The sequence below is a fragment of the Dietzia massiliensis genome, from assembly GCF_018390595.1.
GTDB classification, from domain to species: domain Bacteria; phylum Actinomycetota; class Actinomycetes; order Mycobacteriales; family Mycobacteriaceae; genus Dietzia; species Dietzia massiliensis.
Genome location: NZ_JAHBAV010000005.1, coordinates 1 through 55234, shown reverse-complemented (window position 1 = coordinate 55234; position 55234 = coordinate 1). Strand labels below are relative to the sequence as shown.

Here is a 55234-nt window from a genome sequence, read left to right as displayed (position 1 = left end):
CGATCATGCCGTGGGTCGTGGCGTTACGGGTGGTCTCGTTGCCGGCCACCGCGAGCAGCACCACGAACCAGCCGAACTCGTCCGCGGAGAGCTTCTCGCCGTCGACGTCGGCCTGGACCAGCTTGGTCACCAGGTCGTCCCGCGGGTCGACCTCGCGCTTGGCGGCCAACTCCATGGCGTAGCCGAGGATCTCGGCGTTGGCGGCGTTGGACTCGTCCGCCAGTTCCGGGATGTCGTAGCTGGTCATCTTGTTGGACCACTCGAAGATCTGGTGGCGGTCCTCCTGCGGGATACCGATGAGCTCGGCGATGGCCTGCAGCGGTAGCTCGGAGGCCACCTCGGTGATGAAGTCTCCCCCGCCCTTGGCCGCGGCGGTCTCCACGATGCTCCGCGCCTTCTCGGCGAGGTTCTCACGCATCTTCTCGATGTTCCGCGGGGTGAACCCCTTGGAGATGATGCGGCGGTACTTCTTGTGCTCGTCGCCGTCCTGGTTGATGAACAGGAAACGCGTCATCTCGACGATCTCGCGCTCGGTCCCGGGCGCGAAGCGCGGGATGGCGGTGTTCTCCCAGGTGGAGAAGACCTCGTTTGTGCGCCGGGAGATCTCCTTCACGTCCGCGTGCTTGGTGACGACCCAGTAGCCCTCGTCGTCGTACCCGTCCGCACCCGGCTCGTTGGCGCACCACCAGATCGGCTCGGTCTGCCGCAGGTGCATCCACTCCGGATGCGGAAGTCGCCTCTGGTAGAGCTCCGGGTCGGTGAAGTCGAACCCCTCGGGAATGGTGACTGGCTGCACTGGCACTCCTTGGCCGCGTCGGTTTGCGTCAGGTGTTCACTCCCACAACCCGGATACTGCGAACCCCTCGCCCGGGCTGTAATCTAGAACACGTTCCATACACCATACTAGAACACGTTCAGCTCCGGCCAGGCCTACCTCCGGCCGGATTCCCGGAAGGAAAACCATGGGAAATCCCGTCATCGTCGAGGCCGTGCGCACCCCGATCGGCAAGGCACGCGGCGCGCTGTCGGGCCTCCACCCCGCGCACCTGCTGGGCGCCTCCCAGAAGGAGGTCATCCGCCGCGCAGGCATCGACGCCACCCTGGTCGAGCAGGTCGTCGGCGGCTGCGTGACCCAGGCCGGCGCACAGGGCAACAACGTCACCCGCGGCGCCTGGCTCGCCTCCGGCCTGCCCTGGCAGACCGCGTGCACGACCATCGACTGCCAGTGCTCGTCCGCGCAGCAGGCCACCCACTTCATCGCCAACCTCATCCACGCGGGTGCCATGGACGTCGGCATCGCCTGCGGCGTCGAGTCGATGAGCTGGATCGCGCTCCGCGCGGCCGTCGGCAACGGCGAGAACGGCATGCCCCGCCCCGACGACTGGACGGTGGATCTGCCGGACCAGTTCACGGCCGCCGACCGGATCGCCAAGCGTCGCGGCCTGAGCCGCGCCGACCTCGAGGAGCTGGGCGTCCGGTCGCAGGCCAATGCGCAGCGCGCGTGGGACGAAGGTCGGTTCGACAGGGAGACCTTCGCGGTCGACACCCCCGAGCGCCTCAAGGACGGCACCTACACCGGCGAGACGGTGACCGTCACCCGCGATCAGGGCCTGCGGGAGACCACCGCCGAGGGGCTCGCCGGCCTCACTCCGGTCCTCGAGGGCGGCCTGCACACCGCCGGCACCTCGAGCCAGATGTCCGACGGCTCGGCAGCGGTCCTGCTCATGGATGAGGACGTCGCCAAGGCGCACGGCCTCAATCCCCGCGCGCGCATCGTCCACCAGGCACTGGTCGGCGGCGAGCCCGAGTACCACCTCGATGGCCCGGTCCAGGCCACGCAGCGCGTCCTCGACCGCTCGGGCATGTCGATCTCCGACTTCGATCTCTTCGAATGCAACGAGGCGTTCGCCTCCGTGCTCCTAAGCTGGGCGCAGGTGCACGGGCCCGACATGGACAAGGTCAACGTCAACGGAGGGGCCATCGCGATCGGCCACCCCGTCGGCAGCACCGGGTCGCGGCTCATCACCACCGCCCTACACGAGCTCGAGCGCACGGACGGCGAGCGCGCGCTCATCACGATGTGCGCGGGAGGCGCCCAGGCGTCGGCGAGCATCATTGAGAGGATCTGACATGAGCGACGTCATCCAGATGGCGACGAGCCGGCGGCGGGAGATCTTCGCCGCGGTGTCGTCGGCCGACGGCCCCGAGGACGCGGTGGGGGCGGTCGCGAGCCTGCTGTCCGTGTCCGCCGACGAGGCGCGACAGGTACTCAAGGCCCCCCTCGAGGCGTTCACCGGTTCCGCGACCGGCGCGCCCGACGGGGAGGCCGGGCGGGGTTTCGCGCTCCGCCCGTTCACCGAGTCCGAGGACCACACCGCGCTCTATCACTCTCGCTCGTCGGACTCCACGTCCGCGACCGGAGGCGCCTGGGACCGTGAGAAGACCGAGCAGGAGCTCCGGGACGGCCTGGACCGCATCGAGGCTGAATCCGCTATGTGGTTCGTCGCCGTCGACACCGAACGCGACGCCCTTGTCGGCCTCGTCTTCGGCGAGCAGATCAACGACGGCGACGTCGACGTGGCCATCTGGATCCGGCCCGAAGAGCGCAAGAAGGGCTTCGGCCTCCGGTCGCTCAAGGAGAGCCGCCGCGAACTGGCGGCGTTCTTCCCCGGCAAGCACGTGATCGTCCGCGCTCCCCTGTCCGCGAACAAGTGACCGAGCACCACTCCCGCCCCGAGACAGGGGTCGACGACCCGCGGCGTGGCGCGCCGTGGGTCGTCGGCGTCATCAAGGTGATGTCGCGGGTCAACACGTGGGCCTACCGGGTCTCCGGTGGACGGCTCGGTGGGTCGTGGCGGGTGGGGTCGGCGCTCCGCGCGCCGGTCCCCGTGTGCCTGCTCACGACCACGGGCCGCAAATCCGGCGAGCCCCGGACCGTCCCACTGCTGCACTTCCCCGACGGCGACCGGGTATTGCTCGTCGCCTCCCAGGGCGGGCTGCCCAAGCACCCTCAGTGGTACCTCAATGTTCTCGCCGACCCGGCCGTCACCGTCCAGGTGGGTCGCCGTAGCCGGGCGATGACGGCGAGAGAGGCCACATCGGCCGAGCGGGCCGAGCTCTGGCCGAGGCTCGTCGAGCGTTACGCGGACTTCGCCGACTACCAGGCCAACACGAGCCGGGTCATCCCGGTCATCATCTGCGAACCCGTCCACTGAGCGTTCAGTCCCCACCAGCAGCCGGGCCTCCCCTCGAGAGGCCCGGCCGCTTTGCCGTGGTCGTCTCCCCCCTGCCTGCCGTCGCGGACCGGGAAGTTAAGGACGCTCCCATGCTTTGTGCGCTTCCGAACCGCCTCACCGGTACCTTTAGATAACAGGAAGCACATCTTTATCGCTTCCTGGGTAAAACCTTGGCTTGCACTGAGGCTTAAGGGACTCTAACTTTTGGAATCGCGTGGGACCTGCGCGAACGTCGTCTCGCCATCTCGTCGGCGGGCAGCTCTCAGGGGAAGGCACTTTTATGAACAAGTCCACCAAGGTTGCCGCGGTCGCGGCATCCGTGGCGCTGGCCGCGGCCGGCACGAACGGCGTCGCCAACGCACAGATCATCGACTCCGCCAGCGTCACCAGCGTGCTCGGCGAGCTCCTCCAGTCCGGCTCCGCGGGGGGCGGGCTCCCCACCGACTCGGCCGGCCTTCCCACGGACTCCGCGGGCTTGAACCCACTGGCCGGATCCTCGGACCTCACCGAGGGCGCCATCCCCGGCTCGTCGGATCTGGAGCCGCTCGCCGGCTCTCAGGCTTTCACCTCCTCGGAACCCACGCTCAGCACCGACCCGCTCGGCGGGTCCTCGGACCTGCCCGCGCTCAGCACGGCGCCGCTCGCCGGGTCCGCTCAGCTGCCGGGCCTGGAGGGTTCGCTCAGCACCCTCACCCTGTCCACCGACGTCATCGGCGACGTGGGCTCGGACAACCTCGGGCCGCTGTCCACGGATCTGTTCGCCACGGGCTCGGACGGGATGCAGCCGCTGTCCACCGAGCTCATCGGTGGCTCGACGGCCAACACCCCCTGTCTGCGGACCTCATCACCACCGGTTCGACCGCTGAGACCCCGCTCGCCCTGTCGGTGGATCTCACCGGCGGCTCCACGGCCACCACGCCGCTGGTCCTGTCCGTCGACCTCATCAACACGGGCTCGGACGGAATGCAGCCGCTCTCGACCGAGCTCATCGCCACGGGCTCCGACGACATGGCGCCGCTGTCCACCGACCTGCTCGGCGGGTCGTCGGATCTCGCTCCGCTGACCGGGTCGACCGGCATGACCCCGCTGATCACCTCCGTCGGCATGGAGCCGCTGTCCACCGAGCTCAACCTGCTGGGTGGCTCCGCCGAGCTGCCGGCCCTGTCGGCCGAGTTCCCGGACGGGTCGACCGAGGGCATCGGCGGCTCCGCCGTGCTCGTCGGTAAGGGACTGCAGGGCTCGCTGACCAACGGCTCCGCCAACGAGATCACCGAACCGGTGGGCGGGTCGATCACCGACGGCGGTGCACTGTCGCCGATCATCGGCTCCATCGCCGAGGGCGGCGTCCTGCCGGCGCTCGCGGGTTCGATGTCCGACATCTCCGGCTCGATCTCGGGCAATGGCGGATCGACCGGGCAGAGCTCGGACACCATCAACGGCTCGGCCGGCGGTGGCGCCGACGTGCTCCTCGGTTCGGTCGAGGAGCTGACCACGGTCAACGGGTCGCTCACCGCGTTCACGGGATCACTGGCCAACGGCTCCACGCAGGGAACCACCTCCACCAACCTCGGTTCCACGATGGGTACCGCCGCCTCCATGGAGGCGGGCGGCAGCCTCCTGCCCGTGCTCGCGGTGACAACGGTCGCCGGCGGCGGCGCCGCCATCGCCACCGCCACCGCGACCGGGGGCGTCGCCCTCCCGCCGCTGCCGACCCTCTGCGACCTGCCGTCGGCGCAGGTAGACCAGCTGGGAGCACTCGGATCCGCGGACGCCCAGCGCTGCACTCCCGGCAGCTGAGTCGCGTCAGCCCCTCAACGAGGCCGTAGACAGAGGCCCGTAGACAGACGAGAGAGCCCCGCACCGTGACGGTGCGGGGCTCTCTCGTGCCCGGTCCCCTGCGACTGGCGTCAGCGGGCGCCGTACACCGGCACCGGCGCGGGAGACTCCGCCAGCAACCGCGGAACAACAGCGCCGAGCTCCGCGGGATCCCACTTCGCACCCTTGTCCTCGGACGCGGCACGCTGCCACCCGTCGCAGACGGTGACCTTGCCGCCCTCGACCTCGAACACCCGACCGGTCACCTGCGCCGACTCCTCGGAGCCCAGCCACACGACCAGCGGCGAGATGTTGGCGGGGTCCATTGCGTCGAAGGACCCGTCCTCGGGCGCGGCCATCTGCGAGGCCATTCCCTCCCCCGCGGAGGTGGTCATGCGGGTCCGCGCGGCCGGAGCGATGGCGTTGGCGGTGACCCCGTAGCCCTTCATCTCGGCGGCGGTCTGGATGGTCAGCAGCGCGATGCCGGCCTTGGCCGTGGCGTAGTTGCCCTGTCCTACCGATCCGAACAGTCCGGCGCCGGACGAGGTGTTGATGACCCGGGCCTGGCGCGGGCGACCGGCCTTGGACTCGGCGCGCCAGTACTCGGCGGCGTGCCGAAGCGGCGCGAAGTGGCCCTTGAGGTGGACGTTGATCACGTTGTCCCAGTCCTGCTCCCCCATGCCGACGAGCATCTTGTCGCGCAGGAAGCCGGCATTGTTCACCAGGACGTCGAGCCCTCCGAAGGTGTCGATGGCCTGCTGGACGAGCTCGCGGGCCCCCTCCCACGAGGAGATGTCGTTCCCGTTGACCACGGCGTCGCCGCCGGCGGCCTTGATCTCCGCGACAACCTGCTCGGCCGGGGACTCCCCGACGTTCGAGCCGTCCAGGCCCGCCCCGAGGTCGTTGACCACGACCTTGGCGCCCTCGGCGGCGAAGGCCAGCGCGTGCTCGCGGCCGATCCCGCGGCCGGCGCCGGTGACGATGACGACGCGTCCGTCGCAGATTCCCATGGTTGTTCTCCTTGTTCGTGGGTGGTCAGTGCTTGTTGTCGGCGGTGGACGCCGAGAGGAACGCGGGCTTCTCGCCGCCGCCGTGGACCAGCAACTCGGCCCCGGTGATGTACGCGGCCAGAGGCGAGGCCAGGAATGCCGCGGCCTGGCCGACGTCCCGCGGGTCCGCCATCCGGCCCATCGGGATCGTCGCGTCGACGGCCGCCACGCCGTCGGAGTCCCCGTAGTGCATCTCGGCCAGTTCGGTTTTGACCGGGCCCACCACCACGGAGTTGATCCGGACCGCGGGCGCCCACTCCACCGCGAGTGACTGCGTGAGCGAGTCGACGCCGGCCTTGGCCGCCCCGTACGACGCGGTGCCCGGTGATGGCCGGTGGCCCGAGACGGACGAGATGTTGATGATCGCCCCACCGGTCGGCTGCATGACCCGGTTGGCCTCTTGCGCCACGGTCAAGGCCGACAGCAGGTTGAGGGCGACGATCTTGGCGTGGAAGTTGGCGCTGGCCTCCGCCGCCAGGGCGAACGGTGCGCCCCCGGCGTTGTTCACCACCACCTCGAGCCGTCCGTGGTCGGCGACGATGCCGTCGATCATCGCGCGCACCGCCTCGGCGTCGCGGAGATCGACCGAGTGGAACTCCAGGTCGGCCACGTCGGAACCTTCATCGGCGGGCCGACGCGCGCAGGTGACGACCACCGCGCCGGCCTCCCGGAAGACCGTGCTGATGCCGGCGCCCACGCCGCGTACGCCCCCCGTGACGAGGACGACCTTCCCCGCCAGACCCAGATCGATGTTCGTCATGCGTGCTAGTCTACCAAGCAAGCGTTTGGTTAGTCACTGTGCCGTCCCCGACGGCGGTGGCGTCGGAAGGAGCTCCATGGGCATCAACGTCGACAAGGGTGCGGACGGGATAGCCACCGTCACGGTCGACTACCCCCCTGTCAACGCCATCCCGTCAGCGGGATGGTTCGAACTCGGCGAGCAGATCCTCGCCGCGGGCCGCGACCCCGACGTCCACGTCGTGATCCTCCGGGCCGAGGGCCGCGGGTTCAACGCCGGCGTGGACATCAAGGAGATGCAGGACTTCGAGGGCTTCGACCACCTGCTCGCCGCCAACCGTGGCTGCTACGTGGCCTTCAACGCCGTCTACGAGTGCGCGGTCCCCGTGATCGCCGCAGTCAACGGCTTCTGCGTCGGCGGCGGGATCGGTCTGGTCGGCAACGCGGACTGCATCGTCGCCTCCGACGACGCCGTGTTCGGCCTGCCGGAGGTGGACCGCGGAGCGCTCGGTGCCGCCACCCACCTGTCGCGCATGGTCCCCCCGCACATGCTGCGCACCCTGTACTACACCTCCCGCAACGTCACCGCGCAGCAGCTGCACTCGTGGGGGACGGTCTACGACGTCGTGCCGCGCGACCAGCTGGACGCCGCGGCACGCGACCTCGCGGAGACCATCGCGGCCAAGGACACGCGGGTCATCCGGGCGGCCAAGGAAGCCATCAACCACATCGACCCGGTCGACGTGAAGTCCTCGTATCGCATGGAGCAGGGTTTCACGTTCGAACTCAACCTCGCCGGCGTGGCCGACGAGCACCGCGACGAGTTCGTCAAGACGGGCCAGAACTTGGACAAACGAGACAAGCGATCCGAGAGGACGGGCGAGAACAAGTGAGCAGCACCCCCACCCCGCGCGACAAGCGCTCCAGCCTGGACGAGGCCGTCTCACGCCTCTCCAGCGGCATGACGATCGGCATAGGCGGCTGGGGTTCCCGACGCAAGCCGATGGCCCTGGTACGCGCGATCCTCCGCCGCGAGGACCTCACCGACCTCACCGTCATCACCTACGGCGGCCCGGACCTCGGCCTGCTGTGCTCGGCCGGCAAGGTCTCCAAGGCCTACTACGGCTTCGTCACCCTGGACTCGGCCCCGTTCTACGACCCATGGTTCGCCACGCGCCGCACCGAGGGGTCGATCATCTCCCGCGAGATGGACGAGGGCATGGTGCGCGCGGGCCTCACCGCCGCCGCGCAGCGCCTGCCGTTCCTGCCGACCCGCGCCGGCCTCGGCTCGGACGTTTTCCGGTTCTGGGGCGACGAGCTCAAGACCGTCGACTCGCCGTACCAGGTCGACGGCAAGACCGAGACCCTGGTCGCGATGCCCGCCCTGCGCATGGATGCCGCGCTGATCCACCTGGACAAGGCGGACAAGCACGGCAACGCCGCCTTCACCGGCGCCGACGGGTACTTCGACGATCTCTACGCCATGGCCGCGGACACCGTCCTGCTCGAGACCGACGAGATCGTCGATTCCGCGGACGCTCTGATGAACGAGGTCGGCCCGCAGCGCATGCTGCTCAGCCGCATGTTCGTCGACACCGTCTCCGAGGCCCCGAACGGCGCCCACTTCACGTTCGCGGGTGGCTACGGCCGCGACGAGGCGTTCCAGAAGCACTACGCCACGTCAGCGAAGGATGAGACGTCGTGGCAGGCGTTCGTCGACGAGTTCCTGTCCGGGTCCGAGGAGGACTACCAGAAGGCCGTCACCGCGTTCGCGGAGAAGGTCGCTGCCGAGAAGGCCGCCCAGAAGGGAGCCAAGTGATGTCCGACGTCACCACCGAGTCCGCCACCACTCAGTCCATCAGCAGGGCCGAGTACTGCGCTGTCGCCTGCGCGGAGATTTTCGCCGGCGCCGGTGAGATCTTCGCGTCCCCCATGACCCCGATGGCCACCATCGGCGCGCGTCTGGCCCGGCTCACCACCGAGCCGGACCTGCTCATCACCGACGGCGAGTACCGATTCCTCGGCCAGACCCCGCCGCTGGGCAAGACCATCGACTTCGAGGGGTACATCCCGTTCCCCCGCGTGTTCGACGTCCTGCAGGCCGGCACCCGCCACGTGGTGATGGGCGCCAACCAGATCGACCGCTTCGGCAACCAGAACCTCTCCGCGTTCGGTGACGACGTGCAGAAGCCCACCCGCCAGATGTTCGGCCTGCGCGGGGCGCCCGGCAACTCGATCAACCACGCCACCAGCTACTGGGTGGGCAAGCACTCCTCCCGGGTCTTCACGGCGAAGGTCGACGTCGTCTGCGGCGTCGGTTACGACCGCTACACCGAGGGTGACCCCGCCTTCCGGTACCACCACATCCACCGGGTGGTCTCCAACCTGGGCGTGTTCGACTTCGGCGGCGCCGACCGCAGCATGCGTGCGGTCAGCCTGCACCCCGGCGTCACCGCTGATGAGGTCGCGGAGAACACGGGCTTCGAGATCGAGGGCCTGGCCGACGCCGCGGTCACCCGCGCCCCCTCGGACGAGGAGCTGCGCATCATCCGCGAGGTGCTGGACCCGCGCGGGTTCCGCGACCGTGAGGTGCCAGCCGCATGAACGCGCCGACACTGTCCACGGCCTTCACCGAGCTCGTCGGTGTCGAGTACCCGATCGTCCAGACGGGCATGGGCTGGGTCTCCGGACCCGAGCTGACCGCGGCCACGGCCAACGCCGGCGGACTGGGGATCATCGCCTCGGCCACCATGACCTACGCCGAGCTCGAGGACGCCATCGTGCGGACCAAGAAGCTCACGAGCAAGCCCTTCGGCGTCAACCTCCGGGCCGACGCCGAGGACGCCGCCGAGCGGTGCGAGCTGATGATCCGCCACGGGGTGAAGGTCGCGTCGTTCGCCCTCGCGCCCAAGCCGGAGTTGATCGCCAGACTCAAGGAGAACGGCCTCGTCGTCGTCCCCTCCATCGGCGCCGCCAAGCACGCCGTCAAGGTCGCCTCCTGGGGTGCCGACGCGGTGATCGTCCAGGGCGGTGAGGGCGGTGGACATACCGGCCAGGTCGCCACCACCCTGCTCCTCCCCAGCGTCATCGACGCCCTCGGCGGCGCCGGCAACACCTCGATCCCCGTGGTCGCCGGCGGCGGTTTCTTCGACGGCCGCGGACTGGTCGCGGCACTGTCCTACGGCGCCGCCGGCGTCGCGATGGGCACCCGCTTCCTGCTCACCAGCGATTCGCAGGTGCCCGACGCGGTGAAGAGGCAGTACCTCGAGCGTGGGCTCCAGGACACCGTTGTCTCCACCCGTGTCGACGGCATGCCGCACCGCGTCCTGCGCACCGGCCTGGTCAACGCCCTCGAATCGGGCAGCCCCCTCAAGGGCATGGCCGCCGCCGTCCAGAACGCCAATAAGTTCAAGTCCATGACCGGGATGAAGTGGCAGCAGCTCGCCAAGGACGGCCTCAACATGAGGAAGGCGTCCGACCGGACGTGGCAGCAGATCGTCATGGCCGCCAACACCCCGATGCTGCTCAAGGCCGGGCTGGTCGAGGGCAACACCGACGCCGGAGTCCTGGCCTCCGGACAGGTCGTGGGCATGATCGACGACCTGCCGAGCTGTGACGAACTGATCCAACGGATCATGACCCAGGCTCACGAACGGCTGGACGCGCTCCGCGAACTCGGCTGAGACACCACCGGACGGACGCCCTCACCTGTGTTCACAACAGGTGGGGGCGTCCGTATTCGATAATCACCACCTGTGGCGAACTCTTGGCTTATCCTTAGGCAGTTCACATCACAGACGGGCTCGGCCCGTCCCATCCCCTCCGGAGGAACCCCTCATGTCCCGTACTGCTCTCCGCACCGCCGCCGCCCTCGGCGCGGCCACCGCACTGACCGTCGCCGGCGCCGGCGTCGCGGCCGCGACCACCGCCGACTCGTCTGTCGACGGCAACACGGTCTCCGTCGAGTTCGCACTCGAATCGGGCGATCTCGGCGACACCTGCGGCGCGGCGCTCGTCCCGCCCACTGCCGGGCTGGAGATCCTCGAGAACCTCGACACGACCGGCGGCCTCTCCGGTCTCCTCACCAACCTCGACGCGCTCGACGGGGTGCAGGTCCTCGAGAACGGGTCGTCACCGATCGTCAGCCTGGTGCCGGCAGTATCCCCGAGTGGCACTGTCAGCGCCTCCGAGGTCCCGTCCGGCCTCTACGGCCTGGTGACGGTGTGCCTGACGACGATGTCCGACCCGGACATCTCCGTGATCACGGTCGGCAGCCCCCTCGACGCGATCGGCGGCCTGAGCTCCGAGGGTCTCCTCGAGACCGGCTCCGCCATGCTCCAGGGCGGCGAGGCCGGTGGCGGCCTCGGCCTCGACACCCTCTCATCCGCGCTCGGCGGCGAGGCGGAGGGCGAGCTCGACCTGGCCGTCCTGTCCTCCGCGCTCGGCGAGACCGACGCCGCCAACTGACCCCCCCACCGCGCCCGGGCCGACCGGCGCCAAGAGACGGGCCTCGCACCGGCTGGTGCGGGGCCCGTCCTGTCGTTCGGGGGTCGTCGCCGTCAGGCGTCCAGGCGCTCGATGATCGTGACGTTGGCGGTGCCGCCGCCCTCACACATGGTCTGCAGGCCGTAGCGGCCGCCGGTCCGCTCGAGCTCGTTCAGCAGGGTCGCGAACAGCTTGGCCCCCGTGGCGCCGAGCGGGTGGCCCAGCGCGATGCCGCCGCCGTTGGGGTTGACGCGCGCCGGGTCCGCGCCGGTCTCCTTGATCCACGCCAGGACGACGGGGGCGAAGGCCTCGTTGATCTCCACCACGTCGATGTCGTTGATCGTCAGGCCGGTCTTGGCCAGCGCGTGCTTGGTCGCCGGGATGGGCGCGGAGAGCATCATCACCGGGTCGTCACCGCGGACGGTGAGGTGGTGGATGCGGGCGCGCGGCATCAGTCCGTACTTCTCGACGGCCTCGGCGGAGGCGAGCAGCCCTGCGGAGGCGCCGTCACAGATCTGCGAGGCGACGGCGGCGGTGAGTGAGCCGCCCTCGGCCAGCACGGGCAGCGAGGCCATCTTCTCGAGGGTGGTCTCGCGGGTGGTCTCATCGGCCTCGAGGCCGGCCATCGGCACGTACTCGCCGGCGAACCGCCCTTCGGCGATCGCGGCGCGCGCGCGGGCGTGGGACTGCAGTGCCCACTCCTCCATCTCCCGGCGGGAGATGTCCCACTTGTCGGCCATCATCTGGGCGCCGTTGAACTGCGAGATCTCCTGGGAGCCGAAGCGCTCGACCCAGCCGGTGGAACCGGTGAACGGGTCGTCGAATCCGTACTCGCGCCCGGCGAGCATGGCCGACGAGATGGGCAGGGCGCTCATGTTCTGCACCCCGCCGAACAGGATCACGTCCTGGGTGCCGGACCAGATGGCTTGTGCGCCGAAGTGGATGGCCTGCTGACTGGAGCCGCACTGTCGGTCGACGGTCGTGCCCGGGACGCCCAGGGGCATCCCGGCGGCGAGCCACGCGGAGCGGGCGATGTTGCCGGCCTGGGGGCCGATGGTGTCGACGCAGCCGAAGATGACGTCGTCGACGACCTCCGGGTCGATACCGGTGCGTTCGACGACCGCCTTGATGACGTGCGCGCCCAGGTCGGCCGGATGCTGTCCGGACAGGCTGCCGCCGCGCTTGCCGACGGGCGTGCGGACGGCGTCGATAACGTAGGCCTCGCGGCCGGTCACGCTGGTCATGTGTCTCCTCGGGAAGTGGTGGGAAGGTCAGCCGACGGCCAGTCCGTCGAGCACGATGTTGAGGTATTGGTCTGCGATGGCCGCGTGATCGTTCTCGTCGTCGGGCCGGTACCACCGCACGGCGACCCACACCGTGTCGCGCAGGAAGCGGTAGGTGAGCCGCACGTCGAGGTCACCGCGGAAATCGCCGGACTCCATCCCGCGGGTGAGCACGTCGGTCCACATCTCGCGGAACTCGGTGTTGCGCTCACGGAGGTAGTCGAATCGCGGGTTGCCGCGGAGGTGCTTGAGTTCGTCCTGGTAGATGGCGACGTCGTCGCGGTCGCGGTGGATGGCCTCGAACGAGGCGCGGACCAGCTGTTCCAGGGTCTCCCGCGGGCCGAGGCCGGCCTCCACGATCCGACGGTATTCGCCGAAGAGTGCGTCGAGGAATCCGCGGAGGATCTCGTCGACAATCGCCTCTTTGGACGAGAAGTGGTGGTAGAGGCTCCCCGAGAGGATGCCCGCGGCGTCGGCGATGTCGCGGACGGTGGTCGCACGCAGGCCGCGTTCGGCGAAGAGCCCGGCCGCGATCGACAGCAGTTCCTCACGCCTGGTCGTAGTCGTCATGCACCCACCCTACCAACCAAGCACTTGCTAGGTTGCGTGTCCGTTCCTCTGTCACCCGGCGCCCACCCCGAAGGAGATGAGCCGAGGATCGGGCGAGCGTGCCTAGACTGCCCGGCATGCGCTCCACCATCACCACTCCGTCCCGCCGTCACGGCCGTAGGGTCCTCGCGGCGTCGGCGTCGCTCGGCCTCGCCCTGGCCCTCTCCGCCTGCACGATCGGTGGGGTCGACGACGGCGAGGGCGGCTCCTCCCCCACCACCGCGGTGGCCGGGTCCGCCGAACCGGAGGAGCCCGGGGACGCGGGATCGCCCCCGCCGGCGGCAGAGGTCGAGCAGCTCGTCCTCACCGCGGAGGACGCCCCGGAGGTGGGTCTGCAGCCCGTCCCCGCGGATGAGATCGCCGGAGGGATGGATGCCCTCGGCGCGTTCACCTCCGACGTCCGGGTCGAGCCGGAACAGTGCGCCGACGTCAGCCAGGACGGGTTGGGCGCGCAGTCGGAGCCGGGCGCGATGGCGATCCAGGCCGGCCAGGTCGGCGACACCTCGATCGCCGTGGCCGTGACCCGGGCGACCGAGGGGCTGCCCGCGCGGGCCAAGCAGATCGAGGACTGCCCGGTCATGACGGTGACGTTCCCGCTGCAGGGCGAGGAGATGGTCACCGAGGCGACGAACTCGCTGCTCGACGTCGATGCGCCGGAAGGGGTCGAGGACTTCGCGGCCGTGGTCCAGGACAACTCGATGGACATGATGGGGCAGACGATCCGGACCTCGAACGTGATGATCACGGGAGTCGTCCGCGGGCTCGGCATCTCCGTCACCGCGTCCGGCACCGACGGGCCGATCTCCGACGAGGCCCGGGACACCGCCCTCGAGCTCTTCGCAGCGCAGGCGGAGAAGGTCCGGACCGCCTGATGCCGCTGCCCGTCAGGCGCGCTGCGAGGAGATGGAGACGACCTCCCCGGTGAGGTACGTGGTGTAGTCGCTGGCGAGCATGGCGATGGCCGCGGCGACCTCCCACACGTCGGCGGCCCGCCCGAAGGCCTCCTTGGCGGCGAGCTCGTCGAGCAGTTCCGCTGAGGCGGACTTCTCGAGGAACTTGTGGCGCGCGATCGACGGGGCGATGGCGTTGATCCGCACCCCGTAGTCGGCACCCTCGATGGCGGAGCAGCGGGTCAGCGCCATGACGCCGGCCTTGGCCGCGGCGTAGTGGGCCTGCGCCCGCTGCGCGCGCCAGCCCAGCACCGAGGCGTTGTTGACGATCACGCCGTTGTGCTCCGCGTCGCGGAAGTACCGCAGCGCCGCGCGCGTCGCGCGGAAGGTGCCGTTCAGGGTGATGTCGAGGACACGGTCCCAGTCCTCGTCGGTCATGTCGACGAGTTCGGTCTCGCCGCCGAGTCCGGCGTTGTTGATGAGCACGTCGATCCGGCCCAGCTTCTCCGCGGCACCGGCGATCAGCGCGTCGACGTCGGCGGTCGACTGGACGTTGCAGGTCAGCGACTCGATCTGCTGGTCCGGGAACTCGGCGGCGAGCGCGTCGCGGGCCTCGTTCATGCGGCGTTCGTGGAAGTCGGAGACCAGGACGTCGGCACCCTCGAGCGCCGCGCGTCGGGCCGCCGAGAAGCCGATCCCGGTCCCAGCCGCCGCGGTCACCACGACCTTCTTGCCCTTGAGCAGTCCGTGTCCGGGGGTCTCCTCGGGGACGACGGCGAGGGGGGATTTCTGCTCGGTCATGACGGCCTTGCCTCTCGGGGTAGTCCGAGCACGCGCTCGGAGATGATGTTGCGCTGGATCTCGTTCGATCCGCCGTAGATGGTGTCGGAGCGGGTGAACAGGAAGAGCCGCTGCCACAGCGCGAGCTCGAGATTCTCGGGGTCGCGGAGGTCGTTCGGCGCACCCTCGGAGGTGTGGGTGGGACCGGTGAGGGACTGTGCCCCCTGCACCTCCATCGCGAGCTCGCCGAGGTCGCGGTGCCAGTTGGCCCACAGCAGCTTCGCGGCGGAGGCGTTGCCGCCGGAGGAGTCGCGATCGGCGAGGGTCCGCAGCGCGTGGGCACGGATCACCTTGAGCCCGATCCACGCGCGGGTGATGCGCTCGCGCACGGCGGGCACCTCGGCGCTGCCGTTGGCGCGGGCCATCGCGACGATCTCGTCGAGTTCGCGGGCGAAGCCGACCTGCTGGCCCAGGGTGGAGACCCCCCGCTCGAACTCGAGCAGGGTCATGGCCACCTTCCAGCCGTCGCCCCGCTCCCCGACGATCATGCCGGCATCGGTGACCGCGTCGTCGAAGAAGACCTCGTTGAACTCGGAGGTCCCTGTCAGTTGCTGGATCGGGCGGATCTCCACGCCCGGCTGGTCGAGCGGGACCAGGAGGAAGCTCAGTCCCTTGTGCCGACTCGTACCCGCTTCCGTGCGGGCCACCACGAACACCCACTGACTGAGGTGCGCGAGCGAGGTCCACACCTTCTGCCCGTTGAGGTGCCACCTGCCGTCATCCCCGAGTTCGGCGGTCGTCGAGACGTTGGCCAGGTCGGACCCGGCGCCGGGCTCGGAGTACCCCTGAGCCCACAGTTCGGTGACGTCGATGATCCGCGGCAGGAAGCGGTCCTTCTGCTCCCGGGTCCCGTGGGCGATCAGGGTCGGGCCGAGGAGCGTCTCACCGAGGTGGGACACCCGCGCCGGGGCGTCCGCCTTGGCGTACTCCTCGTGGAACCGCACCTGCTGGCTCAACGACGCGCCGCGCCCGCCGTGCTCGACCGGCCAGCCGACGCAGGTCCACCCCGCCGCCGCCATGTGCCGCTCCCAGGCGAGGCGTTGCGGGAAGAACTCGTGTTCGCTACCGGGGCCGCCGACGCCCTTGATCTCGGCGAACTCGCCGACGAGGTTGGCATTCAACCAGGTGCGGAACTCCGCCGCGAACTCGTCGTCGGTCATCTCCGACGCGGGCGTGCACTTCTCGGGTGCCGAACTCTCGGTCATACGCCCACACTACCAAGCACTTGCTTGGTTTGCCGGAACCGCCCTCCGCCCACGCCGGGATCGGTTTGGATGATGCCCATGAACTCCCCCTCTCAGCCCCTGTCCGGCAAGGTCGCCTTCATCACCGGCGCCGCGCGCGCCCAGGGCCGGGCCCATGCGGTCCGCCTCGCCTCGGAGGGCGCCGACCTCGTCGTCGTCGACGTCTGCGCGCCCGTGTCCGGGTCCGCCACCTATCCCGCACCCACGCCGGACGACCTGGCCGAGACCGTCCGCCTCGTGGAAAAGACCGGCCGGCGCGCGATCTCGGCGGTCCTCGACATCCGCGACCTGGGCGCGCTGCAGGATCTCGTCGCCCGCACGATCTCCACCTTCGGACGGTTGGACATCCTGGTCGCCAACGCCGCCGTGCTCAGCTGGGGGCGACTGTGGGAGATGCCGGAGGACGACTGGGACACGGTCATCGGCGTCAACCTCAGCGGCACGTGGCGGACGATCCGTGCCGCGGTGCCGGCGATGATCGAGGCGGGAAACGGCGGGTCGATCATCATCGTGAGCTCGTCCGCGGGCCTCAAGGCGACGCCCGGGAACGGGCACTACTCGGCCTCGAAGGCCGGCCTGGTGGCGTTGACCAACGCCCTCGCACTCGAGGTGGGCGAGTTCGGCATCCGCGTCAACTCGATCCACCCCTACTCGGTGGACACGCCGATGATCGACCCCGAGGGCATGGCCGACCTCTTCGGCCGCTTCCCGTCGTTCCTCCACAGCTTCTCGCCGATGCCCCTGAAGAACGCCCGCGTGGACGGCGCGAGCACGCTCGCCGACTTCATGCCGCCCGAGGAGGTCTCCGAGGTGGTCTCCTACCTCGCCGGCGACGGTTCGCGGTCGATCTCCGGCGTCCAGCTCACGGTCGACCGGGGAGCGCTCAAGTACTGAGGCCGCCAAACCAAGCACTTGCTTGGTAGGGTGCAGGCCATGAGCACCACCGTGGAGACCACCCCCGCCGCACTGCGTCGCGCGGCCCGGTCGTGGCCGGAGCGCGAGGCGATCGTCGACGTGCAGCCCGGCCAGGACACCCGCTGGACGTGGGCGCACCTGCACGACGAGGTCCGCCGGTTCGCCGCCGGCCTCGTCTCGCGCGGGCTCGCCCCCGGTGACCGCGTGGTGATCTGGGCGCCCAACACCCGCCATTGGGTGGTCGCGGCTCTGGGCGTGCAGTACGTCGGAGGCACCGTGGTCCCGGCGAACACCCGCTACACCGGGAGCGAGACGCTCGAGATCATCCAGCGCACGCACGCGGTCGCGGCCGTGGTCGCGGGACCGTTCCTCGGGTCCGATCGGATCGCAGACCTCGCCGCGGCCGCGCGCGGGACGGCGGGCGATACCCTGGCCGGGGTTACCGAGCTGCGGACCCTCGTCCGCATCCCCCTCGACAGTGCCTCCGCCGACAGCATCCACGCCGACAGCATCCACGCCGCGGACGTGCACCTCCTCGACTTCGCCGACCTCCGGGCGCTGGCCACCGAGGACCTGCTCGCCGAGGCCGACGGCCGCGCGGACGCGGTGACCGGCGACGACGTCGCCGACATCCTGTTCACCTCCGGCACCACCGGCAAGAGCAAGGGCGTCGTGGCCCTGCACCGCCAGACCGTCGCCGGCGCGCGCGCATGGGGTTCCAACGGCGGGCTCACCGAGAACAACCGCTACCTCATCGTCAACCCGTTCTTCCACAGCTTCGGCTACAAGGCCGGCTTCCTCGTGTGCACCCTGTTCGGCGCGACCATCATCCCGTTGGCCGTGTACTCGACCGCCGAGACGATGCGCCTGGTCCAGACCGAGCGTGCCACCGTACTGCCGGGGGCGCCGACCATCTTCCAGACGCTGCTCGACGACCCGTCCCGCAGCGCGTACGACCTGTCCTCCCTGCGCCTGGCCGTCACCGGCGCCTCGGTCGTCCCCGTTGTGCTGGTCGAGCGCATGCAGTCCGACCTGGGGCTGGAGACGGTGCTCACCGCGTACGGGCAGACCGAGACGATGGGGTTCATCACCACCACCACCGCGGACGACGACGACGTCACCGTGGCCACGACCTGCGGCCGCGCCTACCCCGGCATGGAGATCCGGATCGGCGGGTCCGGCGAGATCCTCACCCGTGGCGAGATGGTCATGCAGGGCTACCTCGACGACCCGGAGAACACCGCCGAGACCATCGACCCGGACGGCTGGCTTCACACCGGAGACGTCGGGGAGATCGACTCCCGCGGCAATCTCCGCATCACCGACCGGCTCAAGGACATGTACATCACCGGCGGGTTCAACGTGTACCCGGCCGAGATCGAGCAGGCCCTCGCCCGCATCGACGGCGTCGTCGAGTCCGCGGTGATCGGCGTTCCCGACGAGCGGATGGGCGAGGTCGGCAAGGCCTTCATCGTCCGGCGCGAGGGGTCGGGGCTCACCGAGCAGGACGTGAAGGACTTCGCCGCCGAGCACCTGGCCAACTTCAAGCGGCCGCGGACGGTCGAGTTCGTCGAGGCCTTCCCCCGCAACGCCTCGGGCAAGATCCTCAAGACCGAGCTCCGATGACCGCGCCGGGCGGACCCGGCGGAGCGGGCGCAGTGGTGGTCACGGGCGCGTCCGGCGGGATCGGGGCGGCGGTCGCACGCCGCCTGTCCGCCGAGTTCCCCGATGCGCCGGTGGTGCTGGGGTACCGGTCGACCGAGCCCGTCGACCTCGCGCACGACCTGACCGCGGAGGGATCCCGGACCGTCGAGTGCGTCCGCCTCACCCCGGGGCGGGACGGCGCCGACGGGAACGACGACGAGGTGGCCTCGGTGATCGACGGGATCGCCTCCCGACACGGCGGAATCCGCGTGCTGGCCCACTGCGCCGGTCCGCACGTGCCCATGGTGCACCTGTCCCGGATCGCACCGTCCGAGTTCCGTCGACAGCTCGAGGACGACGCGGTCGGGTTCTTCGCGATCGTGCGCCCCGCGCTGGAGCACCTGCGTGCGGTGGCGGGCAACGTCGTCGTCGTCACCACTGCGGCCACCACCCGCTATCCGGTGCGCGACGGACTGTCCGCCGCCCCCAAGGGCGCGGTCGAGCAGCTCGTCCGGGGCCTGGCGGCCGAGGAGGGGCGCTTCGGCGTGCGGGTGAACTGCGTGGGCCCGGGGATGCTCACCGACGGCATGGCCTCCCGGCTCATCGCCTCCGGCGACCTCGACGAGCGGGCGCTCGAGGTCACGCGCGGCAACATCCCCCTGCGACGCTTCGGCACGGCCGCCGACATCGCCGAGGCCGTGGCGTTCGTGGCGTCGGACCGCGCCGGGTTCATCTCGGGCCAGAAGCTCGACGTGGACGGCGGCTACGGGGTCTGATCCCCGCAGCCGCCGCCCCGGGCCGGCAACTACTCAGTTGCCCGCGCTGCCAAACAGATTCTCCAGCGAGCCCTCGAGTGAACCGAACAGGCCACCGTCGCCCTCGTCGATCACATCGACGGTGTCCTTGATCGCCTCCGCGATGTCCTCGATGTCCTCGACCGGGACCGTCGCTCCGCCGGTCTCCTCGGCGATCCTCGCGAACTGCGCGGTGAGTTCCCCGTCCGCCGAGACGACGAAGATCGGGACCCTGTTGCCGGTGGCCATCGGACTGACCGCGGCGGCCGCGACTGCGGCCGGGGCGCAGTACGGATTGTCGGTCGCGGTCCCGTTGGCCAGTGCGATGATGCGATCCGCAGTCAAGTCGGTGACCGGCTCCGGGTCCTTGGCGGGAGCGTCCCCGACCGCGATGATCGCCTTGACCGAGGACGAGTTCCAGGCCTGGCACAACGACAGGGCGATCCCGGAGTAGACCGACTCCGGCCAGTCCCCACCGCCGTCGACACCCAATCCGTCGAGGCCCCCGCGGAACGTGGGCAGGTTCGTCGTCAGATCGGTGACGGTCCGAGCCTGGAACGGATCGCCCGCGTCGCGGTACTCGACCAACCCGACCCGGGTGCCGGCCGACTCCGACGCCAGATCGGTCGCGAGATCGTCGACCGCGATCTTGGTCTGCTCGATGTAGGGGGCCATCGACCCCGTGGTGTCGATGGCGAACATGAGATCGCGGGCGCCGGATTGTGCCGCCGCGGTGGCGGTGACGCTGGTGAGGGTGAGGGTGGCGAGTGCGGCAGCGCTTGCTACCCGAAAGAGAGTGGTACGCATGGGCTTTGTCCTTCCTAGGACGTCTTCTCGAAGTCGCCCGAACGGGTCGTCCACCTCGAACGCTAGGCCCGTCACACCGGGTCGTCTGTCGTACGAATCTATGATTTTCCTCATAACATGCGTCAAACTCTTGTCGCCTCCTGTGGTTGATGCTACGGCCGCAAAGTTGGCGAATGCCGCCGGACCGCAGTGGTGGTCGACAGGGTTCGATGTAGACTCCCAACCAAGCACTTGCTAGGTAAGGAGAACCCCAGCTCATGACCGATGCACCGATCCCCCCGGTCCTCGGGGTCGACGACCTCGGGCCGGACACCCAGCCCGTCGCCTACGAGGTCACCGACGGCACCGCGTACGTCACCCTCAACCGACCGGACTTCCGCAACGCGCAGAACTCGGTGATGACGTACTCGCTGGACAACGCTTTCATCAAAGCCGTCGAGGACGACGCGGTGAATGTGATCGTCCTCCGGGCCAACGGCAAGCACTTCTCGGCGGGCCACGACATCGGCACGCCCGAGCGCGACCACCACGTCCAGTACCCCAACCGTGCGGCGCTCTGGTGGGACCACACCACCCGCGGCGGCGGCGACCGGCGACTCGCGCGCGAGACCGAGGTCTACGTCCAGATGTGCCGCCGCTGGCGGGAGATCCCCAAGCCGATGATCGCCCAGGTGCACGGCGCCTGCATCGCCGGCGGGCTCATGCTCGCATGGGTCTGCGACTTCATCGTGGCCGCCGACGACGCGTTTTTCTCCGACCCCGTGGTCAAGATGGGCATCCCCGGCGTGGAGTACTTCGCGCACGCCTTCGTGCTCGGCCCCCGCCGCGCGAAAGAGATCCTCTACACCGGTCGCAGGTTCGGCGCGGCCGAGGCGCTCGAGTGGGGCATGCTCAACCACGTCGTGCCGCGCGACGAGCTCCAGGCGAAGGTCGACGAGATCGCCGGCGAGATCAAGGGCATGCCCGCGTTCGGGCTGACGCTGGCCAAGAAGGTCATCAACTCCAATGAGGACCAGATGGGACTGCAGACCTCGCTGGACACGGCGTTCGGCTGGCACATGTTCGCCCACTCCGCCAACGCCGAACCGGACGACACCGACTCGTTCTCCGCCTCCCTCGGCGGGATGGACGCCCGCTCCATGCGCGACAGCGCGAACACCGGCTCGACCGGCGAGAAGAAGGACTGACGCCGTGGATCTGGATTTGGACGCATCGACCCGCGAGTTCCGGCTCGAGGTGCGGCAGTGGCTCGAGGCCAACGTGCCCACCGAGCCGCTGCCCCACATGGACACCCGCGAGGGCTTCGAGGCCCACCGCCGGTGGGAGGCGACGATGGCAGACGCCCGCATGTCGGTCGTGTCGTGGCCCGAGGAGTTCGGCGGCCGCGACTGCGGGCTGGTCAACTGGGTGGTCTTCGAGGAGGAGTACTTCCGCGCCGGCGCGCCGCTGCGGGTGAGCCAGAACGGCATCTTCCTGCTGGCCCCGACCCTGTTCGACCACGCCTCCCCCGAGCAGCTGGCCCACATCATGCCGCGCATGGCCCGGGCAGACGACATCTGGGCGCAGGCCTGGTCCGAGCCCGAGGCCGGCTCCGACCTGGCCTCACTGCGCTCGACCGCCAGGCGCGTCGAGGGCGGCTGGGTCCTCAACGGGCAGAAGGTGTGGTCCACCCGCGCGTCGTGCGCCGACAAGGGCTTCGGCCTGTTCCGCACGGACCCGGACGAGCCCCGCCACAAGGGCCTGACCTACTTCATGTTCGACCTGCGGGCCGAGGGGGTCACCGTCCGCCCGATCGACCAGCTCGACGGGCTGCCCGGCTTCGCCGAACTGTTCCTCGAGGACGTCTTCGTGCCCGACGACCCGGCGAACCCCGCCGAGTCCGGCGTGATCGGCGAGGTCAATCAGGGCTGGAAGGTGGCCATGTCCACCGCCAACAACGAGCGCGGCCTGTCGCTGCGCTCCCCCGGACGGTTCCTCGCCACGACCGACCGGCTGCTCGACCTGTGGGGCACCGCCGAGGCCGAGCTCGACGACCGCACCCGCGGCGCGCTGGCCGACCGCGTGGTGGACGCGTGGATCGGCTCCCGCGCGTACGAGCTGAGCACGTGGAACACGGTCACCAAGCTCACGGGCGGCGCCAACCTCGGCTTCGAGTCCTCGATCAACAAGGTCTTCTGGTCGGACTGGGACATCGCGACCCACGAGACCGCCCTCGACGTCCTGGACACGACCGGCGAGCTCGCCGGCGAACAGTGGATGGACGGCTACCTGTTCGCCCTCGCCGGCCCCATCTACGCGGGCACCAACGAGGTCCAGAAGAACATCATCGCCGAGCGACTCCTCGGCCTCCCGCGCGGCTGAGAAGGCGGTTTCACACATCATGCAGTTCGCACTCGATCCCGAGATCATCGACTTCGCCGGCAGCATCGACTCTCTGCTGGCCAAGTCCGACATGCCCGCGGTGATCCGCGCCTGGGCTGACGGCGACACCGCCGCCGGCACCGCCGTGTGGGGACGCGTCGCCGAGACGGGCGCCGCCGCCCTGCTCGTCGACGAGGCCGCCGGCGGTGCCGGGGCCACCGCGGTGGAGGCCGTCGCCGCGCTCGAGGTCCTGGGCCGTTACGCGGTGCCGGGCCCCGTCGTGGAGACCGTCATGGTCGCGCCGCGCGTCGCCGCCGCGCTCGGTCGCGACTCCGACGCCGGGGACGTGGCCGGCGAGATCGCCGGCGGCGCGCTGGCCTCCGTCGCCGCGCCCGGGGTGTCGCCGTTCGCGCCGGACCCCCACGTCGCGCAGTACCTGTGGGCGGTGTCCGACGACGAGGTGTTCACCGCCGAGGCCGGCGAGACCCGTCGCTCGGTCGACCGGGCCCGCACGGTGGCCACGCCGACCGCCGGGGCCCGCGCGGCCGCGGTGAGCACCACGGACCTTGTCAACCACGGGGCCCTCGGCACCGCGGCCCAGCTCCAGGGGCTCGGCCAGGCCATGCTCACGATGAGCGTCGACTACGCCAAGCAGCGTAAGCAGTACGGCAAGCTCATCGGCGAGTACCAGGCGCTCAAGCACCAGCTCGCCGAGGTCGCGATCGCGCTGGAGATGGCCCGCCCGCTGCTGTGGGCCGGAGCCCTGGCGATCGCCGAGAACCCCGGCGACCCCGACGCCGCGGTCCGCGACGTCTCCGCCGCCCGCGTGGCCGTGGCCGACGCCGCCTACCTGTCCGCCCGCACCGCCCTGCAGGTGCACGGCGCGATCGGCTACACGCTCGAGCACGACCTCGGCCTGTGGCTGACCAAGACCCGCGCACTGCAGACCGCGTGGGGCACGCAGAGCTACCACCGCGGCCGGGTCCTGGACTCGCTGAGCGCGGGGACCGCCCGATGACCGCGCCCGCCACCCCGGCGACCGCCTCCCCCGGCGTCGATACCGAGGAACAGGCCGCGCTGCGGCAGTCGGTGGCCGCGCTGCTCGAGAAGAAGTCCGACTCCGCGGCGGTCCGCGCGGCGTTCGTCTCCGCCGACGGGTACGACCCCGCCCTCTGGACGACGCTGGTCGACCAGATCGGTGCCGCCGCCCTGTCCGTGCCCGAGGACTACGACGGGGCCGGTGCGACCTGGGTCGAGACGCACCTGGTGTGCGAGGAGCTGGGCCGCCGCCTCACGCCGTCGCCGATGCTCGGTTCCGCCGTCCTCGCCGCCCAGGCCGTGCTGGCCTCCGGCGACGACGCCGCGTGCGCGCGCTTGCTGCCCGGCATCGCCGCCGGCGAGCTCGCCGCCCTGTGCTGGGCCGACCGAGCCGGCTGGGCGACCCCGGGCGTCCGCGCGGACGGAGGCCCCGACGTGTCGAGTGCGACGCTGTCCGGCACCGCCCACCACGTGCTCGGCGCCGACACCGCCGCGACGCTGCTGGTCGTGGCCGTCGCCGGCGACACCATCGGGCTCTTCGAGGTCCCCGCCGACGCCGACGGGGTCACCGTCACCCGCGTGCCCGTCATGGACCCCACCCGCACTCTGTCCCGAGTGAAGTTCGACGGCGCCACCGCCACCGCGATCACCACCCGGCCGAGCTTCCTGTCGCGCCTGCGCGCGGCGGCGTGGGCGGCGATCTCCGCCGAGCAGGTCGGCGCCGCGCGCGCCGTGCTGGACGCGACCGTGCAGTACACGCAGGAGCGCAAGCAGTTCGGCCGGGTCATCGGCTCGTTCCAGGCGCTCAAGCACCGGATGGCCGACATGTACGTCAAGGTCGAGACCGCCAGGTCGCTGTCCTACTCCGCCGCCGCACTGGTGGCAGAGGCCCAGTCCCTCGGGGACGGGCCCGAGGCCGATGAGGCCGCCTACGCCGCGGAGATCGAGGCAGCCGCCGCCAAGGTCTACTGCTCGGAGGCACTGCAGTGGATCTCCGGTGAGTCGATCCAGCTCCACGGTGGCGTCGGCATCACCTGGGAGTACGACGCCCACCTGTACTTCAAGCGGGCACACGGGACCGCTCAACTGCTCGGTCAACCGCACGAACTCCTCGCCGCCCTGGAGGTCGCGGCGGGCCTGTAGCCGGGGCCACTAGAATCAGCCGCATGAGCCCCTTCCCCGCGCACGGACGGACCAACGACCAGCGGTCGGCCGAGGACCTCGCTGCCCAGGCCGGCCGCCTGCTCACCGACCTGCGGGTCTCGAAGGTGGCGCCGGAGGACCTCGGTGCGTTCGCCGAGGGTGAGGCGCAGTCCGTCATCATCGACCGCCTCGCGGTCGCGCGGCCCGATGACCTCGTGTTCGGCGAGTGGGACCCCGACTCCCGCGCCCGGCTCGAGGCCGACCGCGTGTGGTTCATCGATCCCCTCGACGGGGTGCGCTCCTACGTGACCGAGGGGCGTCCCGACTGGGCCGTGCACGTGGCGTTGTGGGAGAAGGATCCCGAGGGCGTCGGCGGGATCACCGCCTGCGCGATCGCCATGCCCGCCTACGGCAGGGTCCTCACCGGACGGGGCGCCACCACGTACCAGCCGATGTCGATCATCCGCGGCCCCCGGCCCGGGCCGCTCGTGCCGCCCCGCGAGGACGACCGTCTGCGCATCGCCGTCTCAGAGGCCGAGCCGCCCGCGTTCGCCGAGGACCTCGCCGCGAAACTCGGCGCGTCCCTGGTGCACCTCGGGTCCGGCGGCGGCAAGACCGCCACCGTGCTCGAGGGCGAGTGCGACGCGTACATCCACACCAGCGGTCACCACCAGTGGGACTCCGCCGCGACCGTCGGCGTGGTGCAGCAGCGCGGCCTGCACGCCAGCGCCCTGGACGGCAGCGGACTGATCTACAACGTCGAGCAGATCGAGTACCCCGATCTGCTCGTCTGCACCCGAGAGGTCGCGGACCGCGTCATCGAGGCGGTCGCCGAGTACCTCTGAGCGTCAGGCGTTGAGGCCGCGGTAGCCGGCGAAGCGCTCGGCGATCCGCTCCTCGCTGAGGCCGTAGTCGGCGAGCGTGTAGCGGTGCGCGGGCGCCCGGTCCCCGGAGAGGCTGCGCTCGTTCTCCGCGACCACGGCCGCGCGGACCTCGTCCGACAGCTCCGTGCCCGCCGCGGCGTACACGCGCGCGACCACGCCGGCGGGATCGTCCAGCAGCTCGTGGTGGTCGACGTCGACGAACGTCGCCCGCGACGCCGGGTCCGCCTCATGGCGGGCACGCGCGGCGTCGAACGTCTCGACCCCCCGTGCCCACAGGTCCAGCTGCGAGGAGCCGATGTACTCCGGGGTGAAGCGCGTGGACCAGTCGGCGGCCGTCCGGTGCGCGAGCGAGCACATCGACGCCATCGACTTCCGCGGGTCGCGGTGCGTCTGCACCACCACCGCGTCGGGGTACACCTCGAGCAGCGCGTCGAGCGCGAACAGGTGACTGGGGTTCTTGAGCACCCAGCGCCGGTCGGGATCGCCTCCCCCGATGAGCTGCAGATTGCGCTCGTGCCGGCGGTACGCGGGCACCCAGTCGACGCCGGCGAGCCACTGCGAGTAGCCGTCGAGCCGCGCCAGGCATTCGTACGACACCGAGGTCAGCGACTGCCGCAGCAGCTGCCAACACTCCTCGAGGTCGTCGGCGGAGAGGTAGTGCACACCGCCGTAGTCGGGGTTCTCGGCCATGAATCCGGAGTACAGGTCGCGCAGGCCGACGTAGGCGGGGTCGTCCTCCCACGTCTCGCGCGGGGGCCGTGGCTGCGGGACCTCGGTCAACCACAGCTCGAGCCCCTGGTTGGCGGGGTCCGCGCCCAGGAGCCGGTGCAGCGCCGTGGTGCCGGTGCGGGGCAACCCGGTGACGACGACGGGACGCTCGATCGCCACCTCCGCTCCCGCGGGGTCGGACGCGAGGGCCGACGTCGACAGGAGCCTCGCGGTCAGCGCTCCCTTGAGCACGGAGCGCCAGTACTTGCTCCCGGCTGGGGTCAGCCCCGCGTCCGAGTGCAGGGAGTCGAGCAGGACGCCCAGGGCCTCCCGGTGGCGGTCCTCGCCGTCGCCGAAGTCCTCGAGCCCCACGGTGCGCGAGGCGCTGGCGTGGAGATCGTCGACGGTCCCGACGTGGACCCGGTCTTCATCGCTCACGACAGTCCCCTTCTCACGACAATCCGCGCCGGGCGAAGGCGTCCTGGCGCGCGGCGATCCGCTCACGCCACTGCTCCCCGGTCACGCGCAGCTCGTCGTGGCACGGGACCTCGACGGGCACCCGGTCGAACGGTACGACCTTCACCGTCGGGCCGAGCTCCGGGCCGATGGGCCCGTCGGTCCGCTGCCACCGGAACTGCATGATGCCCTCGCGGCGGCCGAGCGTCTCGACCCAGTTGGCCAGGCCCGGATCACGCTCGGACACCACCAGGTGGATGAGCCCGTCGGAGGTGACGTGCGCCTGGTCGGCGGTGAGACTCGTCTGGTGGTGCACGTACTCCAGCGACGCGTACCACATACTGCCCAGCTGGAAGCCCTGGTAGGGCACCCCGGCGACGGGCAGCGAGATCACGATCGCCTCGTCGGGGCCGAGCTCGAAGATCCCGGCGGACGAGAACTGGGTCGTGAGCCCGCCCGGGGTCTGCCGGGGCACGTTGAGCGTGTTGCGGGGCTGCTCGCCGAAGAACCAGCCGGGGAACGCCAGCCACGTCCGCAGTCGCCCGACCAGCGCCTCGGCGAGTTTGGCGTAGAACTTCTCCTGCCCCGCGAGCGAGACGGGCTCCGGCGCGGTGCCCACCGTGTCGAGTCTGCGGATGATCGCCGACCCGGCCTCCTCCCGGCTCCAGTCGGAGAACACCTCGCGGACGGCGATCATCGACGAACCGGGGTGCAGCACCACGTAGCCGGGGTCGCCCTCGTCGTCGTCGTATCTCGCCGGTCCGAGCCGGAACGAGTACCGACCCCGCTCGTCGATCTCGAGGCGACGGTCATCGAACGCCGCGTGCGACGCGGCGCGCTCGTCGGCCGAGTACGTCCCCGCCATGACCTGGAACGACAGGTCCGCCGTGGTGCCGCGGCGGCCCTCGATGACGTACTCCGCGCCGTCGGCGAGGTTCGCGTAGAAGTACAGCGTGTCCGGGTTGTCCAGACCCATCTTGGTGTACGGGCCCGTCGCCTCGAACAGCTGCGGATGCGTGCGTCCGCGGTGTTGGCCCGTCTCGATCGCGCCGCGGATCGTCCCGAGCAGGTACTCGAGCCCCTCCGCGACGTCCTCGTCGGTGCGCACGTGCGGCGCCGACCGGATGATCTCCTCCGCCTCCGCCAGCGCCTTCGCCAGCGGCCCCGTCACCCCGCTCACAGCCAGGTGTAGCTGTCGGCGGAGGTGATGAAGTTGGCCAACTCCTCCTGCTCGGGCGTCGGATCCACCACGTCCTCCTCGATGCTGAGGTAGGCGCCGCGGTAGAACAGCAGCGGGCGGATGTCCCGCTTGGTCGGGCCGAGGTTGTCGACCCGACCGAGCACGATCCAGTGGTCCCCGCCGTCGAGGACCTGGTCGATCTCACAGTCCAGCCACGCCATCACACCGTTGATCACCGGCGAGCCCAGCGGGCTGGGCGACCAGTCGATCTCGGCGAACTTGTCGTCTCCGCGGCGGCCGAACGTCGAGGAGACGTCCTCCTGCTCCTCGGAGAGGATGTTCACCGCGAACCGGCCCGCCTTCTCGATGCCCTTCCACGACCCCGACGTCTTCATCGGACAGAACAGCACCAGCGGGGGTTCGAGCGACAATGCCGAGAACGACTGGCAGGCGAAGCCCACCGGTTTGTCGTCCTCGACCGCGGTGATGACGGTGATGCCCGTGCAGAACTGGCCCAGCGCGTCGCGCAGTTCACGGCTGCTGAAGGACTGCCCCTCCGGGCGTTCGTCGGTGCTGCTCATGGGGGTCGGTCCTTCCTGGACTCAAGATCGTCGGGGTGGGCGCGGCGGCGGCCGGGCCCCGCGGGGGTACGGGGCCCAGCCTAGGGAACTACTTGCGGCCGACGGAGAAGTCGTGACCCCACAGGCTCACGGCCGTGGACTCACGGGCGACCCACTTCTCGTCGTCCTCCACCAGCTGGCCCTCGCAGCCGTACTCGCAGTCGAAGCCGCCGGGCGTCTTCATGTAGAAGCTCAGCATCTTGTCGTTGACGTGCCGACCGAGGGAGGCCGACAGCCGGACCTTCTTGCGCATGGCCCGGTCGAGCGCCAGCCCGACGTCGTCCGCCGTTCCGACCTCCACCATGAGGTGGATGATCCCGGTCGGGTTGGGGAACGGCGTGAACGCGAGCGAGTGGTGCCGCGGGTTGCACCCGAGGAACCGCAGCCACGCCGGCTCGCCGTCGGCCGGGCGGCCGACGATCTCCGGCGGCAGGCTCATCGAGTCGCGCAGGGAGAAGCCCAGCACATCCCTGTAGAACTCGAGCGCGGCGGCCTCGTCCGGCGTGGACAGCACGATGTGGCCCGCGCCCTGGTCGCCGGTCACGAACTCGTGGCCGTACGGCGTCGGGATGCGGCGGTGCTGCAGCGCGATGGTGTGGTAGATCTCCAGCGTGAACCCGGCCGGGTCCTGGCAGGTGATCAGCCCGCGCACCTTGCGGTCACGCTTGACCTCGGCCGGCGCGTCCTCCCACGGCACCCCGGCCGCGTCGAGGCGCCGCTTGACGTCCTCGAACTCGCCCTCATTGGCGCACTCCCAGCCGACCGCGGAGAGCTCGTCCTCCTCGCCGGGGACGATGATCCACCGGTGGGGATGGTCATCCATACGGAAGTAGAGGGCGTCGGGGTCCTCGCCCGAGCCCACGACGAAGCCCAGAACCTTGGTGCCGTACTCGCGCCAGGCGTCCATGTCCGTGGCGAAGACCCGGACGTACCCGAAATTGCTGATCGCCATAAATGCCAGTCCTCTCGATCCGCCGACGACGGATCAGACCATCGAGTCGGTGACCTTCTCGCCGAACTCGTTCTGTCCATACATGATGTACGCCTTCGTCGCCTCGTTGGCGGCGTGGACCCTACCCGCGTTGGCGTCGCGCCAGAACCGCTGGATCGGCGAGCTCACCTCGAGCGCGCGGGCACCGGAGTTCTGAAACAGCAGCCCGATCGCGTCGATCGCGCGTTGCGTGGCGCGGACCTGGTCGCGGCGAGCGCGCGTGCGGATGTCCATGCCCGGGAAATCCCCGGCCCTTACGAGGTCCTGCTCCTCACGCACGTTGCGCATGAGCTGCAGCCACGCGGCGTCGATGTCGCCGGCGGCCTCGGCCAGACGGACCTTTGCGAACGGGTCGTCCTTGACCTTGGTCCCGAACGCGGCGCGGACCCGTTCCTGCTGGTGCGAGCGGTGGACGTCGTAGCAGCCGAACGCCATGCCGACGATCGGCGTGGAGATGGTGGTGGGGTGGATGGTGCCCCACGGCATCTTGTAGATCGGGTTGGTGTTGACCTCGAGCCCCGGCGCCTTGGTGGCGGCCATGAGGCCGAAGGACAGGACACGGTGCTCGGGGATCAGCGCGTCCTTGACCACGATGTCGTTGGACCCGGTGCCCTTGAGGCCGACGACGTGCCACACGTCGACGATCTCGTACTGCGACTTCTCGACCAGGAAGGTGCAGAAGTCCACCATCTTGTCGTTCTCGTCGAGGACCGGACCGCCCACGAAGACCCAGTCGGCGTGGTCGCTACCCGAGGACCAGGACCACTTGCCGTTGAGCACCAGCCCGTCGGCGGTCTTCTTGGCCGCGCCCATCGGGGCGTACGACGACGAGATCCGCACGGTCGGGTCCTCGCCCCAGACGTCCTCCTGCGCCTGCTGGGGGAACAGCGCGAGGTGCCAGTTGTGGATGCCGAGGATGCTCGCGCACCAGCCCGTGGACGGGCACGCGGTCGCGATCGTCATGGCGGCGGTGTAGAAGGTCTCCATGTCCGCCTCGTACCCGCCCCACTGGGCCGGCTGGCAGAGCTTGAAGAAGCCGGCCTCGTCGAGCTCCGCGATGTTCTGCGGATGGACCTTGCGCAGGTCCTCGGTCTCCTGGGCGCGCTCGGCGAAGCCGGGCAGCAGGGCCTTGATGCGGTCGATGACCTCGTGGGAGGCGTACTCGCTCATGTGTACCTCTCTGGCAGTGCGTGGGGGTGATGCGGTCTAGACTAGAACACGTTACAGTTTCGCACCAGGCAGCCCCTCCCGGAAGAAAGACCCTGGCACCCCGTGCCAGCACGAACGCTCCCTGGTTGTGGCCCGCCACCTCATTCTATAACCTGTTCTCATACGGCTCGCGCCCCTCAGGAGGATCATCATGACCGCACCCGGTTCGGCCCCCGGAGCCGTCCGCGAAATCGACACCGGCGAGGTCCGGGATCGGTACGCGCGCGGATGGCACTGCATCGGCACCGTCAAGGAGTTCACCGACGGCGAGCCCCACTCCATCCAGGCCTTCGGCACCAAGCTCGTGGTGTGGGCGAACGACGAGGGCGAGATCAACGTCCTCGACGCCTACTGCCGCCACCTGGGTGGGGACCTGTCCGACGGCTCCATCAAGGACGGCAACATCGCCTGCCCTTTCCACGACTGGCGCTGGGGCGGCGACGGCAAGTGCAAGGGCATCCCGTACGCCAAGCGCGTGCCCCTGCGCGCCAAGACCCGCTCCTGGATCACCAACGTCCAGTCCGGCCAGGTCTTCGTGTGGCACGACCACGAGGGCAAACCGCCGCAGCCCGAGGACGCCATCCCCGCCATCCCCGAGTACGAGACCGGCGAGTGGACCGACTGGCAGTGGAACCGCCTCGTGATCGAGGGGTCCAACTGCATGGAGATCGTCGACAACGTGGTCGACATGGCGCACTTCTACTACATCCACTACGCCTTCCCGACCTACTTCAAGAACGTCTTCGAGGGCCAGAAGGCGACCCAGTACCTCAACACCAAGGGGCGTCCCGACCACGACCCGTCCGGCGGAAAGTACGGGGACACGCTGCTCGAATCCGAGGCCTCCTACTTCGGCCCGGCGTACATGATCAACCCGCTCAAGCAGATGTACGGCGGCTTCGAAACCGAGGCCATCCTCATCAACTGCCACTACCCGATCGACCAGAACTCGTTCGTGCTGATGTACGGGCTGTCGGTCAAGAAGCCCCGGGGCTTCGACGACGCCACCTCCGAGAAGATGGCCGCCAAGATCGCCACCTTCTTCGGCGAGGGCTTCCTCCAGGACGTCCGCATCTGGCAGCGCAAGTCCCAGATCGCCAACCCGCTCCTCTGCGAGGAGGACGGCCCCGTCTACCAGCTCCGCCGCTGGTACGAGCAGTTCTACGTGGGCCGCGACAAGGTGACGCCCGAGATGACCGAGCGCTTCGAGTTCGAGGTCGACACCACCGCCGCCAACCAGTACTGGGAGAAGGAGGTCGCCGAGAACATGCGCAAGCAGGAGGCCGGTGAGGCCGAGATCTCCGACGAGCAGACCCAGTACACCGGCATGGCAGAGGTCGCCGGCGAGGCGGGCGCCACCCGGTCGCAGAACTGATGTTCAAGAAGAACGACGCGCGGCGCGCGCCGACCTGGGACGACACCGACCCGGCGCGCGCCGCGCGGCTCCACTCGTACACCGACCTCGACCGCGAGACCTACACACGGGCGGGCTTCCAACCCGTCGAGTGCCGTAGCTGCGGGGCGTGCGTCTCGGTTCGCAAGAACAGCGAGAAGCACACGTCCATCCAGTGGACCGAGGGCAGCGACCGCACGTGCCCCGTACTCACCGACTGGCGCGCGGGCGGCGAACGGCCGGAGGGTGAGGACACCTGCCCCCGGATGCTCGCGAGCATCCGCTACGCCTACGCGGAGGGTCTGCTGACCATCTCCGAGGGCGTGGACCCGGCCGACGACGAACACATGGTCAACCCGCTGTTCGTCCCCGAGTGACACCCTGACGGCAGGCGACTTCCACTGAGTGAGAAACGCTCGGAGGAGGTCGCCGCCGTCTGCCATAGTGCCCTGCGACCACCCGTCCCCGCGTATCAAAGCGATAGGCTCCGCATCCATGACCGACACCCCACAGCTCGGCTCCTTCGTCCGCGAACTCACGATCGCGGACGTGATCGAGGAGACCGCCGACGCCAAGTCGATCGTCTTCGACATCCCCGCCGGCTGCGAGGACGACTTCAGGTACACCCCGGGGCAGTTCCTCACCTTGCGCATCCCGAGCGAGCAGACCGGCTCGGTCGCGCGCTGCTACTCCCTGTCGAGCTCCCCCACCGAGGACGCCCGGCTCAAGGTGACCGTCAAGCGCACGATCGACGGCTACGGTTCCAACTGGCTGTGTGACAACGCCGAGGCCGGCATGAGCATGCACGTGCTCGCGCCGTCCGGCATCTTCACCCCCAAGAACCTCGACCAGGACTTCATCCTCCTGGCCGCCGGGTCGGGCGTCACCCCGGTCATGTCGATCCTCAAGTCCGCGCTCGCGCAGGGCACCGGCCACATCGTCATGGTGTACGCGAACCGTGACGAGAAGTCGGTCATCTTCAAGGACGAGCTGCAGGAACTGCAGCGCAACAACCCCGACCGCCTCACGGTCGTCCACTGGCTCGAGTCCGTCTCCGGCATCCCCACCGCCGAGATGGTCGGCAACCTCCTCCAGCCCGTCGCCGCCAAGCGCCACTCCTACATCTGTGGCCCCGCGCCGTTCATGGAGACCGTGAAGAACGGCCTGCGCCGCTCCGGCGCCGACATGCACCTCATCCACACCGAGGTGTTCTCCTCCATCGAGGGAGACCCGTTCGCGGAGATCGCCATCGACGACTCCCCCGGTGAGGACGGGGCCGGCCCCGCCACCGCGATCGTCGAGCTCGACGACGAGGTCCACGAGGTCTCCTGGCCGCGCCAGACCCCGCTCCTCGACGTCCTGCTCTCCAAGGGGATCAAGGCGCCGTTCTCCTGCCGCAAGGGCGAGTGCTCCGCGTGCGCGTGCATTCTCAAGTCCGGCGAGGTCGAGATGATCCACAACGGGATCCTCGACCCCGAGGAGGTCGAGGAGGGGTACGTCCTGAGCTGCCAGCTCCTGCCCAAGACCGACCGCGTTGAGGTCTCCTACTCCGAGTGAGTCCACGGTGACAGACTGGGGAGCGTGAACTCCCCGGTCGTCGCCTTCACCTCGAAGTACGGTTCCACGCGCCGCTACGCCGTCGCCCTCGCGGAGCAGCTCAGCACGCCCGCCGTCGAACTGTCGACGCTGAGGACCGCCCACGACGCCGACCCGTTGATCGTGCTCGCACCTCTCTACGCGACACGGATCCTCGGGCGGCGCCGGATCATCCGGGCTATCCGCTCCGCTCCCGGGCGCGCAGCCCTCGTCGTCGTCGGACTCTCCCCCGCTGACGACCCCGGGCGCGGTGACCTGGCCGCCAGGCTCGTCGCCGCGACCCGCCGCGCCGTCACCACGTTCCAGCTCCGCGGGGACCTCGACCCGGCGCGGCTCACCTGGCCCGACCGCGTCCTCATGGCCGCCCTGCGCCGCGAACTCCGCAGGACGCCCGAGGCTCCCGCCGCGCAGCTGCTACTGCACTCCCGCCGCCTCCAACTGGTCGACGAGTCGACCCTCGAGCCGGTCGTCACCTGGGCACTCGGCGGGACGAGGGTCGACCCGTGACAGCCAGAGGCCCCGGCCCCGTGCCCTGCCGGTCGAGCGTGGCGAAGAAGGCCTGAGACGACCGCAGCCGCGCACCTCTCGGATCAGGTGCGCGGCTGCGGCGGGCGGGGTGAGGATCAGGCGTTCGCCAGTTCCTTCTGGATCTCCAGCGCGATGTCGATGAGCTGGTCCTCCTGGCCGCCCACGAGGCGACGCTCACCAGCACGGATGAGGATCTCGGACGCCGGCACGTTGTACCGCTGCGCGTGGCCCTCGGCGTGCTTGAGGAACGACGAGTAGCAGCCCGCGTAGCCGAGCATCATGGCCTGACGGTCGACGATGCACTCGTTGGGCATGAGCGGGCGGACGACGTCCTCGGCCGCGTCGGCGATCTTGAAGAAGTCGATGCCGGTGCGGATGTCGAGCTTGTCGCAGCAGCCGACCAGCGCCTCCACGGGGGTATTGCCCGCGCCGGCGCCGAAGCGGCGGGTCGAGCCGTCGATCTGCTGGGCTCCAGCGCGGATGGCCATGATCGAGTTGCCCACGCCGATGTCGAGGTTCTCGTGGCCGTGGAAGCCGACCTGGGCGTCGTCGCCGAGCTCCGCGACGAGCGCGGAGACGCGGTCCGAGACCTGGTCCATGACCAGCGCGCCGGCCGAGTCGACGATGTAGACGCACTGGCAGCCGGCGTCGGCCATGATGCGGGCCTGCTTGGCGAGCACCTCCGGCGGCTGGGTGTGGCTCATCATGAGGAAGCCCACGGTCTCGAGGCCCAGCTCGCGGGCGTAGCCGAAGTGCTGGATGGAGACGTCCGCCTCGGTGCAGTGGGTGGCGACGCGGCAGATCGAGCCGCCGTTGTCGCGCGCGGCGAGGATGTCGTCCTTGATGCCCAGGCCGGGCAGCGTGAGGAACGCGATCTTGGCCTGCGTGGCGGTCTCCGCCGCGGCCTTGATGAGCTCCTGGTCGTAGGACTTGGCGAAGCCGTAGTTGAACGACGCGCCGCCGAGGCCGTCGCCGTGGGTGACCTCGATGACCGGCACGCCCGCGCCGTCGAGGGCGGCGACGACGTTGCGGACGTCCTCCACCGAGAACTGGTGGCGCTTGTGGTGGGAGCCGTCGCGGAGCGAGGAGTCGGTGATGCGGATGTCGAGCTCGTCGCTGTAGGCACGGGCCTGGGCGTTGAGCGGGTTGGTCTTGTCCATGTCTGTCACACTCCGAGCTTGCTCTTGGCGATCTCTTCGCCCACCTTCGCGGCGGCGGCGGTCATGATGTCGAGGTTGCCGGCGTAGGGCGGCAGGAAGTCTCCCGCGCCCTCGACCTCGGCGAAAATCGCCACGCGGGCCATGCCGCCGGTGATCTCGGTGGGCGGATCGAACTGCGGCTCCTGGAGCAGCCGGTAGCCCGGCACGTACTCCTGGATCTCCTTCTCGCGCTTGCGGATGGCGGTGGTGATGAGGTCGTGGTCCGCGTCCTCGGGGATCGAGCAGAAGATCGTGTCGCGCATGATCATGGGCGGCTCGGCCGGGTTGAGGATGATGATGGCCTTGCCCTGCTTGGCGCCGCCGACCTTTTCGATGGCCGTCTTGGTGGTCTGCGTGAACTCGTCGATGTTCGCGCGGGTGCCGGGGCCGGCGGACTCACTGGACACCGAGGCGACGATCTCCGCGTAGTCGACGGGGACGACCGACGAGACGGCGTGGACCATCGGGATGGTGGCCTGGCCACCGCAGGTGACCATGTTGGTGTTGGGGGCGTCGAGGTGCTCGCGGAGGTTCGCGGGCGGGATCACCATGGGGCCGACGGCCGCGGGCGTCAGGTCGATGGCGACGATGCCGGCGGCCTCGTACTTGGGCGCGTACTCCTTGTGCACGTATGCACTGGTGGCCTCGAAGAGGAGGTCGGGCTTCTCGCCGCCGGCCTCGATGGAGGCGAGCAGCTCGTCGGCGCCGCCGGCCATGCAGACGAGGCCGTGTTCGGCGGCGCGCTTCATACCCTCGGATTCGGCGTCGATGCCGATCATCCACTTGGGCTCGATGTACTCACTGCGCTCGAGCTTGTACATGAGGTCGGTGCCGATGTTGCCGGACCCCACGATCGCTGCTGTGAGCTTGGTCTTCTCTGTCATGAGAGCAGTGTCGCGCGCGGGGAACGCACGCCACAAACAGCTGTGCCACTCAACGGCACAACGACATGGGCTGGCGGAGTTCGCTAGGCGGGTCGCCCGCGGGACCGCTCCGTCCCGGGCGGGTTTGTGATGTACCCGTCCGCGGAGATCAGCCGATCGGCGTAGTCCTCCCACTCCCGTTCCCGGATACCGTCACGGGCGCGGGCCAACGGCCCCCGTGGTCTGGTGCGGTGCCGGTGGCCGGTCTCTGTGAGGATGATCAGTTCGCCGAGCGGGCCGGGCCGGTAGGCGTTCGACCCGAACGTCTTCTCGCGGTGATGCTTGCGGCAGAGGCACACGAGGTTCCACTCGAGAGTCGGGCCACCGAGTTCCGGATCGCGCTTGTTGAACGCGATCACATGATCCACATCACAGTCCTTCGCCGGCACCGAACACCCCGGGTGCCGACACGTGCCGTCGCGGAGGCGGATCCGCTCCGCCATGGCCGGGCTGATCAGGTATCGCAGTCCGTGGTCCGGCGAGTCCACGGCGCCGGGCGCGGGATCGATCAGCTCGAAACGCACGCTGGCGTCGTCGCCCTCGAGGAGCTGCTGACAGAGCCAGTTGTAGCTGCTGTACGCGCCGTGGACGAACTCGACCCGGTTGGGGAGCCCCTGCGCGGCCGCGGTGATCACGCTGATCCGGATCGCCTGCCCGGCGTTCGCGGCGTTACCGAGCGACGGCCGCGGCAGGTCCGCGCCCGCTCGGACATCGCCGAGCTCGATCGCTCCTTCATCCGCGACTTCACCGCTGACCGCGTCGCCGCTGCCCGCGCCATCATCGCCCGCGCCGCTCGAATCGCCGCTGTTCGCGTACACCGCCAGCGACGCGAGGGCGTCCGCCCGAAGCTGATCCAGCGTCCCGGGAACGCCGTCCTCCGACGCGGCGCGCGCCTCGGCTTCGATGCGCCCACGCAACAACTCCGCCTCCGCCAGGGGCAGCTTCGCCAAGAGGTCGGTCATACCGTTGCGGCCGGTCCGGAACCGCACCATGCGGGAAGCGAGGGCCTCAGCCTCCGCCTCCTCCGCCCCGGCGGGGTCGAACCGGCCGACGAGCTCGTCGATCCGCGAGTCCACCGCGTCGCGACTCGGCCGGTCCCCGCCCTCCAGGTCTCCGGTGAGACCGGCCATCAACTCGTCCTCCACGTCGGAGACGATCGAGTCGGGCACACCAGCCAACCTGCAGGCGATATCGATGGCCAGTTGCTCGGGCACCAGCCCCCGTTCGACCGAGGATCTCAGTCGAGACAGCCGGGAATGGATCTGCACCCCGGCCGTGACCAGCCGCTCGGCGTGCCAACACGTGAGCTGGCACGCCGCCGCGAGATGGTCACGAGCCCGGGACTCCGGAGCCAGTCGCGCATAGGCCGGCCGCGGCGACGCCTCGCGGCGCTCCGCGTCGGCCGCCTCCGCCTCCGACGCGCGGGAGAACTGCCGGACGAGCTCGTGCGCGGCCTCCAACCGGGTGGCCCCGGCCCGGTTCTGCGCCAGCGTCGCCGCCCGCGCCGCGTCGCTGACCGCCGTCATGTCCGCAGCGCCGAGCGGATCGGAGACGGCGAACAGCGGCTTTGCTACCGACATCTCCACCACCCCCGCGCCGCATCCGTAGAACGTACATACGACCCTAATCGCTCCGCATGATTAGTGCAAACGTTCGATAGTATCTGTCCGGAATGTCTGCCCCGCGCGCTACACTCACCGCATGACAGAGCCGCCCACCTCCCCCGTCGATCGCGCCTTCGAGGTCCTGCGCGTGACGGCGGCGGGCACCGGGATGACGCTGAGCGAGATCGCGCGGGAGACGGGGCTGGCCAAGTCCACGGCGCTGCGATTGCTCGCCGCTCTCGAGCGCAACGACGCGGTGACGCGGATCGGCCAGCGTTACCGGCTCGGGCCGCTGGTCCACGAACTCGACCCGATTCCCGTCTCGCCCGAGTACGAGCGGATCCGGCAGGTCCTCACGCCGTTCCTCGCGCACCTCTTCGAGGCCACGCGCGCGACCGTCCACCTGGCCACACTGCACGGGGACGAGGTCGTCTATCTCAACAAGCTGCACGGACCGCGTCCGATCCCGTCGCCGTCACGGATCGGGGGCGGGTTACCCGCGTACTGCACGGGGGTCGGCAAGGCGATGCTGGCGTTCGACGAGGACGCCGCCGGCCGCGTCGCGCAGGGGCCGATGGTCGCGTGGACCGAGACCACACTGACCTCGCCCGACGCTCTCGCGGTGGAGCTCGGCGAGATCCGCCGGAAGAAGCGCGCGGTGGACCGCGCCGAACTCACGCCCGGGCTGTACTGCGTGGCGGCGCCGGTGTTCGACGACGACGAGGAGGGCGCCGGCGGCACGCGGGCAGTCGCGGCCCTGTCCACGAGCGCGGCGGACGAGAGTGCACTGGCCCGACTCGAACCACTGGTCACCCGCGTCGCCGCAGCAGCCGGACGCGCCCTGAGCTCGGACCGTTAGCGGAACGCCATCGACACGTCGCCCAGGCCCGCGAACTCCGCGCGGAAGGTGTCACCCGGCGTCGCGTCCATCGCGCGGATGGCGGTACCCGGGAGGATGACGTCGCCCTTGCGCAGGCGAACGCCGAACTTGGCGACCGTCGAGGCCAGCCAGCCCACCGAGTTCAGCGGGTTGCCCAGCACGGCGTCGGAGCGGCCCGAGGCGAGGAACTCTCCGTTCTTGTAGAGGGTCGCCTCGATCGCGGCCACGTCGATGTCCGCCAGACGCACGCGCCGCTGCTGGCCGATGACGTAACCGCACGACGAGGCGTTGTCCGCGATCGTGTCCGGCAGCTTGATCTTCCAGTCCCGGATCCGGGAATCGATCAGCTCGATGGACGGGACGACCCACTCGATCGCCGCCGCGGCCTCCTCCTGTGAGCACCCCTCCGGCGGGATGTCAGCACCCAGGATGAAGCCCACCTCCACCTCGACGCGCGGGAAACAGAAGCGCGCCGCCTCGATCGGCGCGCCCTCCGGGTACTCCATCGTGTCGAGCAGGTGACCGTAGTCGGGCTCGTCAACCCCCATCATCTCCTGCATCGCCTTGGACGCCAGGCCCACCTTGTGGCCGGTGACGACGGCGCCGGAGTCGAGCTTTCGGCGGATGTTGATGAGCTGGATCTCGAACGCGTCGTCCGCGTCCATGTCAGGATGGTCGTCGGTCAGCGGGGCGATCGGCGAGACGTCGGTCTCGGCGTCCCAGAGTCGCTGGGCAAGAGTGGCGCGGGTCTCCTCAGTGAGCATGACGGGCATGCTACCTGGGGCGTCTGGCGCGACGGCGATCAGTTCTATAACGTGTTCTACATGGCAGACCAGGAATTCGACGTCGTCGTCGTAGGCAGCGGTGGAGCAGGCATGACGGCCGCCCTCGCGGCAGCAAAGAAGGGCCTCAGCGTGGTCCTCGTAGAGAAGGCCCCGCGCTACGGAGGCTCCACCGCCCGCTCCGGCGGCGGCGTGTGGATCCCCAACAACTCGGTGCTCCAGCGCGACGGTGTCCTCGACACCCCTGAGGCCGCGCGGACCTACCTCCGGTCGATCGTCGGCGACGTCGTCCCGGCCGAGCGGATCGACACCTACGTCGACCGCGGGCCCGAGGTCCTCGACTTCGTCCTCGCCAACTCCCCGCTCCAGCTGGAGTGGGTCAAGGATTACTCCGACTACTACCCGGAGGCCCCCGGCGGTCGCCTCGGAGGTCGGTCCGTCGAGCCGAAGCCGTTCGACCTGCGGCAGCTCGGTTCCGAGGCCGACAAGCTCGAACCCGGTTACGCCAAGGCGCCGGCGAACATGGTGGTCATGCAGTCCGACTACCGGTGGCTCAACCTCCTTCAGCGGCCGACCACCAAGGGCATCCGCCGCTCGATCAAGGTGTCGCTGCGCATGTTCCTCGCGAAGGCCCGTGGGCAGAACTCGGTGGGCATGGGCCGCGCGCTCATCGCGGGCCTCCGCAAGGGCCTGCTCGACGCGGGCGCGCCGGTGTGGCTCGAGACGCCCATGACCGGCCTCGTCACCGAGGGCTCCGGCAACGAGGAGCGGGTCGTCGGCATCACCGCCACGCGGAACGGCGAGGAGATCACGCTGCGCGCGCGCCTCGGCGTGGTGATGGGCTCCGGTGGCTTCGAGCACAACCAGGAGATGCGGGACAAGTACCAGCGTCAGCCCATCCCCACGGACTGGACGGTGGGTGCTGCCGCCAACACCGGCGAGGGCATCGAGGCCATGGAGAAGGTCGGCGCCGAGCTGTCCTTCATGGAGGACGCCTGGTGGGGTCCCACCATCATGCTCCCGCGCGGGCCCTGGTTCGCGCTGGCCGAGCGGTCCCTGCCCTGCTCCTTCATGGTCAACCCGCGCGGTGAGCGCTTCATGAACGAGTCACTGCCCTACGTCGAGGCCGGCCACAAGATGTACGGCGGCGAGTACGGCCAGGGCGAGGGGCCGGCCGAGAACCTGCCGGCCTGGATCATCTTCGACCAGGAGTACAAGAACCGGTACCTCTTCGCCGGTCTGCAGGCCAAGCAGCCGCTGCCCAGGAAGTGGCTCGCGAGCGAGAACTTCCACAAGGCCGACACCCTCGCCGAGCTCGCCGATCTCATCGGCGTGCCGGCCGACGCCCTCGAGCGCACCGCCGAGCGGTTCAACGGCTTCGCCGAGAAGGGCCGCGACGAGGACTTCCAGCGCGGCGAGTCGGGCTACGACCACTACTACGGCGACCCGACCAACAAGCCCAACCCGAGCCTCGGCCCCGTCCGCAAGGCCCCGTTCTACGCGGCCAAGATGGTGCCGGGCGACCTCGGCACCAAGGGCGGCGCGAACACCGACGTCCACGGCCGCGTGCTGCGCGAGGACGGTTCCGTGATCGAGGGCCTCTACGCCGCGGGCAACGCGTCCTCCCCGGTCATGGGTCACACCTACGCCGGGCCGGGCGCCACAATCGGACCCGCCATGGTCTTCGGCTACCTCGCCGTGGAGCACATGCTCGCCTCCACCCCATCCACCCAGAAGACGGGAGTTTGACGTGCCGATCGATCTCGACACCGCCCTCGGGGCACAGCTGCCCTCCCAGGAGTTCTCCTGGACGGCCTCCGACGTGGCGCTCTACGCGCTGTCCGTCGGCGCGGCCGCCGACCCCATGGACACCACCGGTCTCGAGTACGTTCACGACACCGAGCCCAAGGTGCTGCCGTCGTTCGCCACGGTCGCCGCCACGATGAACGTCACCGAGGCGCCGAAGGTGTCCTTCCCCGGCGTGGAGATCGACCTCGCGAAGGTCGTCCACGGCAGCCAGTCCGTCACGCTGCACCGCCCCATCCCGGCGTCCGGCACCGCCGTGACCACCACGACGATCGCCGAGATCCAGGACAAGGGCTCGGCCGCGGTGATCATCCAGGAGTCCGAGACGGTCTCCTCCGACGGCGAGAAGCTGTGGACGTCCCGGTCCGGCATCTTCGCGAAGGGCGAGGGCGACTTCGGCGGTGAGCGCGGAACCTCGGAGAAGGTCGAGTACCCCGAGCGGGACGCCGACCACTCCATCGAGGTGGCCACGCTCCCCCAGCAGGCGCTGTTCTACCGCCTGTGCGGTGACCGCAACCCGCTGCACTCGGACCCCGCGTTCGCCGAGGCCGCCGGGTTCCCGCGTCCGATCCTGCACGGCCTGTGCTCGTACGGCCTGGTCCTGCGTGCGGTGGTCGACGAGGTGCTCGGCGGCGACGTCTCCCGCGTCAGCGGCTACGGAGTCACCTTCGGCGGCATCTTCTTCCCCGGCGAGACCATGCGCATCCGCGTGTGGGAGGAGGGCTCGCGCCTGCTCGTGGCGGCCACCGTCGCGGAGCGCGACGACGCCCCCGTGCTGAAGAACGTCGTGGTCGACCTCGCCTGACCGGCGGCGCCCACGCCTGACGAACTTCCTGACGGACACCCCGCGGTCGATCACCGCGGGGTGTCGTCGTCTCCGCGCCCGGCGCGACCGCGGCTCAGCACATCTCGCGGAACTGCTCCACCAGGCGCAGGCGGCCGGGCGCGTCGAGGGCCATGGGCACCACGGTGAGCGTGGTGGCGCCGGCCTCGCGGAACGCCTCGACCCGCTCGGCGACGTATCCGGCGGGCCCGATGAGGGAGACCGAGCGGACCAGCTCGTCGGGGACCGCCGCGGCGGCCTCCTCCTTCTTGCCGTCCAGGTACAGGTCCTGGATGCGGGCGGCCTCGGCCTCGTAACCGTAGCGGCACGCGAGCTCGTTGTAGAAGTTCTTGCCGCGGGCGCCCATGCCACCGATGTAGAGGGCGAGGTGCGGGCGGACGAGGTCCAGGTAGAAGGGGACCTCGGACTCGTCACAGATCGCCAGGGCGGGGCCGGCGTAGACGTCGAGCTCGCCGAGCGACGGGTCGCGCTTCGCCCTGCCCGCCGCCAGCGCGTCCCCCCACGCGATGTGCGCCTTCTCCGGGTGGAAGAACAGCGGCTGCCATCCGTCCGCGATCTCGGCCGCGAGCTCGACGTTCTTCGGCCCGAGCGCGGCCAGGACGATGGGGATGGTCGAACGCACCGGGTGGTTGATGAGCTTGAGCGGCTTGCCCAGGCCGGTGCCCTGGTCGGCGGGCAGCGGGATCTGGTACTTCTTCCCGTCGTGGACGACCTTCTCGCGGCGCCACACCTTCCGGCAGATCTCGATCACCTCGCGCGTGCGGGCCAGCGGCGCGTCGTACTTCACGCCGTGGAAGCCCTCGACGACCTGCGGGCCGGAGGCGCCCAGGCCCAGCACGAACCGGCCGTCGGAGACGAAGTCCAGCCCGGCGGCGGTCATGGCGGTGAGCGTGGGCGTACGGGTATAGATCTGCAGGATCCCCGACGCCAGCTCCATGGTGGAGGTCTTGGCCGCGAGGTAGCCGAGCTGGCTCACGGCGTCGAACGAGTACGCCTCCGGGACGAACGCGATGTCCAATCCCGCCCTCTCGAGGTCGGCGGCCTCCGCGGCCGTCTCGGCGAACCCGCCGCTGTAGTTCAGAGCCATCCCGATGCGCATGCGCGTCACGCTACCGGGGTGCGGGCACGCCCCTGATCACCGCGTCGACCTCCCCGCCGATGCGCACGAACACCCCGACCCGGCGGCGCAGGGGCGTGTCCGCACGTTCGTAGCCCACGAGGTGGTACCCGGCGTCCGCCGCGACGGCCAGGACAGTGGCCTCGGGGAGGTCGACGTCCGAGGTGGGGACGACGACGAGGTCGCCGCCGCGCAACATCCGGGCCAACCGCAGGGCGCGCGTGCGGTCGTCCCCCCGGCGCCACCACCACCGGCGGGCGGCGACCACCGCGGCGGCGATCCCCCACGCGAGCAGCGGGAGCAGCGCCAGGAAAGTGAGCACCCAGCCGGGGCTCATCGTGTGAACCGCATCGGCTCGAGCCACGGGCCCCGCTGGACGAGCGCCCGCGTGCCCCCGACGGGTTCCCAGCCCCTGGACCGGGCCGCCGCGTAGACGACCGACCTCGGCAACCGCAGCTCCCACGGGCGGATGACCACCTCGTCGTCGTCGCCCTCCAACCGCACGGCGAGCGCACGGGCGCGCCGGCCGTGCCGGTCCCGGAAGGCCCGCATGACGCCGCGGACCCGCTCGGTCGGGTCGATTTTCCGCATGCACCGGATCGTACGGGGCCGTAGGCTCGCCCACATGGCACCCAAGCCGCGCCTGCAGTCCGAGTCCCACCCCGTCGAGTCACGCGCCGCCGACCCACGGCCGGCCGACCCCGAACTCACCGACGACGGCCACGTCGTGGAGCCCAGCGCCGACGACTACAGGCACGCGTCCGAGCTGGAGATCGACCGCGACTGGTACAAGACCGCGGTGTTCTACGAGGTCCTCGTCCGGGCCTTCTACGACTCCGACGGCAACGGCACGGGCGACCTGCGCGGCCTCACCGAGAAGCTCGACTACCTGCAGTGGCTCGGGGTGGACTGCCTGTGGCTGCCGCCGTTCTACGACTCGCCGCTGCGCGACGGCGGCTACGACATCCGCGACTTCCGCACCGTGCTGCCCGAGTTCGGCACCGTCGAGGACTTCGTCGAGTTCCTCGACCAGGCGCACAGCCGCGGCATCCGGGTCATCACCGACCTCGTCATGAACCACACCTCCGACACCCACGCGTGGTTCCAGGAGTCCCGCTCCGACCCGGAGGGCCCGTACGGCGACTTCTACGTGTGGTCCGACGACGACACGCGGTACCCCGAGGCCCGCATCATCTTCGTCGACACCGAGTCGTCCAACTGGACCTACGACCCCGTGCGCGGGCAGTTCTACTGGCACCGCTTCTTCTCCCACCAGCCGGACCTCAACTACGACAACCCCGAGGTCCAGGAGGCGATGATCGACGTCCTGCGCTTCTGGTTGGACCTGGGCATCGACGGCTTCCGCCTGGACGCCGTGCCGTACCTGTTCGAGCGCGACGGCACCAACTGCGAGAACCTGCCCGAGACCCACGAGTTCCTGCGCAGGTGCCGCGCCGTGGTCGAGGAGGAGTACCCCGGCCGGGTCCTGCTCGCCGAGGCCAACCAGTGGCCCGACGACGTGGTGGACTACTACGGCGAGCCCGAGGTGGGCGACGAGTGCCACATGGCGTTCCACTTCCCGCTCATGCCGCGGATCTTCATGGCCGTGCGGCGGCAGTCCCGCTTCCCCGTCACCGAGATCCTCGCCCACACCCCCGACATCCCGTCCTCGGCGCAGTGGGCGATCTTCCTGCGCAACCACGACGAGCTCACGCTCGAGATGGTCACCGACGAGGAACGCGACTACATGTACGCGGAGTACGCCAAGGACCCTCGGATGAAGGCCAACATCGGCATCCGCCGGCGCCTGGCCCCCCTGCTCGACGGCGACACCAACCAGCTCGAGCTGTTCACCGCGCTGCTGCTCAGCCTGCCCGGCTCGCCGATGCTCTACTACGGCGACGAGATCGGGATGGGCGACAACATCTGGCTCGGCGACCGCGACGCCGTCCGCACGCCGATGCAGTGGAGCCCCGACCGCAACGCCGGCTTCTCCCGCTGCGACCCGGGCCGGCTCTACCTGCCGGTCATCATGGACCCGCAGTACGGCTACCAGGGCGTCAACGTGGAGGCGCAGATGAACTCCACCGCGAGCCTCCTGCACTGGACCCGGCGGATGATCCACGTCCGCAAGGGCCACCACGCGTTCGGCCTGGGCGAGTTCGTCGACCTCGGCGGCTCCAACCCGTCGATCCTGTCCTACCTGCGCACGCTCGAGGGCGCCGACGGCGAGCCCGACGTCATCCTCTGCGTCAACAACCTGTCCCGGTTCCCGCAGGCCGTGCGGCTGGACCTGGCCGAGTTCGCCGGCCGCCAGCCGTACGAGCTCACCGGCGGGGTGCCGTTCCCCGAGATCGACGCCGACCCCTACCAGCTCACGCTGCCCGGGTACGGCTTCTACTGGCTCGAACTGCGCAGCCCGGAGGAGGGTCCGTGAGTATCGCCCCCATCGACGACGCCACCCTGGCCCGACTGCTCACGGACTGGCTGCCCGAGCAGCGCTGGTTCGCCGGCAAGGGACTCGAGCTCAGCGGCGTGCGGGTCGCCCGGCGCGCCGTGATGCTGGACGATCCGGAGGTGCTGGTCGAGCACCTGCTCGTCGATCTCGAGGTGGACGGTCGGCCACAGCGCTATCAGGTGCCCATCGCCACCGCGCCGGAGCTGCCGGGCGACCGGCGCGCGTTCCCGCTGACCCCCGAGGGCGCCTCCCCCGTCGTCTACGACGGACTGCGTGACCCGCGCGGGACCGAGTCACTGTTGCGGCACCTGGGTGAGCAGGCCCAGGTCGGGGGCCTGCGCTTCCGCCTCGTCGCCGACGCGCCCGTGCCCGAACCCACGGGGGGGCGACTGCTCGAGGGCGAGCAGTCCAACTCCTCCCTGGTGTTCGGCGACGACCTCATGGTCAAGCTGTTCCGCCTCGTCCAGCCGGGCGTCAACCCGGACGTGGAGCTCCACGCCGCGCTGGCCGACCGGGACTGCCCGGCCGTGGCGGCGCTGCGGGGGTGGGTGGAACTGGACGACGGCGAGGTGGGCGACACCGGAGCCGGGCCCACGACCCTGGCGATGGCCCAGGAGTTCATGGCGGGCGCGGCCGACGGGTGGGCGATGGCCACGGCGAGCGTGCGGGACCTGTTCGCCGAGGCCGACCTCCTGGCCGAGGAGGTGGGCACAGACTTCGCCGACGAGGCCTGCCGGCTCGGCGCGGCCGTGGCGCAGGTACACGAGGACCTGGCGGCCGCGACCGGGGTGACGACCCGCGACGGGACCGACCTCGTGGCGTCGATGCGGGCGCGGCTGGACGCGGCGGTGGCCGAGGTGCCGGCGCTGGCGGAGTTCGCGGACGCCGCGCGCGCGGTGTTCGACGAGGTCGCCGGCTCCGGCCCGGTGCGGGTCCACCGCATCCACGGCGACCTGCACCTCGGCCAGACCCTGCGCGCGCCGGACCGCTGGATCGTCATCGACTTCGAGGGTGAGCCGGCCGCACCGCTGGCCGAGCGCCGGGTCCCGGACTCGCCGGCGCGGGACGTGGCGGGAATCCTGCGCAGTCTCGACTACGCGGCCCAGCACACGCTCGTCGGCGTGGAGGACCGGCAGTTGCGCTTCCGGGCCCGCGAGTGGCGTGACCGCAACGTCGACGCTTTCTGCTCGGGGTACGCCGAGGTCAGCGACGTCGATCCCCGCGACTCCGGGGCTCTCCTGCGGGCGTACACGCTGGACAAGGCCCTGTATGAGGTGGTCTACGAGTCACGGAACCGGCCCGGGTGGGTCCCGGTACCGATGGGCGCGGTGGAGCGGCTCCTCTCCGCCGGCTGACCGGCTCCGCACTCCGCGAGACACGACGCGCGCTCCCCGCGACGCACCGCGGCCGGGCCCGCTGGTGTGGACCCGGCCGGGGGCTGTCAGTTCTCGTGCGTCACTGCTCGGACGTCACTGATCGCGCGTCACTGGGTGGAGATCTGCTCCTTGGCCCACTTGTAGTCGGCTTTGCCCGCGGGCGAGCGGCGGATCTCGGGCACGACGACGATCACCTTGGGCACTTTGTAGTTGGCCAGGGACTCACGCAGGAATGCGGAGAGTTCCTCCGGCTCGGCCGACGTGCCCTCGCGGAAGGACACGACTGCGGCGACCTTCTGTCCGAAGCGCGGGTCGGGGGCGCCGGCGACCAGCGCGTCGTGCACGGCCGGGTGGGCCTTGAGCGCCTGCTCGACCTCTTCGGGGAAGACCTTCTCGCCGCCCGTGTTGATGCAGCCCGAGCCGCGGCCCAGGAACACGATGGAGCCGTCCTCGCGGATCCGGCCCATGTCGCCGAGCACCGCGACCCGCTGACCGTCGACCACGGGGAAGGTCTTGGCGGTCTTCTCCGGGTCGTTCCAGTAGCCGAGCGGGACGTGACCGCGGCGCACGATGTAGCCCACCACGTCTGATCCGGGGGCGACCGGCTGGTTGGACTCGTCGATCAGCCCGAGGCGCGGGGTCGGCGCCAGGACCATCTCGCCGTCCTCGTTGAGGTTGAGCTCGCCGTCGTTGCCGGTCTCGGAGGCGCCGAAGTTGTCGCGGATGATGACGTTCGGGAACTCCTCGTGCAGGCGGTCACGCGAAGACTTGGACCAGATGCCGCCGCCGGAGGCGACCATGAACATCGAGCTGAAGTCCTTGGTTTTCTTGGCGTCGAGCAGGGCGTCGGTGATCGGCACGGCCATGCCGTCGCCGACGAACATCAACAGGCCAGCCTTGTGCTCGGCGGTCGCGTCCACGATGACCTCCGGGTCGAAGTCGCGGAACAGGATCAGGTGGCCGCCCATGTTCACGAAGGTCAGCAGCGTGAACAGTCCGGCGCCGTGCATGAGCGGGGCGGAGATGACGACGCGGAAGCCGCCGTCTGGCGAGACGTTGTCCGCGACCTCCTGCGGGCTGTGCCGCTTGTCGCCGTAGGGGTTACCGCCGGACAGGCACGCGTAGTAGTAGTCCGACATCTCCCACTGGACGCCCTTGGGGAACCCGGTCGTGCCGCCGGTGTAGACGATCCAGTGGTCGTCACCGCGGGCCGGTTCGAAATCGCGCTCCGACGACTGCTCCGGCAGCTCGGCGTCGACGTCGACCAGGGTGAGACCGGCGGCCGCACACGCGTCCACGAGGACCTGAGGCGTCCCGCCGACGGCGAGAACCGTGCGCGTGCTGGTCAGCTGCGGCACAGCGGCGGCCATCGTCTCGGCGAACTCGGCGTCCACCATCACGGCGACCGACTGCGAGTCGTTGAACAGGTAGACGAGCTCGGCCGGGGTGTAGCGGTAGTTGACGTTGATCCCGGCCACTCGGATCTTCATGGACGCCACGATGGCGGCCATGTGCTCGGCGCTGTTCTTCATGTACAGCGCGACGTGACTGAGCGGTTCCGCGCCGTAGGCCTTGAGGAGGTGACCCATCCGGTTGGCGAGCTCGTCGATCTGCCGGTACGTGTAGTCGACACCGTCCATGGTGAGCAGCAGGTTGTCCGGGATCTTGTCGACCACGGCCTCGAACACGGCGGCTTCGTTCATGTCCGGGTTGGTTCCGGCGAGGGGATCGGTGGACTGATCGGCAACTGCGTCGGTCATCGGGGCAGGTCCTTAAGAGCGGCGGGTGTGTGTCTGATCTCACATTGTGGCCTGAACTTGTTCTCATGTCCAGACCGGGTCCTGAGCAGCGACAATCGGACATTACTGCAACCAGTTCTACCTGGCGACATACCTCCGGGCATGGTTACGGGTGACCACCGTCGGTCGAGCGTCTACATTGCGCACATGAGCGGATCACGGTCCCGACATCCCGGCCCGCCGTACGACGGTGGCCTCCGACTGCCACGCTCGACCGGGTCCGGCGAGGTCCCCCAGGACGGCCGCCGTTCGTCCGACCGCGAGGCCGACCGGCCGTCCCGGCGGGGGCCCGTCCTCCAGGGCCCGGCCGAGCAGGGGACGCTGCGCTCGCGGAGCCTCGCCGAGGCGTTGCGCCTGTTCGTGCGCCCCGCCCTGGACCGGATGCCCGCGACCGACGCCTCGCTCGGGCGGCTGCGGACCCTCACCTCGGGAACGGGCCGCGCCGCCGCGCTGGAGAGCACCAACGACTGGTCGTCGGACGGGCCGGTGCCCGGCCTGTGGGTGGGCCGCAAGCGGTTCTTCGACTCCGACAAGGTGATCTACCACGTCCACGGCGGCGGCTTCACGTTCGGATCCCCGTGGTCACATAAGGCGCTCGCGTCCCGGATCGCCAGCGAGACCGGCATTCCGGTCTTCCTGCCGGATTACCGGCTCGCGCCCGAGCATCCGCACCCGGCGGCCACCGAGGACACTATCGCCGGCTGGGAGTGGCTGATCGAGATGGGGTTCCCGGCCGAGAACATCGTGGTCGCCGGCGACTCGGCCGGGGGCAACCTGGCCCTGCAGCTGGTAGCCCACCTCGAGAGGACGCGGGCGCCGATGCCGGCGGGCGTCGTGCTGCTCTCCCCCTGGGTCGACCTGGACTTCACGGACATGACCGAGCGGGACCGGGCGCGCAAGGACCCGTTCCTCGCCCTGGGGCTCGCCGAACTGTGCCGACGCCAGTACGCGCCCGGGGTGGACCCGGACGATCCGGCCATCTCCCCGATCAACTACGAGCCGTCCCCGGACTGGCCGCCGTTCCTCATCCAGGCCGGCGGCCAGGAGATCTTCCGGGGCGGGATCGAGCGGATGGCGGAGAACTTCGCCGAGCACGGCGTGCGCCACGAGTTCCAGCTCTGGCCGGACCAGTTCCACGTGTTCCAGGTCTTCCATCCGCTCGTCCCGGAGGCTCGGGTCGCGGTCCGCGACATCGGGTCGTTCGTCCGGGGGTGCCTGCGCCGCTGAGCCGGCGGCGCGGGCGCGCGTCGGGCCACGTCCGGCGTGCGCGGACGCGTGTCAGGCGTGCGCGGACACGGCCTTCCGGGACGCGCGCAGCAGCAGGTCCTTGGGCAGTTCGCGAACCCGTCGCGGCGTCCTGCGGTACAGGCGTGCCCCCACGGCCATCAGCGTGCTGAACCGGCGCTCGTCGACCGGGCTCTAGGCGAAGCCGTACGCGTCCCGCAGCTGCGCGGGCAGCAACCCGATGGTGAGGAAGCGCATGAGGCGGAAGACCGGGCGGGCCGGCAGGGGGTGCCCGGACGGGTCGAGCAGCCTGGCCCCGTACTCACGCACCCGCTCGTCGATCTCGATCCCGTCCAGGGTCCGCGCCACGTAGGCGTCGTAGGCCGCCCGGTCGGCCGGCCAGTCCTCCGGCGGGACCTGCAGCGAGGTGCCGTAGGTCTGGAACTCGCGGTAGAGCCGCTCGGCGGCCTCGTCGTCGAGTGGACCGAACATGCGCTGCCACATGTCCCGCCCGCCGTAGTACATGCACCCGGCCACCCAGAGCTGCAGCCCGGGGTCGAAGGCCGAGTACTCGACCGGATCCCGTAGCGCCCGGCTGTGGTCGGCGACGCCGTGCCCGACCGGCTGCAGGGCGATCTCCATGAGGAACCGCCTGGGCGCCCCGGCCAGGAACGCGGCGTCGCCCACGACGTCGTGGAGCGTCGGGCCGCGGACGGCATCGTCGGCGAGGCGACAGGCGAGGGTCATGCACCCACCCTAACGCCGATCACATATATGTGATGTGACTTCCGGTGAACCGGGTCAGACGGTGAGGACCAGTCCCGAGGTGGGCACGCCGGTCCCTGCGGTGACGACGAGCTTCTCGGCGCCGGCGACCTGGTTGACCGACTCCCCGCGGAGCTGACGCACGCCCTCGGCGATGCCGTTCATACCGTGGATGTACGCCTCGCCGAGCTGGCCGCCGTGGGTGTTGAGCGGCAACCGGCCGCCCACCTCGAGGGCGCCGTGCTCGCGGACGAAGTCCTTGGCCTCGCCGCGCCCGCAGAAGCCGAGCTCCTCGAGCTGCATGAGCACGTACGGCGTGAAGTGGTCGTACAGCACCGCCATGTCCATGTCCTCGGGCCGCAGGCCGGACTGGGACCACAGCTGGTCGCCGACGATCCCCATCTCGGGCAGCCCCGCGAGCTCGGGGCGATAGTACGAGGTCATGATGTACTGGTCCGGCCCGGAACCCGAGGCCGCGGCCGCGATCGAGACCGGCGTGTGCGGCAGGTCGCGGGCCCGCTCGGGCGTGGTCACCACGATCGCCTGGCCGCCGTCCGACTCCTGGCAGCAGTCCAGCAGGTGCAGGGGCTCGGCGATGTAGCGCGAGGCCTGGTGCTCCTCCAGCGTGATGGGCTTGCCGTGGAAGAACGCCGCCGGGTTGGCCGCGGCGTGCTTGCGGTCCACCACCGCGACACGGCCGAAGTCCTCGCTCGTCGCGCCGTACTCGTGCATGTAGCGCTGCGCGACCATCGCGACGAACCCGGCCGGGGTGGACAGGCCGTGCGGATAGGAGAACGCGTTGTCCGTGCCCGAGGAGTTCACCTGGTGCACGAGCGCCGAGTTGACCTGCCCGAAGCGCATCCCCGAGCGCTCGTTGAACGCGCGGTAGCAGACCACGACCTCCGCCACGCCGGTCGCCACGGCCATCGCCGCCTGCTGGACCGTCGCACACGCCGCGCCGCCGCCGTAGTGGATGCGGGAGAAGAAGTTGAGGCTGCCGATCCCGGCGGCGCGGGCGACGGCGACCTCGGTGTTGGTGTCCATCGTGAACGACACCAGGCCGTCGACGTCTGACGGCTGCAGTCCGGCGTCGGCCACCGCCGCGCGGACGGCCTCGGCGGCCAGACGGAGCTCGGACCTGCCGGAGTCCTTGGAGAAATCGGTCGCGCCGATGCCGACGATCGACGCCTTGTCCGCGAGGGAGCTCACTGCGGGTCTCCGTTCATGTAGAGGGTCGCGGTCGAGGTGACGTGCGCGCCCAGCGAGTCCGTGCCGACGATCTTCAGCGTGACCAGCCCGTCGTCGTCGATCCCCGTGACCTCACCCGTGAGGGTGAGGGAGTCGTACGCGTACCAGGGCACGCCGAGGCGCAGCTTGATCGACGTGATGCGGGCCCGCTGGCCCGCCCAGTCGGTGACGAACCGCTGCACGAGACCGGTGTCGGTGAGGATGTTGACGAAGATGTCGTTCGAGCCCTTGGCGTGGGCCAGGTCGCGGTCGTGGTGGACGTCCTGGAAGTCCCGCGTCGCCAGGGCGGAGGCCACGATGAACGTCGGCGTCCCCTCGATGGTCAGCTCGGGCAGCCGGTCCCCCACTCGCGCGGCGGGCGGCTCGGCGGGGCAGATCACGTCGGTCACTGCACTGTTCTCGCTCACTTGACGGCCCCTTCCCGGGCCTCGGGCATCTGACGGTCCACCGTGGGCGCGCCGGCCGGTCGCCAGGCGTACAGCGTCCACGGATCGGTGCCGAAGGCCGCGTCCTCGGACTCGTCACCCGGCATGTCGAGGAACTCCACCTCGACGTCCATACCGATGCGGACCTCGGCGGGGTCGACGTCGCGCAGCTCGCCGAGCATGCGCACGCCCTCCTCCAGCTCCACCAGCGCGATGACGAAGGGGAATTTCGTGCGGCCCGGAACCCGTGGCGCGTGGTGGACCACGAAGCTGTACACGGTGCCGCGGCCGGAGGACACGACGTAGTCGGTCTGCTCGGACTTGTCCTTCCACAGCGCCGGCACGGGCGGGTGCTGCAGTGAGCCGTCCTCGCGCTTCTGGATGCGCAGCTCGTGGGCGGCGACGCCGTCCCAGAAGAACTGCGTGTCGTGCGAGACCGACGGGCGCAGGACCTTGCCCACCACCAGGTCGTCGGTCGCCGAGCCGGAGCTGGCGACGATCCGCTCCTCCGATGCGGCCGGCTCGGCGGTCCTGGCCGGCGGGCGGAACTTGAGGATCCGGAAGTCCATCTCGGCCACGACCTCGTCGCCGACGCGCCAGTAGTTGCGGGTGGTGAAGAACCAGCCCTCGCCCAGGCCCGTGGTCTTGGGGCCCACCACGTCGACGAGGACCGACTGGATGGTCACCTCCTCGCCCGGGCGGGTGTACCGGTGGTAGGTGGAGTCGCAGTTGGTCGCGACGACCGAGGTGAAGCCCTCGGCGTCGAGGATGTCGGTCATGCGGCCCAGCGGGTCGTCGGCCTCGCGGGTCTTGCCGAGCCCGCGCATGGTCCACACCTGCGCCATCGCGGGCGGGGCGACGAGTCCGCCGTGGCCGGCCGCGACGGCCGCCTCCTCGGACTCGTAGATCGGGTTGGTGTCGCCGATCGCCTCGGTCCAGTTGCGGATCATCGGCAGGTTGATGGGGTCGCGACCCGCGCGGCGGGCGCTTCCGCCGGAGGCCTTGACCTCGTCGGCCGCGGCGAGGATGCGCGAGGTGCGCTCGTCGGTCACTGTGTCGTTGAACACCGTGTCGTCACTCATGGGTGCCTTCTCGTCGGGGTGGGATGCGCAGCGGGCCGCGCTGTCGGGACGGGGCCGGCGTCAGCGCGCCGTGCGGGGCATGCCGAGGCCGCCCATGCAGACCAGCTCACGCATGACCTCGTTGACGCCGCCGCCGAAGGTGATCACGACGTTGCGCTTGTTCATCATGTCGAACCAGCGCTGCAGCGCCGCCGTGTCGGGATCGGTGAGGTCGCCGAAGCGGCCGAGCAGTTCCTCGACGATCCGGCCGACGTGCTGGATCTTCTCCGTGGAGAACACCTTCGACGCGGCGGAGTCGCCCATCGACGGGTTGTCGCCCGTCGAGGAGACCTGCCAGTTGAGCAGCTCGTTGAGCCGGACGATCGCGAAGATCTCCGCGAGGCCACGCCGCACCTCGGGCCGGTCCAGGTGGCGCACGCCGTCGGCGCCGGTGCCGCGGGCCCAGGCGGCGAGCTCGTCGTAGTACCCGCCCGGCCGGCCCGACGGGGCGAGCATGACGCGCTCGTGGTTGAGCTGCGTGGTGAGCATCTTCCAGCCGCCGTCGACCTCGCCCACGACCATGTCCGCCGGGACGCGCACGTCCGAGTAGTAGGTCGCGTTGACGTGGTGGGCGCCGTCGCAGGTGATGATCGGCGTGAACGAGAAGCCGGGGTCGGTGGTGTCCACGATGAAGATCGTCAGCCCGCGGTGCCGGGAATCGGGGGTGCCGGTGCGGGCGGCGAGCCAGATGTAGTCGGCGTGGTGCCCGCCGGTGGTCCACATCTTCTGCCCGTTGATGATCCAGTCGCCGGTCGCCTCGTCCCTGCGCGCCGTGGTGCGCAACGCGGCGAGGTCGGTGCCGGCGTCGGGCTCGGAGTACCCGATCGCGAAGTGGATCGTCCCGTCGAGGATCCCCGGGAGGAACTTCTCCTTCTGCTTCTCGGTGCCGTACTTCTGCAGAGTCGGGCCGACGGTCTGCAGCGTCACCGAGGGCAGCGGCACGTCGGCGCGGGTGGCCTCGTTGGTGAAGATCTGCTGCTCGATGTGGCCGAAGCCCTTGCCGCCGTACTCGGTGGGCCAGCCCACGCCCAGCCAGCCGTCGCGGCCCATCCGCTTGATGATCTCCGCGTAGGTGTCGCCGTGACGCGTGGTCGCGATGTCCGCGGCCTCCTCCGGCGAGATGAGGGTGGAGAAGTACTCGCGCAGCTCGGCCTGCAGCGCGCGCTGCTCGGCGGTGAGGTCGATGAACGCGCCCTCGGCGTCGGCG

The 55234-nt window shown here is 70.1% G+C and carries 54 protein-coding genes (1 of these 54 cut by a window edge); 28 read left to right on the top strand and 26 right to left on the bottom strand.

Going from position 1 to position 55234, the window contains the following annotated elements; all coding sequences use genetic code 11:
• A protein-coding gene (locus KHA85_RS02545; RefSeq protein WP_106385647.1) for a cytochrome P450 crosses the window boundary here: on the bottom strand, positions 1-796 show its 5' portion. The gene continues 449 nt to the left of window position 1, outside the view; 796 of the gene's 1245 nt are visible here — the first part of the coding sequence; the start codon lies at positions 794-796; its stop codon lies beyond the left edge, outside the window.
• Positions 797-962: 166 nt separating this feature from the next.
• Between KHA85_RS02545 and KHA85_RS02540 the strand changes: the two genes are divergently transcribed.
• From KHA85_RS02540 to KHA85_RS02525, 4 genes are all read left to right on the top strand, one after another.
• Positions 963-2129 carry a steroid 3-ketoacyl-CoA thiolase gene (locus tag KHA85_RS02540; RefSeq protein WP_213184692.1) on the top strand — a complete coding sequence of 389 codons (1167 nt, stop codon included), beginning with the start codon at positions 963-965 and terminating at the stop codon, positions 2127-2129.
• A 1-nt stretch (position 2130) separates the two neighbouring features.
• The gene (locus KHA85_RS02535; RefSeq protein WP_213184691.1) at positions 2131-2715 is read left to right on the top strand and encodes a GNAT family N-acetyltransferase; all 585 of its coding nucleotides are present in this window, start codon (positions 2131-2133) and stop codon (positions 2713-2715) included.
• Positions 2716-2795: 80 nt separating this feature from the next.
• On the top strand, positions 2796-3215 hold the full coding sequence (locus KHA85_RS02530) for a nitroreductase family deazaflavin-dependent oxidoreductase (RefSeq protein ID WP_213184723.1): 420 nt from the start codon (positions 2796-2798) through the stop codon (positions 3213-3215).
• Between the two features lie 906 nt (positions 3216-4121).
• Positions 4122-5033, top strand: coding sequence for a hypothetical protein (locus KHA85_RS02525; RefSeq protein ID WP_213184690.1), 912 nt, complete (start codon positions 4122-4124; stop codon positions 5031-5033).
• A 110-nt stretch (positions 5034-5143) separates the two neighbouring features.
• Here KHA85_RS02525 and KHA85_RS02520 read toward each other — a convergent pair whose 3' ends face one another.
• Together KHA85_RS02520 and KHA85_RS02515 are read right to left on the bottom strand one after the other, a co-directional pair.
• A complete protein-coding gene (locus tag KHA85_RS02520; RefSeq protein ID WP_213184689.1) occupies positions 5144-6061 on the bottom strand; it encodes an SDR family oxidoreductase in 918 nt (305 codons plus the stop codon).
• A gap of 25 nt (positions 6062-6086) precedes the next feature.
• Positions 6087-6860, bottom strand: coding sequence for an SDR family oxidoreductase (locus KHA85_RS02515; protein WP_213184688.1), 774 nt, complete (start codon positions 6858-6860; stop codon positions 6087-6089).
• A gap of 76 nt (positions 6861-6936) precedes the next feature.
• Here KHA85_RS02515 and KHA85_RS02510 point away from each other — a divergent pair, with 76 nt between their 5' ends.
• From KHA85_RS02510 to KHA85_RS02490, 5 genes are all read left to right on the top strand, one after another.
• Entirely contained in the window at positions 6937-7731 is a 795-nt protein-coding gene (locus tag KHA85_RS02510) for an enoyl-CoA hydratase family protein (RefSeq protein ID WP_213184687.1), read from the top strand.
• A gap of 68 nt (positions 7732-7799) precedes the next feature.
• The gene (locus KHA85_RS02505) at positions 7800-8657 is read left to right on the top strand and encodes a CoA transferase subunit A (RefSeq protein WP_236885071.1); all 858 of its coding nucleotides are present in this window, start codon (positions 7800-7802) and stop codon (positions 8655-8657) included.
• On the top strand, positions 8657-9442 hold the full coding sequence (locus KHA85_RS02500; RefSeq protein WP_154828927.1) for a CoA-transferase subunit beta: 786 nt from the start codon (positions 8657-8659) through the stop codon (positions 9440-9442). The genes KHA85_RS02505 and KHA85_RS02500 overlap by 1 nt, the downstream gene beginning before the upstream one ends.
• Positions 9439-10521 carry an NAD(P)H-dependent flavin oxidoreductase gene (locus KHA85_RS02495; protein ID WP_213184685.1) on the top strand — a complete coding sequence of 361 codons (1083 nt, stop codon included), beginning with the start codon at positions 9439-9441 and terminating at the stop codon, positions 10519-10521. The genes KHA85_RS02500 and KHA85_RS02495 overlap by 4 nt, the downstream gene beginning before the upstream one ends.
• A 154-nt stretch (positions 10522-10675) precedes the next feature.
• On the top strand, positions 10676-11305 hold the full coding sequence (locus KHA85_RS02490; protein WP_213184684.1) for a hypothetical protein: 630 nt from the start codon (positions 10676-10678) through the stop codon (positions 11303-11305).
• A 92-nt stretch (positions 11306-11397) separates the two neighbouring features.
• Here KHA85_RS02490 and KHA85_RS02485 read toward each other — a convergent pair whose 3' ends face one another.
• Together KHA85_RS02485 and KHA85_RS02480 are read right to left on the bottom strand one after the other, a co-directional pair.
• Positions 11398-12567 carry an acetyl-CoA C-acetyltransferase gene (locus KHA85_RS02485; RefSeq protein WP_213184683.1) on the bottom strand — a complete coding sequence of 390 codons (1170 nt, stop codon included), beginning with the start codon at positions 12565-12567 and terminating at the stop codon, positions 11398-11400.
• A 27-nt stretch (positions 12568-12594) separates the two neighbouring features.
• Positions 12595-13176, bottom strand: coding sequence for a TetR/AcrR family transcriptional regulator (locus KHA85_RS02480; protein WP_213184682.1), 582 nt, complete (start codon positions 13174-13176; stop codon positions 12595-12597).
• Positions 13177-13292: 116 nt separating this feature from the next.
• Here KHA85_RS02480 and KHA85_RS02475 point away from each other — a divergent pair, with 116 nt between their 5' ends.
• A complete protein-coding gene (locus tag KHA85_RS02475) occupies positions 13293-14087 on the top strand; it encodes a hypothetical protein (RefSeq protein ID WP_213184681.1) in 795 nt (264 codons plus the stop codon).
• A gap of 12 nt (positions 14088-14099) precedes the next feature.
• On the opposite strand, the gene KHA85_RS02470 is transcribed toward KHA85_RS02475, so the two are convergent.
• Both KHA85_RS02470 and KHA85_RS02465 read right to left on the bottom strand, forming a co-directional pair.
• Positions 14100-14906, bottom strand: a complete 807-nt coding sequence (locus KHA85_RS02470; protein ID WP_213184680.1) for an SDR family oxidoreductase — start codon at positions 14904-14906, stop codon at positions 14100-14102.
• Positions 14903-16150: an acyl-CoA dehydrogenase family protein gene (locus KHA85_RS02465; protein ID WP_213184679.1), complete on the bottom strand. Its 1248-nt coding sequence runs from the start codon at positions 16148-16150 to the stop codon at positions 14903-14905. Before KHA85_RS02465 ends, KHA85_RS02470 begins: the two co-directional genes overlap by 4 nt.
• A 78-nt stretch (positions 16151-16228) precedes the next feature.
• Between KHA85_RS02465 and KHA85_RS02460 the strand changes: the two genes are divergently transcribed.
• The 3 genes from KHA85_RS02460 to KHA85_RS02450 are packed head-to-tail and all read left to right on the top strand — an operon-like array spanning position 16229 to position 19524.
• Positions 16229-17083 carry a mycofactocin-coupled SDR family oxidoreductase gene (locus KHA85_RS02460; protein WP_213184678.1) on the top strand — a complete coding sequence of 285 codons (855 nt, stop codon included), beginning with the start codon at positions 16229-16231 and terminating at the stop codon, positions 17081-17083.
• Positions 17084-17122: 39 nt separating this feature from the next.
• On the top strand, positions 17123-18730 hold the full coding sequence (locus tag KHA85_RS02455; RefSeq protein ID WP_213184677.1) for a FadD3 family acyl-CoA ligase: 1608 nt from the start codon (positions 17123-17125) through the stop codon (positions 18728-18730).
• On the top strand, positions 18727-19524 hold the full coding sequence (locus tag KHA85_RS02450; RefSeq protein WP_213184676.1) for an SDR family NAD(P)-dependent oxidoreductase: 798 nt from the start codon (positions 18727-18729) through the stop codon (positions 19522-19524). The genes KHA85_RS02455 and KHA85_RS02450 overlap by 4 nt, the downstream gene beginning before the upstream one ends.
• Positions 19525-19557: 33 nt before the next feature.
• On the opposite strand, the gene KHA85_RS02445 is transcribed toward KHA85_RS02450, so the two are convergent.
• A complete protein-coding gene (locus tag KHA85_RS02445; RefSeq protein ID WP_213184675.1) occupies positions 19558-20349 on the bottom strand; it encodes a VWA domain-containing protein in 792 nt (263 codons plus the stop codon).
• Between the two features lie 257 nt (positions 20350-20606).
• Here KHA85_RS02445 and KHA85_RS02440 point away from each other — a divergent pair, with 257 nt between their 5' ends.
• From KHA85_RS02440 to KHA85_RS02420, 5 genes are read left to right on the top strand one after another with little or no spacing between them, the layout of a single operon-like run.
• A complete protein-coding gene (locus KHA85_RS02440) occupies positions 20607-21536 on the top strand; it encodes an enoyl-CoA hydratase (RefSeq protein WP_213184674.1) in 930 nt (309 codons plus the stop codon).
• A gap of 4 nt (positions 21537-21540) precedes the next feature.
• A complete protein-coding gene (locus KHA85_RS02435; protein WP_213184673.1) occupies positions 21541-22710 on the top strand; it encodes an acyl-CoA dehydrogenase family protein in 1170 nt (389 codons plus the stop codon).
• A 19-nt stretch (positions 22711-22729) separates the two neighbouring features.
• Positions 22730-23728 carry an acyl-CoA dehydrogenase family protein gene (locus tag KHA85_RS02430; protein WP_213184672.1) on the top strand — a complete coding sequence of 333 codons (999 nt, stop codon included), beginning with the start codon at positions 22730-22732 and terminating at the stop codon, positions 23726-23728.
• Positions 23725-24891, top strand: coding sequence for an acyl-CoA dehydrogenase family protein (locus KHA85_RS02425; RefSeq protein ID WP_213184671.1), 1167 nt, complete (start codon positions 23725-23727; stop codon positions 24889-24891). Before KHA85_RS02430 ends, KHA85_RS02425 begins: the two co-directional genes overlap by 4 nt.
• A gap of 23 nt (positions 24892-24914) precedes the next feature.
• Entirely contained in the window at positions 24915-25736 is an 822-nt protein-coding gene (locus KHA85_RS02420) for an inositol monophosphatase family protein (RefSeq protein ID WP_213184670.1), read from the top strand.
• A 3-nt stretch (positions 25737-25739) separates the two neighbouring features.
• Here KHA85_RS02420 and KHA85_RS02415 read toward each other — a convergent pair whose 3' ends face one another.
• From KHA85_RS02415 to hsaA, 5 genes are all read right to left on the bottom strand, one after another.
• Positions 25740-26921 carry a sulfotransferase family protein gene (locus tag KHA85_RS02415; protein ID WP_213184669.1) on the bottom strand — a complete coding sequence of 394 codons (1182 nt, stop codon included), beginning with the start codon at positions 26919-26921 and terminating at the stop codon, positions 25740-25742.
• A gap of 13 nt (positions 26922-26934) precedes the next feature.
• Entirely contained in the window at positions 26935-28119 is a 1185-nt protein-coding gene (locus KHA85_RS02410) for a hypothetical protein (protein WP_213184668.1), read from the bottom strand.
• Complete coding sequence (gene hsaB, locus KHA85_RS02405) at positions 28116-28700, bottom strand: 3-hydroxy-9,10-secoandrosta-1,3,5(10)-triene-9,17-dione monooxygenase reductase subunit (protein WP_007627928.1); 585 nt, start codon at positions 28698-28700, stop codon at positions 28116-28118. The genes KHA85_RS02410 and hsaB overlap by 4 nt, the downstream gene beginning before the upstream one ends.
• 88 nt (positions 28701-28788) lie before the next feature.
• Complete coding sequence (hsaC, locus tag KHA85_RS02400) at positions 28789-29691, bottom strand: iron-dependent extradiol dioxygenase HsaC (protein ID WP_213184667.1); 903 nt, start codon at positions 29689-29691, stop codon at positions 28789-28791.
• 33 nt (positions 29692-29724) lie between these two features.
• Positions 29725-30900: a 3-hydroxy-9,10-secoandrosta-1,3,5(10)-triene-9,17-dione monooxygenase oxygenase subunit gene (gene hsaA, locus KHA85_RS02395; protein WP_213184666.1), complete on the bottom strand. Its 1176-nt coding sequence runs from the start codon at positions 30898-30900 to the stop codon at positions 29725-29727.
• Between the two features lie 190 nt (positions 30901-31090).
• Between hsaA and KHA85_RS02390 the strand changes: the two genes are divergently transcribed.
• From KHA85_RS02390 to KHA85_RS02375, 4 genes are all read left to right on the top strand, one after another.
• Complete coding sequence (locus KHA85_RS02390) at positions 31091-32314, top strand: 3-ketosteroid-9-alpha-monooxygenase, oxygenase component (RefSeq protein ID WP_213184665.1); 1224 nt, start codon at positions 31091-31093, stop codon at positions 32312-32314.
• Positions 32314-32709 (top strand): hypothetical protein, encoded by a 396-nt coding sequence (locus KHA85_RS02385; RefSeq protein ID WP_061227424.1) that lies wholly within the window; start codon positions 32314-32316, stop codon positions 32707-32709. Before KHA85_RS02390 ends, KHA85_RS02385 begins: the two co-directional genes overlap by 1 nt.
• 118 nt (positions 32710-32827) lie before the next feature.
• Positions 32828-33889: a ferredoxin--NADP reductase gene (locus KHA85_RS02380; RefSeq protein WP_213184664.1), complete on the top strand. Its 1062-nt coding sequence runs from the start codon at positions 32828-32830 to the stop codon at positions 33887-33889.
• A gap of 24 nt (positions 33890-33913) precedes the next feature.
• Positions 33914-34435, top strand: a complete 522-nt coding sequence (locus KHA85_RS02375) for a flavodoxin domain-containing protein (RefSeq protein WP_007627942.1) — start codon at positions 33914-33916, stop codon at positions 34433-34435.
• A 116-nt stretch (positions 34436-34551) separates the two neighbouring features.
• On the opposite strand, the gene dmpG is transcribed toward KHA85_RS02375, so the two are convergent.
• The 3 genes from dmpG to KHA85_RS02360 all read right to left on the bottom strand — a co-directional run bounded on the left by dmpG (position 34552) and on the right by KHA85_RS02360 (position 38158).
• Positions 34552-35616 carry a 4-hydroxy-2-oxovalerate aldolase gene (gene dmpG / locus KHA85_RS02370; RefSeq protein WP_213184663.1) on the bottom strand — a complete coding sequence of 355 codons (1065 nt, stop codon included), beginning with the start codon at positions 35614-35616 and terminating at the stop codon, positions 34552-34554.
• A 5-nt stretch (positions 35617-35621) separates the two neighbouring features.
• The gene (locus KHA85_RS02365) at positions 35622-36539 is read right to left on the bottom strand and encodes an acetaldehyde dehydrogenase (acetylating) (protein ID WP_213184662.1); all 918 of its coding nucleotides are present in this window, start codon (positions 36537-36539) and stop codon (positions 35622-35624) included.
• Positions 36540-36622: 83 nt separating this feature from the next.
• Positions 36623-38158 (bottom strand): HNH endonuclease signature motif containing protein, encoded by a 1536-nt coding sequence (locus KHA85_RS02360; protein WP_213184661.1) that lies wholly within the window; start codon positions 38156-38158, stop codon positions 36623-36625.
• A 121-nt stretch (positions 38159-38279) separates the two neighbouring features.
• Between KHA85_RS02360 and KHA85_RS02355 the strand changes: the two genes are divergently transcribed.
• A complete protein-coding gene (locus KHA85_RS02355; RefSeq protein ID WP_213184660.1) occupies positions 38280-39041 on the top strand; it encodes an IclR family transcriptional regulator in 762 nt (253 codons plus the stop codon).
• Here KHA85_RS02355 and KHA85_RS02350 read toward each other — a convergent pair.
• A complete protein-coding gene (locus KHA85_RS02350; RefSeq protein WP_213184659.1) occupies positions 39038-39826 on the bottom strand; it encodes a 2-keto-4-pentenoate hydratase in 789 nt (262 codons plus the stop codon). The two genes, KHA85_RS02355 and KHA85_RS02350, sit on opposite strands and share 4 nt — an antisense overlap.
• A 60-nt stretch (positions 39827-39886) precedes the next feature.
• Between KHA85_RS02350 and kstD the strand changes: the two genes are divergently transcribed.
• Both kstD and chsH3 read left to right on the top strand, forming a co-directional pair.
• Complete coding sequence (gene kstD, locus KHA85_RS02345) at positions 39887-41593, top strand: 3-oxosteroid 1-dehydrogenase (protein ID WP_236885061.1); 1707 nt, start codon at positions 39887-39889, stop codon at positions 41591-41593.
• 1 nt (position 41594) lies between these two features.
• Positions 41595-42455, top strand: coding sequence for an enoyl-CoA hydratase ChsH3 (gene chsH3, locus KHA85_RS02340; RefSeq protein ID WP_213184657.1), 861 nt, complete (start codon positions 41595-41597; stop codon positions 42453-42455).
• 94 nt (positions 42456-42549) lie between these two features.
• Here the strand turns inward: chsH3 and KHA85_RS02335 are convergent, their stop codons facing one another.
• Genes KHA85_RS02335 through KHA85_RS02325 form a run of 3 tightly spaced genes read right to left on the bottom strand, consistent with a single transcriptional unit; the run spans position 42550 to position 44202 of the window.
• Positions 42550-43593, bottom strand: a complete 1044-nt coding sequence (locus KHA85_RS02335; RefSeq protein WP_213184656.1) for an LLM class F420-dependent oxidoreductase — start codon at positions 43591-43593, stop codon at positions 42550-42552.
• A gap of 10 nt (positions 43594-43603) precedes the next feature.
• Positions 43604-43948: a hypothetical protein gene (locus KHA85_RS02330; RefSeq protein WP_213184655.1), complete on the bottom strand. Its 345-nt coding sequence runs from the start codon at positions 43946-43948 to the stop codon at positions 43604-43606.
• On the bottom strand, positions 43945-44202 hold the full coding sequence (locus KHA85_RS02325; RefSeq protein ID WP_213184654.1) for a hypothetical protein: 258 nt from the start codon (positions 44200-44202) through the stop codon (positions 43945-43947). The genes KHA85_RS02330 and KHA85_RS02325 overlap by 4 nt, the downstream gene beginning before the upstream one ends.
• 34 nt (positions 44203-44236) lie before the next feature.
• Between KHA85_RS02325 and treS the strand changes: the two genes are divergently transcribed.
• Positions 44237-46048 (top strand): maltose alpha-D-glucosyltransferase, encoded by a 1812-nt coding sequence (gene treS, locus KHA85_RS02320; protein WP_213184653.1) that lies wholly within the window; start codon positions 44237-44239, stop codon positions 46046-46048.
• Positions 46045-47424 (top strand): maltokinase N-terminal cap-like domain-containing protein, encoded by a 1380-nt coding sequence (locus tag KHA85_RS02315; protein ID WP_213184652.1) that lies wholly within the window; start codon positions 46045-46047, stop codon positions 47422-47424. The genes treS and KHA85_RS02315 overlap by 4 nt, the downstream gene beginning before the upstream one ends.
• Positions 47425-47552: 128 nt before the next feature.
• Here the strand turns inward: KHA85_RS02315 and KHA85_RS02310 are convergent, their stop codons facing one another.
• Entirely contained in the window at positions 47553-49205 is a 1653-nt protein-coding gene (locus KHA85_RS02310) for an AMP-binding protein (RefSeq protein WP_213184651.1), read from the bottom strand.
• A gap of 186 nt (positions 49206-49391) precedes the next feature.
• Between KHA85_RS02310 and KHA85_RS02305 the strand changes: the two genes are divergently transcribed.
• A complete protein-coding gene (locus KHA85_RS02305; protein WP_213184650.1) occupies positions 49392-50471 on the top strand; it encodes an alpha/beta hydrolase in 1080 nt (359 codons plus the stop codon).
• A gap of 192 nt (positions 50472-50663) precedes the next feature.
• Here KHA85_RS02305 and KHA85_RS02300 read toward each other — a convergent pair whose 3' ends face one another.
• The 5 genes from KHA85_RS02300 to KHA85_RS02280 are packed head-to-tail and all read right to left on the bottom strand — an operon-like array spanning position 50664 to position 55212.
• On the bottom strand, positions 50664-51215 hold the full coding sequence (locus KHA85_RS02300; RefSeq protein ID WP_236885060.1) for an oxygenase MpaB family protein: 552 nt from the start codon (positions 51213-51215) through the stop codon (positions 50664-50666).
• A gap of 54 nt (positions 51216-51269) precedes the next feature.
• On the bottom strand, positions 51270-52442 hold the full coding sequence (locus tag KHA85_RS02295; protein WP_213184649.1) for a lipid-transfer protein: 1173 nt from the start codon (positions 52440-52442) through the stop codon (positions 51270-51272).
• Positions 52439-52888, bottom strand: coding sequence for a MaoC family dehydratase (locus tag KHA85_RS02290; protein ID WP_438802038.1), 450 nt, complete (start codon positions 52886-52888; stop codon positions 52439-52441). Before KHA85_RS02290 ends, KHA85_RS02295 begins: the two co-directional genes overlap by 4 nt.
• Positions 52885-53988 carry a bifunctional MaoC family dehydratase N-terminal/OB-fold nucleic acid binding domain-containing protein gene (locus KHA85_RS02285; protein ID WP_236885059.1) on the bottom strand — a complete coding sequence of 368 codons (1104 nt, stop codon included), beginning with the start codon at positions 53986-53988 and terminating at the stop codon, positions 52885-52887. Before KHA85_RS02285 ends, KHA85_RS02290 begins: the two co-directional genes overlap by 4 nt.
• Before the next feature lie 60 nt (positions 53989-54048).
• Positions 54049-55212 carry an acyl-CoA dehydrogenase family protein gene (locus KHA85_RS02280; RefSeq protein WP_213184720.1) on the bottom strand — a complete coding sequence of 388 codons (1164 nt, stop codon included), beginning with the start codon at positions 55210-55212 and terminating at the stop codon, positions 54049-54051.
• Positions 55213-55234 lie beyond the last annotated feature (22 nt).

Excerpts from the sequence above, each read along its gene's own strand:
- KHA85_RS02475 (WP_213184681.1), top strand. The coding sequence starts at position 13,293 with ATGCGCTCCACCATCACCACTCCGTCCCGCCGTCACGGCCGTAGGGTC.
- hsaA (WP_213184666.1), bottom strand. The coding sequence starts at position 30,900 with ATGAGCGAGTACGCCTCCCACGAGGTCATCGACCGCATCAAGGCCCTG.
- KHA85_RS02460 (WP_213184678.1), top strand. The coding sequence starts at position 16,229 with ATGAACTCCCCCTCTCAGCCCCTGTCCGGCAAGGTCGCCTTCATCACC.
- hsaC (WP_213184667.1), bottom strand. The coding sequence starts at position 29,691 with ATGGCGATCAGCAATTTCGGGTACGTCCGGGTCTTCGCCACGGACATG.
- KHA85_RS02325 (WP_213184654.1), bottom strand. The coding sequence starts at position 44,202 with ATGCGGAAAATCGACCCGACCGAGCGGGTCCGCGGCGTCATGCGGGCC.
- KHA85_RS02540 (WP_213184692.1), top strand. The coding sequence starts at position 963 with ATGGGAAATCCCGTCATCGTCGAGGCCGTGCGCACCCCGATCGGCAAG.
- KHA85_RS02455 (WP_213184677.1), top strand. The coding sequence starts at position 17,123 with ATGAGCACCACCGTGGAGACCACCCCCGCCGCACTGCGTCGCGCGGCC.
- KHA85_RS02355 (WP_213184660.1), top strand. The coding sequence starts at position 38,280 with ATGACAGAGCCGCCCACCTCCCCCGTCGATCGCGCCTTCGAGGTCCTG.
- KHA85_RS02300 (WP_236885060.1), bottom strand. The coding sequence starts at position 51,215 with ATGACCCTCGCCTGTCGCCTCGCCGACGATGCCGTCCGCGGCCCGACG.
- KHA85_RS02445 (WP_213184675.1), bottom strand. The coding sequence starts at position 20,349 with ATGCGTACCACTCTCTTTCGGGTAGCAAGCGCTGCCGCACTCGCCACC.
- KHA85_RS02450 (WP_213184676.1), top strand. The coding sequence starts at position 18,727 with ATGACCGCGCCGGGCGGACCCGGCGGAGCGGGCGCAGTGGTGGTCACG.
- KHA85_RS02365 (WP_213184662.1), bottom strand. The coding sequence starts at position 36,539 with ATGACAGAGAAGACCAAGCTCACAGCAGCGATCGTGGGGTCCGGCAAC.
- KHA85_RS02465 (WP_213184679.1), bottom strand. The coding sequence starts at position 16,150 with ATGACCGAGAGTTCGGCACCCGAGAAGTGCACGCCCGCGTCGGAGATG.
- KHA85_RS02360 (WP_213184661.1), bottom strand. The coding sequence starts at position 38,158 with ATGTCGGTAGCAAAGCCGCTGTTCGCCGTCTCCGATCCGCTCGGCGCT.
- KHA85_RS02440 (WP_213184674.1), top strand. The coding sequence starts at position 20,607 with ATGACCGATGCACCGATCCCCCCGGTCCTCGGGGTCGACGACCTCGGG.
- KHA85_RS02535 (WP_213184691.1), top strand. The coding sequence starts at position 2,131 with ATGAGCGACGTCATCCAGATGGCGACGAGCCGGCGGCGGGAGATCTTC.
- KHA85_RS02520 (WP_213184689.1), bottom strand. The coding sequence starts at position 6,061 with ATGGGAATCTGCGACGGACGCGTCGTCATCGTCACCGGCGCCGGCCGC.
- KHA85_RS02495 (WP_213184685.1), top strand. The coding sequence starts at position 9,439 with ATGAACGCGCCGACACTGTCCACGGCCTTCACCGAGCTCGTCGGTGTC.
- kstD (WP_236885061.1), top strand. The coding sequence starts at position 39,887 with ATGGCAGACCAGGAATTCGACGTCGTCGTCGTAGGCAGCGGTGGAGCA.
- KHA85_RS02515 (WP_213184688.1), bottom strand. The coding sequence starts at position 6,860 with ATGACGAACATCGATCTGGGTCTGGCGGGGAAGGTCGTCCTCGTCACG.
- KHA85_RS02510 (WP_213184687.1), top strand. The coding sequence starts at position 6,937 with ATGGGCATCAACGTCGACAAGGGTGCGGACGGGATAGCCACCGTCACG.
- treS (WP_213184653.1), top strand. The coding sequence starts at position 44,237 with ATGGCACCCAAGCCGCGCCTGCAGTCCGAGTCCCACCCCGTCGAGTCA.
- KHA85_RS02330 (WP_213184655.1), bottom strand. The coding sequence starts at position 43,948 with ATGAGCCCCGGCTGGGTGCTCACTTTCCTGGCGCTGCTCCCGCTGCTC.
- dmpG (WP_213184663.1), bottom strand. The coding sequence starts at position 35,616 with ATGGACAAGACCAACCCGCTCAACGCCCAGGCCCGTGCCTACAGCGAC.
- KHA85_RS02285 (WP_236885059.1), bottom strand. The coding sequence starts at position 53,988 with ATGAGTGACGACACGGTGTTCAACGACACAGTGACCGACGAGCGCACC.
- KHA85_RS02335 (WP_213184656.1), bottom strand. The coding sequence starts at position 43,593 with ATGCGCATCGGGATGGCTCTGAACTACAGCGGCGGGTTCGCCGAGACG.
- KHA85_RS02485 (WP_213184683.1), bottom strand. The coding sequence starts at position 12,567 with ATGACCAGCGTGACCGGCCGCGAGGCCTACGTTATCGACGCCGTCCGC.
- KHA85_RS02480 (WP_213184682.1), bottom strand. The coding sequence starts at position 13,176 with ATGACGACTACGACCAGGCGTGAGGAACTGCTGTCGATCGCGGCCGGG.
- KHA85_RS02470 (WP_213184680.1), bottom strand. The coding sequence starts at position 14,906 with ATGACCGAGCAGAAATCCCCCCTCGCCGTCGTCCCCGAGGAGACCCCC.
- KHA85_RS02505 (WP_236885071.1), top strand. The coding sequence starts at position 7,800 with ATGACGATCGGCATAGGCGGCTGGGGTTCCCGACGCAAGCCGATGGCC.
- KHA85_RS02305 (WP_213184650.1), top strand. The coding sequence starts at position 49,392 with ATGAGCGGATCACGGTCCCGACATCCCGGCCCGCCGTACGACGGTGGC.
- KHA85_RS02385 (WP_061227424.1), top strand. The coding sequence starts at position 32,314 with ATGTTCAAGAAGAACGACGCGCGGCGCGCGCCGACCTGGGACGACACC.
- KHA85_RS02310 (WP_213184651.1), bottom strand. The coding sequence starts at position 49,205 with ATGACCGACGCAGTTGCCGATCAGTCCACCGATCCCCTCGCCGGAACC.
- KHA85_RS02390 (WP_213184665.1), top strand. The coding sequence starts at position 31,091 with ATGACCGCACCCGGTTCGGCCCCCGGAGCCGTCCGCGAAATCGACACC.
- KHA85_RS02350 (WP_213184659.1), bottom strand. The coding sequence starts at position 39,826 with ATGCTCACTGAGGAGACCCGCGCCACTCTTGCCCAGCGACTCTGGGAC.
- KHA85_RS02500 (WP_154828927.1), top strand. The coding sequence starts at position 8,657 with ATGTCCGACGTCACCACCGAGTCCGCCACCACTCAGTCCATCAGCAGG.
- KHA85_RS02425 (WP_213184671.1), top strand. The coding sequence starts at position 23,725 with ATGACCGCGCCCGCCACCCCGGCGACCGCCTCCCCCGGCGTCGATACC.
- KHA85_RS02530 (WP_213184723.1), top strand. The coding sequence starts at position 2,796 with ATGTCGCGGGTCAACACGTGGGCCTACCGGGTCTCCGGTGGACGGCTC.
- KHA85_RS02380 (WP_213184664.1), top strand. The coding sequence starts at position 32,828 with ATGACCGACACCCCACAGCTCGGCTCCTTCGTCCGCGAACTCACGATC.
- hsaB (WP_007627928.1), bottom strand. The coding sequence starts at position 28,700 with ATGAGCAGCACCGACGAACGCCCGGAGGGGCAGTCCTTCAGCAGCCGT.
- KHA85_RS02490 (WP_213184684.1), top strand. The coding sequence starts at position 10,676 with ATGTCCCGTACTGCTCTCCGCACCGCCGCCGCCCTCGGCGCGGCCACC.
- KHA85_RS02430 (WP_213184672.1), top strand. The coding sequence starts at position 22,730 with ATGCAGTTCGCACTCGATCCCGAGATCATCGACTTCGCCGGCAGCATC.
- KHA85_RS02420 (WP_213184670.1), top strand. The coding sequence starts at position 24,915 with ATGAGCCCCTTCCCCGCGCACGGACGGACCAACGACCAGCGGTCGGCC.